Source organism: Actinoplanes sp. ATCC 53533 (genome assembly GCF_003947245.1).
Map to the genome: position 1 here is coordinate 57,672 of NZ_QHHV01000028.1, position 57,070 is coordinate 114,741.

General features: G+C 70.6%; 51 protein-coding genes (2 of these 51 only partly in view). 23 read left to right on the forward strand and 28 right to left on the reverse strand.

The annotated features are described in order from the left end of the window. Positions 1–75 carry the 3' end of a LuxR family transcriptional regulator gene (locus DMB66_RS10600; protein ID WP_158647195.1) on the forward strand. It extends 885 nt beyond the left edge of the window, so only the last 75 of its 960 coding nucleotides appear in the window; the start codon falls outside the window, past its left edge; the stop codon is at positions 73–75. 50 nt (positions 76–125) lie between these two features. Here DMB66_RS10600 and DMB66_RS10605 read toward each other — a convergent pair whose 3' ends face one another. Next, complete coding sequence (locus DMB66_RS10605; protein ID WP_125803868.1) at positions 126–449, reverse strand: plasmid stabilization protein; 324 nt, start codon at positions 447–449, stop codon at positions 126–128. A gap of 159 nt (positions 450–608) precedes the next feature. On the opposite strand from DMB66_RS10605, the gene DMB66_RS10610 reads away from it, so the two are divergent. Both DMB66_RS10610 and DMB66_RS10615 read left to right on the forward strand, forming a co-directional pair. Continuing rightward, a complete protein-coding gene (locus tag DMB66_RS10610) occupies positions 609–1,448 on the forward strand; it encodes an SDR family oxidoreductase (RefSeq protein ID WP_125803869.1) in 840 nt (279 codons plus the stop codon). A gap of 107 nt (positions 1,449–1,555) precedes the next feature. Next, the gene (locus tag DMB66_RS10615) at positions 1,556–2,422 is read left to right on the forward strand and encodes a hypothetical protein (RefSeq protein WP_125803870.1); all 867 of its coding nucleotides are present in this window, start codon (positions 1,556–1,558) and stop codon (positions 2,420–2,422) included. A gap of 82 nt (positions 2,423–2,504) precedes the next feature. Here the strand turns inward: DMB66_RS10615 and DMB66_RS10620 are convergent, their stop codons facing one another. Further along, positions 2,505–4,604 carry a transglycosylase domain-containing protein gene (locus tag DMB66_RS10620; RefSeq protein ID WP_125803871.1) on the reverse strand — a complete coding sequence of 700 codons (2,100 nt, stop codon included), beginning with the start codon at positions 4,602–4,604 and terminating at the stop codon, positions 2,505–2,507. 538 nt (positions 4,605–5,142) lie between these two features. Beyond that, positions 5,143–6,282 carry an alkane 1-monooxygenase gene (locus DMB66_RS10630; RefSeq protein ID WP_125803872.1) on the reverse strand — a complete coding sequence of 380 codons (1,140 nt, stop codon included), beginning with the start codon at positions 6,280–6,282 and terminating at the stop codon, positions 5,143–5,145. Positions 6,283–6,383: 101 nt separating this feature from the next. On the opposite strand from DMB66_RS10630, the gene DMB66_RS10635 reads away from it, so the two are divergent. Beyond that, positions 6,384–7,001: a TetR/AcrR family transcriptional regulator gene (locus tag DMB66_RS10635; RefSeq protein WP_125803873.1), complete on the forward strand. Its 618-nt coding sequence runs from the start codon at positions 6,384–6,386 to the stop codon at positions 6,999–7,001. 15 nt (positions 7,002–7,016) lie between these two features. Here DMB66_RS10635 and DMB66_RS10640 read toward each other — a convergent pair whose 3' ends face one another. Continuing rightward, complete coding sequence (locus DMB66_RS10640) at positions 7,017–7,715, reverse strand: GntR family transcriptional regulator (protein WP_125803874.1); 699 nt, start codon at positions 7,713–7,715, stop codon at positions 7,017–7,019. Positions 7,716–7,839: 124 nt separating this feature from the next. Here DMB66_RS10640 and DMB66_RS10645 point away from each other — a divergent pair, with 124 nt between their 5' ends. Genes DMB66_RS10645 through DMB66_RS10680 form a run of 8 tightly spaced genes read left to right on the forward strand, consistent with a single transcriptional unit; the run spans position 7,840 to position 14,841 of the window. After that, positions 7,840–8,640, forward strand: coding sequence for a xanthine dehydrogenase family protein subunit M (locus DMB66_RS10645; RefSeq protein WP_233624481.1), 801 nt, complete (start codon positions 7,840–7,842; stop codon positions 8,638–8,640). A 27-nt stretch (positions 8,641–8,667) separates the two neighbouring features. Further along, entirely contained in the window at positions 8,668–9,177 is a 510-nt protein-coding gene (locus DMB66_RS10650) for a (2Fe-2S)-binding protein (RefSeq protein ID WP_125803876.1), read from the forward strand. Continuing rightward, positions 9,177–10,556, forward strand: coding sequence for a xanthine dehydrogenase family protein molybdopterin-binding subunit (locus DMB66_RS65200; protein ID WP_125803877.1), 1,380 nt, complete (start codon positions 9,177–9,179; stop codon positions 10,554–10,556). The genes DMB66_RS10650 and DMB66_RS65200 overlap by 1 nt, the downstream gene beginning before the upstream one ends. Before the next feature lie 2 nt (positions 10,557–10,558). Next, positions 10,559–11,578, forward strand: a complete 1,020-nt coding sequence (locus tag DMB66_RS65205) for a xanthine dehydrogenase family protein molybdopterin-binding subunit (RefSeq protein WP_125803878.1) — start codon at positions 10,559–10,561, stop codon at positions 11,576–11,578. Then, positions 11,575–12,438: a MoxR family ATPase gene (locus tag DMB66_RS10665; RefSeq protein WP_125803879.1), complete on the forward strand. Its 864-nt coding sequence runs from the start codon at positions 11,575–11,577 to the stop codon at positions 12,436–12,438. The genes DMB66_RS65205 and DMB66_RS10665 overlap by 4 nt, the downstream gene beginning before the upstream one ends. Next, a complete protein-coding gene (locus DMB66_RS10670; protein ID WP_125803880.1) occupies positions 12,435–13,625 on the forward strand; it encodes a VWA domain-containing protein in 1,191 nt (396 codons plus the stop codon). Before DMB66_RS10665 ends, DMB66_RS10670 begins: the two co-directional genes overlap by 4 nt. Positions 13,626–13,627: 2 nt before the next feature. Beyond that, the gene (locus DMB66_RS10675) at positions 13,628–14,530 is read left to right on the forward strand and encodes an amidohydrolase (RefSeq protein WP_125803881.1); all 903 of its coding nucleotides are present in this window, start codon (positions 13,628–13,630) and stop codon (positions 14,528–14,530) included. Then, the gene (locus tag DMB66_RS10680; protein ID WP_233624463.1) at positions 14,527–14,841 is read left to right on the forward strand and encodes a YciI family protein; all 315 of its coding nucleotides are present in this window, start codon (positions 14,527–14,529) and stop codon (positions 14,839–14,841) included. Before DMB66_RS10675 ends, DMB66_RS10680 begins: the two co-directional genes overlap by 4 nt. Before the next feature lie 19 nt (positions 14,842–14,860). Here the strand turns inward: DMB66_RS10680 and DMB66_RS10685 are convergent, their stop codons facing one another. Together DMB66_RS10685 and DMB66_RS10690 are read right to left on the reverse strand one after the other, a co-directional pair. Beyond that, positions 14,861–15,523 (reverse strand): response regulator transcription factor, encoded by a 663-nt coding sequence (locus DMB66_RS10685; RefSeq protein WP_125803883.1) that lies wholly within the window; start codon positions 15,521–15,523, stop codon positions 14,861–14,863. After that, positions 15,520–16,842 (reverse strand): sensor histidine kinase, encoded by a 1,323-nt coding sequence (locus DMB66_RS10690; RefSeq protein ID WP_125803884.1) that lies wholly within the window; start codon positions 16,840–16,842, stop codon positions 15,520–15,522. Before DMB66_RS10690 ends, DMB66_RS10685 begins: the two co-directional genes overlap by 4 nt. A 122-nt stretch (positions 16,843–16,964) precedes the next feature. On the opposite strand from DMB66_RS10690, the gene DMB66_RS10695 reads away from it, so the two are divergent. Beyond that, positions 16,965–18,599 (forward strand): alpha/beta fold hydrolase, encoded by a 1,635-nt coding sequence (locus DMB66_RS10695; RefSeq protein WP_125803885.1) that lies wholly within the window; start codon positions 16,965–16,967, stop codon positions 18,597–18,599. Between the two features lie 124 nt (positions 18,600–18,723). After that, complete coding sequence (locus DMB66_RS10700; protein WP_125803886.1) at positions 18,724–19,668, forward strand: helix-turn-helix domain-containing protein; 945 nt, start codon at positions 18,724–18,726, stop codon at positions 19,666–19,668. Positions 19,669–19,714: 46 nt separating this feature from the next. On the opposite strand, the gene DMB66_RS10705 is transcribed toward DMB66_RS10700, so the two are convergent. Next, positions 19,715–23,191 (reverse strand): S8 family peptidase, encoded by a 3,477-nt coding sequence (locus DMB66_RS10705; protein ID WP_125803887.1) that lies wholly within the window; start codon positions 23,189–23,191, stop codon positions 19,715–19,717. 262 nt (positions 23,192–23,453) lie between these two features. Beyond that, a complete protein-coding gene (locus tag DMB66_RS10710) occupies positions 23,454–24,584 on the reverse strand; it encodes an ABC transporter substrate-binding protein (RefSeq protein ID WP_125803888.1) in 1,131 nt (376 codons plus the stop codon). Positions 24,585–24,780: 196 nt separating this feature from the next. On the opposite strand from DMB66_RS10710, the gene DMB66_RS10715 reads away from it, so the two are divergent. Next, positions 24,781–25,281, forward strand: a complete 501-nt coding sequence (locus DMB66_RS10715; protein ID WP_125803889.1) for a MarR family winged helix-turn-helix transcriptional regulator — start codon at positions 24,781–24,783, stop codon at positions 25,279–25,281. Positions 25,282–25,294: 13 nt separating this feature from the next. Here the strand turns inward: DMB66_RS10715 and DMB66_RS10720 are convergent, their stop codons facing one another. The 7 genes from DMB66_RS10720 to DMB66_RS10750 all read right to left on the reverse strand — a co-directional run bounded on the left by DMB66_RS10720 (position 25,295) and on the right by DMB66_RS10750 (position 32,267). Then, positions 25,295–26,326 carry a Gfo/Idh/MocA family protein gene (locus tag DMB66_RS10720; protein ID WP_125803890.1) on the reverse strand — a complete coding sequence of 344 codons (1,032 nt, stop codon included), beginning with the start codon at positions 26,324–26,326 and terminating at the stop codon, positions 25,295–25,297. After that, positions 26,323–27,306 carry a Gfo/Idh/MocA family oxidoreductase gene (locus DMB66_RS10725; RefSeq protein WP_199752228.1) on the reverse strand — a complete coding sequence of 328 codons (984 nt, stop codon included), beginning with the start codon at positions 27,304–27,306 and terminating at the stop codon, positions 26,323–26,325. Before DMB66_RS10725 ends, DMB66_RS10720 begins: the two co-directional genes overlap by 4 nt. Before the next feature lie 58 nt (positions 27,307–27,364). Continuing rightward, the gene (locus tag DMB66_RS10730; protein WP_125803892.1) at positions 27,365–28,384 is read right to left on the reverse strand and encodes a Gfo/Idh/MocA family protein; all 1,020 of its coding nucleotides are present in this window, start codon (positions 28,382–28,384) and stop codon (positions 27,365–27,367) included. 15 nt (positions 28,385–28,399) lie between these two features. After that, positions 28,400–29,215 (reverse strand): ATP-binding cassette domain-containing protein, encoded by an 816-nt coding sequence (locus DMB66_RS10735; RefSeq protein WP_125803893.1) that lies wholly within the window; start codon positions 29,213–29,215, stop codon positions 28,400–28,402. Position 29,216: 1 nt separating this feature from the next. Beyond that, on the reverse strand, positions 29,217–30,272 hold the full coding sequence (locus DMB66_RS10740; RefSeq protein ID WP_125803894.1) for an ABC transporter permease: 1,056 nt from the start codon (positions 30,270–30,272) through the stop codon (positions 29,217–29,219). Between the two features lie 63 nt (positions 30,273–30,335). Further along, complete coding sequence (locus DMB66_RS10745; RefSeq protein ID WP_125803895.1) at positions 30,336–31,331, reverse strand: substrate-binding domain-containing protein; 996 nt, start codon at positions 31,329–31,331, stop codon at positions 30,336–30,338. Positions 31,332–31,349: 18 nt separating this feature from the next. After that, the gene (locus DMB66_RS10750) at positions 31,350–32,267 is read right to left on the reverse strand and encodes a TIM barrel protein (protein ID WP_125803896.1); all 918 of its coding nucleotides are present in this window, start codon (positions 32,265–32,267) and stop codon (positions 31,350–31,352) included. A gap of 394 nt (positions 32,268–32,661) precedes the next feature. Between DMB66_RS10750 and DMB66_RS10755 the strand changes: the two genes are divergently transcribed. Continuing rightward, the gene (locus tag DMB66_RS10755) at positions 32,662–33,702 is read left to right on the forward strand and encodes a LacI family DNA-binding transcriptional regulator (protein ID WP_158647198.1); all 1,041 of its coding nucleotides are present in this window, start codon (positions 32,662–32,664) and stop codon (positions 33,700–33,702) included. A 194-nt stretch (positions 33,703–33,896) separates the two neighbouring features. Here the strand turns inward: DMB66_RS10755 and DMB66_RS10760 are convergent, their stop codons facing one another. The 4 genes from DMB66_RS10760 to DMB66_RS10775 form a co-directional block, all read right to left on the reverse strand. Next, entirely contained in the window at positions 33,897–34,715 is an 819-nt protein-coding gene (locus DMB66_RS10760) for a carbohydrate ABC transporter permease (RefSeq protein ID WP_233624464.1), read from the reverse strand. Further along, entirely contained in the window at positions 34,712–35,635 is a 924-nt protein-coding gene (locus DMB66_RS10765) for a carbohydrate ABC transporter permease (protein ID WP_125803898.1), read from the reverse strand. Before DMB66_RS10765 ends, DMB66_RS10760 begins: the two co-directional genes overlap by 4 nt. Continuing rightward, positions 35,632–36,963: an ABC transporter substrate-binding protein gene (locus DMB66_RS10770; RefSeq protein WP_125803899.1), complete on the reverse strand. Its 1,332-nt coding sequence runs from the start codon at positions 36,961–36,963 to the stop codon at positions 35,632–35,634. The genes DMB66_RS10765 and DMB66_RS10770 overlap by 4 nt, the downstream gene beginning before the upstream one ends. A 62-nt stretch (positions 36,964–37,025) precedes the next feature. After that, positions 37,026–38,288 (reverse strand): Gfo/Idh/MocA family protein, encoded by a 1,263-nt coding sequence (locus DMB66_RS10775; RefSeq protein ID WP_233624465.1) that lies wholly within the window; start codon positions 38,286–38,288, stop codon positions 37,026–37,028. A gap of 126 nt (positions 38,289–38,414) precedes the next feature. Between DMB66_RS10775 and DMB66_RS10780 the strand changes: the two genes are divergently transcribed. Beyond that, positions 38,415–39,632: an ROK family transcriptional regulator gene (locus DMB66_RS10780; RefSeq protein ID WP_125803900.1), complete on the forward strand. Its 1,218-nt coding sequence runs from the start codon at positions 38,415–38,417 to the stop codon at positions 39,630–39,632. Positions 39,633–39,673: 41 nt separating this feature from the next. Here DMB66_RS10780 and DMB66_RS10785 read toward each other — a convergent pair whose 3' ends face one another. From DMB66_RS10785 to DMB66_RS10805, 5 genes are read right to left on the reverse strand one after another with little or no spacing between them, the layout of a single operon-like run. Next, a complete protein-coding gene (locus tag DMB66_RS10785) occupies positions 39,674–41,044 on the reverse strand; it encodes an LLM class flavin-dependent oxidoreductase (RefSeq protein WP_125803901.1) in 1,371 nt (456 codons plus the stop codon). Next, the gene (locus tag DMB66_RS10790; RefSeq protein ID WP_125803902.1) at positions 41,041–41,955 is read right to left on the reverse strand and encodes a TauD/TfdA family dioxygenase; all 915 of its coding nucleotides are present in this window, start codon (positions 41,953–41,955) and stop codon (positions 41,041–41,043) included. Before DMB66_RS10790 ends, DMB66_RS10785 begins: the two co-directional genes overlap by 4 nt. Before the next feature lie 16 nt (positions 41,956–41,971). After that, a complete protein-coding gene (locus tag DMB66_RS10795; RefSeq protein WP_125803903.1) occupies positions 41,972–42,844 on the reverse strand; it encodes an ABC transporter permease in 873 nt (290 codons plus the stop codon). After that, positions 42,837–43,658: an ABC transporter ATP-binding protein gene (locus DMB66_RS10800; RefSeq protein WP_125803904.1), complete on the reverse strand. Its 822-nt coding sequence runs from the start codon at positions 43,656–43,658 to the stop codon at positions 42,837–42,839. The genes DMB66_RS10795 and DMB66_RS10800 overlap by 8 nt, the downstream gene beginning before the upstream one ends. Next, a complete protein-coding gene (locus DMB66_RS10805) occupies positions 43,655–44,680 on the reverse strand; it encodes an ABC transporter substrate-binding protein (RefSeq protein ID WP_125803905.1) in 1,026 nt (341 codons plus the stop codon). The genes DMB66_RS10800 and DMB66_RS10805 overlap by 4 nt, the downstream gene beginning before the upstream one ends. Before the next feature lie 517 nt (positions 44,681–45,197). Here DMB66_RS10805 and DMB66_RS10810 point away from each other — a divergent pair. From DMB66_RS10810 to DMB66_RS10835, 6 genes are read left to right on the forward strand one after another with little or no spacing between them, the layout of a single operon-like run. After that, positions 45,198–48,008 carry an exo-alpha-sialidase gene (locus tag DMB66_RS10810; protein WP_125803906.1) on the forward strand — a complete coding sequence of 937 codons (2,811 nt, stop codon included), beginning with the start codon at positions 45,198–45,200 and terminating at the stop codon, positions 48,006–48,008. A gap of 21 nt (positions 48,009–48,029) precedes the next feature. Then, positions 48,030–48,887: a carbohydrate ABC transporter permease gene (locus DMB66_RS10815; protein ID WP_125803907.1), complete on the forward strand. Its 858-nt coding sequence runs from the start codon at positions 48,030–48,032 to the stop codon at positions 48,885–48,887. Further along, a complete protein-coding gene (locus tag DMB66_RS10820; RefSeq protein WP_125803908.1) occupies positions 48,887–50,212 on the forward strand; it encodes a sugar ABC transporter substrate-binding protein in 1,326 nt (441 codons plus the stop codon). Before DMB66_RS10815 ends, DMB66_RS10820 begins: the two co-directional genes overlap by 1 nt. After that, positions 50,209–51,267 (forward strand): ABC transporter ATP-binding protein, encoded by a 1,059-nt coding sequence (locus DMB66_RS10825; protein WP_125803909.1) that lies wholly within the window; start codon positions 50,209–50,211, stop codon positions 51,265–51,267. The genes DMB66_RS10820 and DMB66_RS10825 overlap by 4 nt, the downstream gene beginning before the upstream one ends. A gap of 35 nt (positions 51,268–51,302) precedes the next feature. Then, positions 51,303–52,172, forward strand: a complete 870-nt coding sequence (locus DMB66_RS10830) for a carbohydrate ABC transporter permease (RefSeq protein ID WP_125803910.1) — start codon at positions 51,303–51,305, stop codon at positions 52,170–52,172. A gap of 57 nt (positions 52,173–52,229) precedes the next feature. Continuing rightward, the gene (locus tag DMB66_RS10835) at positions 52,230–52,601 is read left to right on the forward strand and encodes a DUF5818 domain-containing protein (RefSeq protein WP_125803911.1); all 372 of its coding nucleotides are present in this window, start codon (positions 52,230–52,232) and stop codon (positions 52,599–52,601) included. Positions 52,602–52,609: 8 nt separating this feature from the next. Here DMB66_RS10835 and DMB66_RS10840 read toward each other — a convergent pair whose 3' ends face one another. From DMB66_RS10840 to DMB66_RS10855, 4 genes are all read right to left on the reverse strand, one after another. Next, the gene (locus DMB66_RS10840; RefSeq protein ID WP_158647199.1) at positions 52,610–54,412 is read right to left on the reverse strand and encodes a bifunctional diguanylate cyclase/phosphodiesterase; all 1,803 of its coding nucleotides are present in this window, start codon (positions 54,410–54,412) and stop codon (positions 52,610–52,612) included. Between the two features lie 155 nt (positions 54,413–54,567). Continuing rightward, positions 54,568–56,493, reverse strand: coding sequence for a response regulator (locus DMB66_RS10845; protein WP_125803913.1), 1,926 nt, complete (start codon positions 56,491–56,493; stop codon positions 54,568–54,570). Between the two features lie 3 nt (positions 56,494–56,496). Then, positions 56,497–56,982, reverse strand: coding sequence for a response regulator (locus DMB66_RS10850; protein ID WP_125803914.1), 486 nt, complete (start codon positions 56,980–56,982; stop codon positions 56,497–56,499). Between the two features lies 1 nt (position 56,983). After that, positions 56,984–57,070: the end of an ATP-binding protein gene (locus tag DMB66_RS10855; RefSeq protein WP_125803915.1), read on the reverse strand. The gene runs 1,392 nt beyond the window's last position; 87 of the gene's 1,479 nt are visible here — the last part of the coding sequence; its start codon lies off the right edge, out of view; its stop codon occupies positions 56,984–56,986.

The following is a 57,070-nucleotide window of genomic DNA, read 5'->3' on the forward strand; positions in this document are numbered from 1 at the left end:
GCGGTGCTGGAGCTGCTGCACGCTTCGACCCGCTTCCAGGCCGGCGCGGCCGCCGCCCACCGCAGCTGGATCTGACGCCCGCACGGGAGCCAGCCATCCGGCCCGCGCCCGGCGGGATCTTCGCGTCAGCGGGCTAGCGCCTGTTCGAGTTGCGCCTTGGTCATCGACGAGCGGCCGGCGATGTTGCGCTGCCGGGCCTCGTTGTAGAGCTGCTCCTTGGTGCGGCCCTGCGCGCCGGTGTGTGACCGCTTCCCGCCGCGGTGGCCGGACGACACGTCCTGCACCGACGACCGGCTCGCGGTCCGCGACTCGCCGGCGCGCGCCCGCTCCTTGTTGACCGTACGCGCGGCGATCTCCTTCGCCCTCTTGGTGGACCCGCCGCGCTGCTCGACGCTGTCCTTGATGTGCTCATACTGCCGTTCTCTCTTCGGGCTGGAGCCTGCGGGCATGATCGCCTCCCGATGTCGTGACTTCCAAGGGTGCATCCCCACTTCCAAGGGTGCATCCCCGCGAAATGCGCGACTAAACGTCAGCGCGATCCGCCAGGTTTCCCCTCCCCCGTGCGGGGAACGCCAAGGGCACAGACCCGAGGATCACGAGGAAGTACGATGACCGACAACGAACCCCAGCAGCAGCCGCCCGGCAACACCACGCAGATGCGCCGGCAGCCCGACCACGGCGAGGACAGCTACCGCGGCAGCGGCCGCCTCACCGGGAAACGGGCGCTGATCACCGGCGGCGACAGCGGTATCGGCCGTGCCGTCGCCCTCGCCTTCGCTCGCGAGGGCGCCGACGTGGCGATCTCATACCTCAGCGAGGACGACGACGCCCGGGACAGCGCCGCCCTGGTCGAGAAGGCCGGCCGCCGGGCCGTCCTGCTCCCCGGCGACCTCACCCGGCGAGAGCACTGCCAGGACGTGGTCGACCAGAGCGTCCGCGAGCTCGGCGGCATCGACGTGCTGGTCAACAACGCCGCCTTCCAGATGACCCACGAGACCGTCGAGGAGATCACCGACGAGGAGTGGCAGCACACGTTCGACACCAACATCACCGCGATGTTCCGGCTGGTCCAGGCCGCCCTACCGCACCTGGGCGAGGGCGCCTCGATCATCAACACCAGCTCGGTGAACTACGACCAGCCCAAGCCAACGCTGCTCCCCTACGCCACGACCAAGGGCGCGATCGCCAACTTCACCGCGGGCCTCGCCCAGATGCTCGGCGACCGTGGCATCCGGGTGAACGCGGTGGCACCCGGCCCGATCTGGACGCCGCTGATCCCCTCGACCATGCCGCCCGAACAGGTCGCGGAGTTCGGCAGGAACACCCCGCTCGGCCGGCCGGGCGAGCCGAAGGAGGTCGCCCCGGTCTATGTCCTGCTCGCCTCGGACGAGGCCAGCTACATCTCGGGGGCGATCATCCCGGTCACCGGCGGCAAGCCGATCCTCTGACTCTCGCGCCCGGCGCCGAAGTAGCCGCCCTGAGCGAACCCTGACCCCACCGTGACACCGCTGCGGAGTCTCCTCGGCACCACCTTCTACCCGAGGAGCGTTCCACGATGTCCGTACCGTTCACGTCAGTGCAGCCGAGGCGGATCCTGGCCTTCGGGGCCGCCACCGCCGCGGCTGCCGCCGCCGTCCTGCTGGGTGGTGCGACACCAGCCCAGGCCATCGCCAATCCGACCGTGGTCAGCGTGGTCACCGCGGCCGGCGCGGCGGGGAACGCCTCCGCCACCGCCTCCTGTCCGCCCGGCCTCACCCTCGTCGGCGGCGGCGGCCGGATCGCCGGCGCGGCCGGCCTGGTCACGATGACCGACGTGATCCCCGACGTGGCCGGCAACCTGGTGACCGTCAACGGCAACGAGACCGGCGCCGGCACCGGGGTGGTCTGGGCTGTCGAGGCGATCGCGATCTGCGATCCGGTCATCGTCGGCGTCGTCCGGGTCTCGGCCGTGTCCGCCCTCGACGGCGTCGCGTCGAAGGCGGTGACGGCGTTCTGCCCGGCGAACACCAGCCTCACCGGCCTGGGATATCAGCTGCGCGGTGCCGGCGGCGACGTCTTCCCCGACGACGTCGTTCCCACGCTGAGCAGCGCGACGGTGGCCGCCTTCGACAACGGCGCGGGCGCCACCTGGTCGGTGGAGAGCTTCGCGTTGTGCGCCCCGGTGCCGGCGGGAGCGGTCCCGTCGATCGAGACCGCCAGCACGGGGCTCAACGCCAACGCGGCCAAGACGATCACCACGCCCGGCTGCGCCAACCCCGACCGTACGGTCGGTACGGGTGCCCGGATGACCGGCGCCATCGGCAATGCCATCGTCACCCAGATGGCGCCCAACCCGGTCGCCACCCGAGGCGTCGCGAGCGCCGACGCGTACAACGGTTTCGCCGGCAACTGGCGGCTGGAATCCTTCGCCATCTGCTGGTAGGGCCGGCGGTTCACCCTCCACAGCGGAACCCCTCGGAGCGCCGGCACCCGCCGGTGCTCCGAGTCGCGGGGGCCGGCACAGCTCAGCTGCCGTACGCGATAGCCCGGTCCGGTGCCACGAACCCCGGATAGCCGCTGCCGGCCGCGGCCCGCAGACTCCGGGCGACCGCCGAGACGACCTGTGCCTGGACCGCGCTGCCGACGTGGTCGGACGGATCGGCGGGATCATTGGCGATGCCCGCCGCGGCCGCCGTCGGGGTGAATCCGACGAACGTCTCGGTGGTGTTGTTCTCGGTGCTGCCCGTCTTGCCGGCCACCGGGCGTCCGCCGAATATCGCGTCCACCTGAGCCGCCGTGCCGCCGTCGCAGGTGCCGTACGCGCTCTGCTGCCCGACCGGGCAGCGGGCCGCGTCCGCCGCCGCCCGGGCCACCTGGACCGGGATCGCCTGCCGGCACCCGCCCGGGACCGAGACCTGGGCGTGCTGGGCGTCGGTGATCGATTGCACCGGCACCGGCGCGCAGTACCGGCCGTCGGCCGCGACGGTCGCGTAGGCGGCGGCAAGCTCGAGCGGCGTGGTGTCGGCGACGCCCAGGGTGAAGGAGCCCCACCCATCCGCGTCGGTGGCGGCCATCCGCGCGTCGGCGGGAGCGGCGAGACCGATCCCGAGGTTCTTCGCCTCGGCGACCGCCGCTGCCGGGCCGACCTGCTCCTCCAGATGCACGAAGTAGGTGTTGACCGACCGGCCGAAGGCGTCCCACATGGTTCGATGGCCGTCCATCCAGGCCGGGTTGGCATTGCCCGGGCAGTACCTGCCGCCGCAACTGTCCGGGCCGGCATCCGGCCAGTGGGTGACCAGCTTGGCGGGGGCGTCGAAGGCAGTGTCCAGCGGCATTCCCGCCCGCAGAGCGGCGAGCATGGTGAAGAGCTTGAAGGTCGAACCGGCCGGGTAGCCGTACACCGCATCGCCCCCGCTGATCAGCGGGTTGACGGAGTCGGCGCGAGACTTGCCGGTCGCGTAGTGCCGGTTGACGGCGAGCGCGAGGACCTTGCCGGTGCCCGGCTGGACGACGGCGATCGGCAGGGTCTTGCGGTTGGTCAGCGAATACACGGCGCGAGCCTGCGCGGCGGCGGCTTTCTGGACGCCGGGGTCAAGGGTGGTGACGATGGTGTATCCGCCCCGGCGTAGTGCGTCGTCGCGCTGCGCGGTGGTCGCGCCGAACTCCGGCTGGGTGTCCCACCAGCGTTGCACGTAATCGCAGAAGAAACCCCAGCCAGCGGCGACGCCGGCCGATTCCGTGCAGCCCGTTCGTGGGGTCGCGCCGGCGAAGGTCAACTTCTCCGCTGCCGCGGCGGTCTGCTGGGCCGGGGTGATCATGCCGGCCTTGGCCATGGCGCCCAGGACATAGGTTTGCCGGGTACGGGCGCGAGCACGATCGCCGGTGATCGGATTGTCCGTGTCCGGTGCCTGCACAGTGCCCGCGATCAGCGCCGCCTGGGCCAGGTCCAGCCGTGCCGCCGGGATGCCGAAGAAGCGCCGGCTGGCGGCGGCGATCCCGTAGGCACCGTCGCCGAAGTAGGCGATGTTGAGGTAGTCGCGCAGGATCTGCTGCTTGGTGAGGTGTTGTTCGAGCTGGATCGCGTACTCGGCCTCGTGCAGCTTGCGCGCCGGCGTGTCGCCGGTGGCGGCCAGCCGCTGGGCCGGGGTAAGGCTCGGGTCATCCTTGAGTTCGTTGCGGACCAGTTGCATCGTCAAGGTCGACGCGCCCTCACTGGCCCGGCCGTGGCGGGCATCCGTGACGAAGGCCCGCAGCACGCCTCTCGGGTCGACGCCGCCGTGCTGGTAGAAGCGGGTGTCCTCGGCAGCCACCATCGCGTTCCGCATGACCGGCGCGACCTGCGCCAGCGCCACGTCCTGCCGGTCCTCGTCGTAGAACGTGGTGATCAGGGTGCGGCCGTCGGCGGCGTAGACCCGGGTGGCCTGCGCGGTGACCGGGTCGAGCAGCTGCGAGGGCAGCGCGGCGTGCAGCAGGCCGGTCCAGTACGCCGTGGCGGCACCGGCCGCCGAGCCGAGTGGCACAGCCAGCAAGGCGACCAGCGCCATGATCAACATCGTGACCGAGCCGAGGCGCATGACGGCGTGCCGGCGGGTGCGTACGGAACCTCCGGTGACGTACAGGCTCATCCGGGCCCCTCCTTCAGCTAGCCGACACCATGGTTAGCACCGGTTGCTGAGACATCGCTGAAGAGCCGCCACTCTCACGTTTCTCTCATCGGGGACGCGGGAGCCTTGCCGCGTCATCCGAGGGGAAGGAACACCATGGCTTTCCGACGACGAAGCCGCGGCCCGGCTGCGGCCACCCTCGGCATCGTCGGCGAATCCGGGTCCGGCAAGAGCGTCGCGGCGATGGCCCTGCTGGGGCTGTCCCGCGGCGCCACCGTGCGCGGCAGTGCCTTGTTCGCCGGCACCGACCTTGGTGTTCTGCGCCGCTGCCGTGCCCGAGGAGGTGCTCTTGGTGCTGTCGCAGCCGGCGAGGCCGGCGGCCAGCATCGTCAAGACGCCGGTGACCGCGAGGAGCCTGCGAGGTGTCGTGCGCATCATGGGGAAACACATGGTCTTCTCCCGTTGAGGAGTCCGCGCCGGCCACGCAGCGGGCCAGCTGAGACCACTGTGCATCCACGATCATGAGAGTGGCGTGAGAGAGCGGCGACGTGGAGTTCGACTACTCCCGGCAGGCGTACTGCGGCTGCGACACGTTGGCCCGGGACAGGTCGCCGTCGTAGTGGGCCACGACCCTGGGGTCCATCACCCGCCGCCACAGCGGAGTGATCAAGGCGAGCACGATCATCGTGGCGTAGCCGGCCGGCAGCCGCGGTGACACGTCGAAGCTGCGCAGCGTCTGGTAGCGGCGCAGCGGGTTGGCGTGGTGGTCGCTGTGTCGCTGCAGCTGGAAGAGGAAGACGTTGGTGACCACCCGGTCGCTGTTCCAGCTGTGCCGCGGGTCGACCTTCTCGTACCGGCCGGCCGGGTTCCGCTGCCGGCGCAGGCCGTAGTGCTCGAGGTAGTTGACCACCTCCAGCAGGGAGAAGCCGACGACCGCCTGCAGCAGCAGGAACGGCAGGATCCGCGGTCCGAAGGCGGCGACGAGAGCAGCGAACAGCACGACCGTCATGGCCCACGCGTTGAGGACGTCGTTGCGCCAGCTCCACGGGGTGCGCGACCGGAGGCGGAACCGCTTGGTCTCCAGCCGCCAGGCCGAGCGCAGGCTGCCGAGCACGGTACGCGGCCAGAACGCCCAGAAGCTCTCGCCCAGCCGGGCGCTCGCCGGGTCCTCCGGCGTGGCCACCCGTACGTGGTGACCACGGTTGTGCTCGACGTAGAAGTGCCCGTATCCGGCGGGAGCGAGGGCGATCTTGGAGAGCCAGCGCTCCGCCGCCTCCCGCTTGTGCCCCAGTTCGTGGGCGGTGTTGATGGCGATGCCGTTGACGATCCCCACCGTCACGACCAGCCCGGCCAGCCCGGCGGCGGTCAGCCCGCCCCGGGCCCAGAGCGCGCAGCACAGCACCAGCGCGGCGTACTGGGCCGGCAGGTACAGGTAGGTGATCCACCGGTAGTACCGCTGCTGCTGCAGCTGCCGGGCGATCTCCTCGGGCGGGTTGACCCGGTCGTCACCGAGCAGGACGTCGATCGTGGGAATCACCCCGAAGACCACCAGGGGCGGGATCCACCAGCTCCACGCGGCACCGCCGGCAGCCCGCCAGACGGCGTACGCGATGAACGGCAACAGGGGTACGAGCAGCGCCAGCGGCCAGGCGTACTTCTTGGTGTCGCGCCAGGTGGTGGCGCGGAGCGGCAGGTCCACGACGGCCTCCAGGGGTGAGAGGAACGACTATCGTCGATTTCCCACCGGTTTACAACCACGAGATTTTTGTAAAGTGGCGCGGCCGATAGACTGCCCCACCGATGGACGCCACACCCCGCCACCCGGATGCCGCGCGCCGGTCGCTGCCCGACGTGATCATCGACGCCGCTCGCCGGCTCGCGATCTCCCACGGGTGGGGCAGGGTCCGGATGGGGCAGGTCGCCGTCGCGGCGGGAGTCAGCCGGCAGACCGTGTACAACGAGTTCGCCACCAAGACCGGGCTGGCCGAGGCGCTCGCCGCGCGCGAGGTGGAGCGATTCGTCACGGACGTGCGCACGCACCTGTTCGCCCACGGCGCCGACGCCCACGCGGCCGCAAACGCGGCCATCGCGCACGTGCTCACCGAGGCCGCGGTGAATCCGCTGCTCAAGGCGATCCTGACCAGCGCCCGGGGCGAGGCCGATCCGCTGCTGCCCTTCCTGACCACCCGCGCGGATGTCGTCCTGGTCGCCGCCACCGGCGCCATCCAGGATTGGGCCCGCTCCCACTTCCCCGGCATCGACCCCGAGGAGCTGGCGTTCGGGGCGGAGTCGATCGTCCGGCTCGTGGTCAGCCACATCATGCTGCCCCTGACACCCGCGGAAGAGACCGCACGGCGCCTGGCGGACCTCGCCGCATACTTCGTCGGGAAGTCACGAGCCAGCCCGGGCCCCGCCTGATCGGCAGGCATCCGGTCAGCGCGCGGCGGCGGCCTTGAGGTGAGCCTTCACCTGGTGGGGCAGCTCCGCGTAGGCCAGCTGATGCTCCCGGGCATGACGGCAGGCCGCCTCGACGTCACCGGTGAGCATCACCTCCAGGAGCTCCCGGTGCTCGGCGGCGACGTCGGCGAGTGCCGGCGCCAGCGCCAGGAGCGCGATCGAGGTGCGCGCCTCGATCTGCAGCGACTCCCACGCCCGCTGCAGCAGCCTGTTGTCGCAGGCCTCGACGATGTGCCGGTGAAAGGCCACGCTGGCCCGTCCCACGCCGGCGCGGTCGTCGCGCTCGGCGCACCGCGACATTTCGGCCACGGCGTCCGCCAGCACGGCGGGTGACGCCGAGCCGCGCAGCATGCACAGCCGGGTGGCGGCCTCCTCAAGCGCCGAGCGCACGATGTAGGCCTCACGGATCGTCTGCTCGGCGAACGGGACCACCGTCCGGCCATGCCGCGGCCGGCTCTGGACGAGCGACAGGCCCTCCAGCTCGCGCAGCGCTTCCCGGACGGGCGCCTGGCTGGTGCCGAACTCGGCGGCGATCCGCGTCTCCACCAGGCGCTCACCGTCGTTGAGCTGGCCGGTGACGATGCGCTGGAGCAGCGCGTCACGGATCTGCGCGCTCAATGTCGGCTTCGGCGTCCGGCCGCCGAGATGGCCGCCGCCGATCATGTCGCTGGACAAAGTTTCTGCCGCTCCCTCCGCTACGTGCCTTGAATCATGCCTTGACGGGCTCTCCGGCCGACAACTACCTTATTATCGATATCGATAATCTTACCTCCCCGGGAGGACGCCTGTGTTGACCGCAGTGGAGGTGCCGCACAACCTGGTCGCCGCCCAGCAGGCCCTCGCGGCCGGCGGCACGCTCCTGGCGGGTGGCACGCACCTCATGCCGTCGCTGACCGACCGGGCCTTCCCGCCCACCACGCTCGTCAGCCTGCGGCGGGCCGGGCTCGACGTGATCGAGGTGGCGGACTCCGCGGTCACGCTGGGCGCGACGACAACCCTCGCGGCGATCGAAGCCGACCAGCGCCTGCGCTTTCTGCACGGGTGCGTGCGGTCGATCGCCTCTCCCCCGGTGCGCAGCCTCGCCACCGTCGGGGGCAACCTGTTCGTTCCTCAGCCGTACGGCGATCTGGCCGTCGCCCTGCTCGCGCTCGACGCCGAGGTGGAGATCCACGGGGCGGCCGGCACCCGCCGCGCGGCCCTCGAGTCCGTCCTCACCGCGGGAATCAGCCCGGACGAGATCATCGCGAGTGTCCACCTCACCGCGCCCGCGTCGGGCGAATTCCGCTTCCACAAGGCGGCCCGGCGACGGTTCAACTCCGCCTCGATCGTCACTGTGGCCGCCCGGGTCACCACCGGTGGCGGCCCGGCCGGCATCGTCGCGGACATCCGCATCGCCCTCGGAGGTCTCGCGGCCACGCCACTGCGCGGCGCGGCGGCCGAGCGGCTGCTGGCCGGCAAACCGCTGGACGCGGAGTCCATCCGCGCCGCCGCCGAGGTCATGCAGGACGTCATCGCGCCGTTCGACGACGCCTATTCCTCGGCCTGGTACCGCCGGCGGGTCTTTCCCGTGCACCTGCGACGGGCCTTGCTCGGCAATTGATCCTGCTCCCCAGACAAGGAGAAGGCCATGTCGTCACGAATCGTCGACCTCACCGTGAACGGGACAGCCAAGGAACTGATCGCGCGACCGGCAACGACCCTCCTGCTCGCGCTGCGGGAGGCTCTCGGGCTGACGGGGGCGAAGCGGGGCTGCGCCCAGGGTGCCTGCGGGACCTGCACGGTGCTGCTCGACGGAGCGCCCGTCGTGTCCTGCCTGATCCCCCTCGCGACACTGGACGGAGCCACCGTCACCACGATCGAGGGCGTCGCCGGCCCGGACGGTGGACTCGACGTCGTGCAGGAAGCCTTCCTCGACGGCTTCGCCACCCAGTGCGGCTACTGCACGCCAGGAATGATCATGTCGGCCGAGGCCCTGCTGGATCGGAATCCGGATCCGAGCCGGGCCGAGGTCGCCGAGGCGATCTCCGGCAACGTCTGCCGCTGCACCGGGTACGAGCCGATCGTCGCCGCGATCCTGGACGCCGCCGAACGCCGGCGTGCCGCCGCGGCGCGCCCGCTCCAGGGGATGGAAAGCTGATGGCCCGGATCGGCGCGATCGACCCCGACTACTTCCGGAACGAGCGCCAGGGCTCCTTCAACGTGATCGGCTCGACGGTGCAACGGTCGGACGCCCGCGGGCACGTCACCGGGCGCACAGCCTTCTTCGAGGACATGGCCCCGCCGGGTATGGCGCATCTGAAGGTGCACCGCTCCGAGCGGCACCACGCACGCATCGACCGCGTCGACGTCTCCGGCGCCCTCGCGGTGCCCGGCGTGCTTCGGGTGATCACCCACGAGGACGTGCCGAACAACTGGTACACGGTGCTCCGGCTGATCGGGATCGGCCCCGACGACGAACCGGTCCTCGCCGAGGACCGCGTGCTCTATCTCGGCGAGCCCATCGTGGCGGTCGTCGCCGAGACCGAGGAGGCCGCCCGCGAGGGCGCCGCCCGCGTCGTCGTCGAATACACGGATCTGCCGGCCGTGCTCGACGTCGAAGAGGCGCTCGCCGAGGACGCGCCCATCATCAAACAGAGCGGCACGAACTACTTCGTCTACGAGGGTCACCACTGCCGTCGCGTTCGCTTCGGCGACGTCGACCGCGGGTTCCAGCAGGCCGACCACGTCTTCTCGTGGCGATACAGCTCCGCGCCGATCGAGCACGCTCCCACCGAGACCACCGGTTGCATCGTCGTCCCGCAGGGCAACGGCCGGCTGCGGATCCACACGAACACCCAGGCCGCCTTCTTCACCCTCGACAACACCGCGCTGATCCTCGGGCGGCCGTTCACCGATCTCCAGGTCATCGGCGGCACCGTCGGGGGCGGCTTCGGGGGCAAGGTCGACGTGATGGTCGAACCGCTCGCCTGCATCGCCGCGACCCTCACCAACCGGCCGGTGAAATTCGTCTACAGCCGGGCGGAGGAGATGCAGGTGTCCTCGCCCCGCGCGGCGGAACGCATCTACATCACCGACGGCGTCCTGAACGACGGACGGATCATCGCGCGCAAGGTCATGCTCTACGTCGACGCCGGGGCATACTCCCGGCACAGCCCGTACGGGGCCACCAAGGCCGCCGCACACCTGCCGGGGCCGTACACCATCCCGAACGTCTACATCGACTGCCACTGCGTCTACACCAACCGGACCCCGTCCAGCGCCATGCGCGGCTTCGGCGTCACGATCGGCGACTTCGCCCTGGAATCGCAGATGGACCGGATCGCCCGGAAGCTGGGCATCGGTCCGCTGGAGATGCGGCTGAGAAACGCCTACCGCGACGGTGACATGAAGGCGCACCAGAAGGTCGCGACGGGCACGGCGCTCATCGAGGTCGTCCAGCGCGCCGCCGACCTGGTCGGCTACCAGCTCACACCGGCAGACCGAGCCCTGTCGTCCACCACACCGCGGGAGGCATGACGATGGCGCTACGCCGAGGCCGGGGATACGCGTCGGTCAACTACCCCACCGGCATGAACCTGGGCGGCGATCCGTCCCAGGCGCTGGTCCACGCGACCACCATGGGTGGTTTCGTCGTGAGCCTCTCCTCGGTCGATCTCGGCCAGGGACTCAAGACCGTCGTCGCGCAGTGCGCCGCGGAGACCCTCGGCATCCCCATCGAGAACGTCATCGTCGACACCGCCGACACCGACACCGGGCCGCACTGCATGGGCACCTTCGCCAGCCGCGGCACCCACCGGGTCGGCAACGCCGTGATCATGGCGGCCCGCGAGGCCCGCGAGGTCATGCTCCAGGTGGCGGCCGACGAGCTCGAAGCCGACGCCGAGGACCTCGAGACCGACGGCACGGGATTCATCGCTGTCAAAGGCGCCGCCGCCCGCAAGATCCACATCAGTGACGTGGCGCTCGCGGCGCACTTCAAGCAGGGCAGAACGATCTCCGGCCGGGGCATCTTCCTGAAGGAGCGCAGCTATCCGGACCCGGAGACCGGGAAGATGGATCCGGACTCCTGCCAGGCGCACGCCTGCACGGTCGCGGATGTCGAGGTCGACGACGAGACCGGCGTGATCGAGGTCCTGAGCCTGCACAACGCGTACGAGATCGGTCGCGCTCTCAATCCCGCGCTGGCCACGCAGCAGGTGGAGGGCGGCGCCTGGATGGGGGTGTCACACGCGCTGTTCGAGTCGACCGAGCCGGGCTATCCGGCCTCCCGCGCACACGGGCCGACGGACTTCTGCGAATATCTCATGCCCGGCCCCGCCGAAAGCCCGGCCCAGACCAGCATCCTGCTGGAGCGGCCGGCGGACAACGGCCCCTTCGGGGCCAAGGGCATCGGGGAGATGACCGCCAACGCGCCGATTCCGGCCATCGCCAACGCGGTCTACGACGCCATCGGAGTACGGCTGACCGTCATGCCCTTCACCCCGGAATCCGTGCTGCGCGGGCTGGACGAACTCCGCGCCTCGGTCGGGGCGCCTTGAGCCGCGCCGACCGGCTCGCCCTGGCCGGCGACCTCGAACGCGAGGGCTACCTGGCCGACGACGGTCTGCTCACCGCCATCCACCTGGCCCGCCGGCTCGGCCTCCCGCTGTTGCTGGAGGGCGAACCGGGCGTCGGCAAGACCGACGTCGCGGCGGTGCTCGCGCGGGTCCTGCACCGCGAGTTCATCCGGCTGCAGTGCTACGAGGGGCTTGACGCCTCTCACGCCCTCTACGAGTGGGACTACCCGAAGCAACTCCTGCATCTGCGGCTGGCGGAGGTCGAGGGGCGCCGCACCGAAGGGCTCTTCGACGACCAGTTCCTGCTGCAACGGCCCCTGCTGCGAGCGCTGCGAGCCGAGGGGGGTGTCGTGCTGCTGATCGACGAGATCGACCGCGCCGACAGCGAGTTCGAGGCCTTCCTGCTGGAGTTCCTGAGCGACTTCCAAGTGACGATCCCGGAGGTCGGCACCGTGCGCGCCGTCGTCCCGCCGGTCGTCATCCTGACGTCCAACCGCACCCGGGAGCTGCACGACGCGCTGAAACGCCGGTGCCTCTATCACTGGATCCCCTATCCGGACGCCGACCGCGAACGCGCGATCATCCGGGCCAAGGCCCCCGATCTCGACGAGCGGAGCGCCGCGCGGCTGATCGACGCCGTCAACGCGGTCCGGGATCTCGCACCCGTCAAGCGGCCCGGCATCGCCGAGTCCATCGCGTGGGCCCGCGGCGTCCAGTTGCTCTCGGACGAGGGCTGTGACTGGTTCGAGGCGATGCGCCGCTCCCTGGGGCTGCTCGTCAAGTACGAGGAGGACATCGTCCTGGTGGAGGCCCACCGCGAGGAGGTCTTCGCCGGCTCATGATCCCCTCCAGCGAACACCCACCCGGCCGCGCGGTGCGGACGCGGCACATGGCCGAGCATCTGCACGGCTTCCTCAGGGACCTCACCGACCACGGCGTCGGCGTCTCCGTGGCCAAGAAGATCCACTTCCTCCGGGCCGTCGAGCTCAGCGAGCACGACGACCTGGCGAACCTGTACTGGATCGGCCGGATCAGCCTCACGACCTCTCCCGGAGAACACGAGGTCTTCGACCCGATCTTCTGGCGCTGGTTCTCGGCGACGCCGGCCGCGCCGGTCGCCAAGCCGGAGCCGGCCCCGCCTGACGACGGGCCCGCCGCCGCCCCGAACGCCGCCCGGGACTCGGCAGACCATCCGCACACCCTGGCGGACCGCGGCACGGGTCAGGCGGCCAGCCCGGCGACCCGGCCGGGCCGGCTCACGTTCCGGCCGACCACCGCCGCCGAGGCACAACTGATCGCGCTGCTGCGACGCGATCTGCCGGCTGCCCTGCCCCGGGACGTCTCCCGCCGGCGTCGCCCCGCCCGACGCGGCGACGTGCTGGACCTCCGCCGGGTGATGCGGGAGGCGGCCCGCACCCACGGAGAGGTGCTCAGCCTGCGCTGGCGGCACCGGCCCTCGCGGCAGCGCCGGATCACCCTCCTCATCGACGTGTCCGGATCGATGAAACAGCACTCCGCGGACCTGCTGCGATTCGGCCACGCCGTCCTGACCTCGTGTGAACGGGCCGAGGTCTTCACCTTCGGTACCCGGCTGACCCACGCGTCCGGGGCACTGCGCGCGGCCGATCCCGATGCCGCTGTCGAGGCGCTCTCCGCGGTGGTCCTGGATGCCGACGGCGGCACCCGAATCGGGACCGCGTTGCGCGACTTCCTCACCAACCGCCGGTTCAGCACGATGGCGCGGGGCGCCGTGGTGATCGTCTTCTCCGACGGCCTGGAGCGCGGCGACTGCTCGGCCATGACCGATGCCGTTCGGCGGCTGGCCAGACTGAGTCACCGGTTGCTCTGGTGGTCACCACTGGCCTGCGACCCGGCCTATCGCCCGGTGACCCGGGCGATGGCGGCGATCACGGACCACCTCGACGCGCTGACCGGCGTGTGCGACCTACGGACCGCGCACGACCAGGTGACAAGCGCCTTCTCGCTCGTCCGGGGGCCTCGGGTCCGGCGACACCACAGTGGAGTGTGACCATGCCCTACACCGGCCCGATCGTCGACTCCCACCACCACATCTGGCGGCGCCAGGACCTGCGCTGGCTCTCCGGCGAGGTCGTGCCACGGATCTTCGGACCCTACGAGCCGATCAGGCGCGACTATCCGATCGACGAGTACGTCGCCGAAGCGGCCGGCGCGGGCATCACCCAGTCCGTCTACGTCCAGACCAACTGGCCGCTGGACCAGGCGATGGATGAGGTCCGCTGGCTCCGCGACGTCCACCAGGCCGCCGGCTGGCCGACCGCCGTCATCGGCACGGCCGACCTCTTCAGCGCGGATGCGGCGCACACCATGCGCGAGCAGGCGGCGACCTCCGCGCTGCTGCGGGGAACGCGGCTGCAACTGCACTGGCACGAACGCGAGGAGTTTCGCTTCGCCGCCGCCCCCGACGCCATGCTCGACCCCATCTTCATGCGGAACCTCGCCGTCCTGGAGGAACTCGGCTGGCTGTTCGAACTGCAGGTCTTCCCGCAGCAGATGGCCGACGCCGCCAGACTCGTGGCCGCCTTCCCCCGGACGACCTTCGTCCTCGTGCACGCCGGCATGCTCATCGGCCCGGAGGAGGCCGAGGTGAAGGCCTGGCACACGGGCATGCGGGCGCTGGCCGAGCAGCCCAACGTCGTGGTGAAGCTGACCGGCCAAGGGACCTTCATCCACCGGGTGGATCCCACGTTCCTCGCCCTCGTCACCGGCCATGTGCTCGATCTGTTCGGCCCACGCCGGGCCATGTTCGGGACGAACTTTCCGATCGAGAAGATCTGGACGACGATGCCCGAGCTGGTCACCGCCTGGCGGGACACGTTGTCGTCGCTGCCCCTCGAACAGCAGGCATGGATCTTCGCCGAGAACGCCCGACGCGTGTACAGCCTGCCGTCATGACCATCCGCCCCGACCCTAGTCAGGAGAACCCCATGCCGCTGTTCGTCCTCACCTACGGCTACCACGACACGCCCCTGCGCGCCGAGCGTCGCGACGATCACCTCGCCCATCTGGGCGGCCTTGAGCAGAGCGGCCACCTGGTCGCGGCCGGACCGCTGGCCGACCTGAGCGGCGGCATCATCCTGCTGCGGGCCGACGACGAGCCCAGCGCGCAGGCGCTCGTCGATCAGGACCCGTACACGCAGCTCGACGTGACTAAGGACCGGCGGCTGCGCGAGTGGCGCGTCACGGTCGGCTCGGTCACCGGCTGACCCGGACGCCGACCGGACTTCAGGCGCCGGCACGCACCAGGCCGCACTCGTAGGCGTAGACGACGGCCTGCACCCGGTCACGCAGGCCCAGTTTGGCCAGCACCCGGCTGACATGGGTCTTGACGGTGCCCTCCGACAGGAAGAGGCTGCCGGCGATCTCCACATTGGACAGCCCACGGGCGATGAGGCCGAGGACCTCGCGTTCCCGTTCGGTCAGCGCGTCCAGCCCCGTGGTCGAAACGGTCGACCCGGATCCCGTGCTGAAATAGCGGTCGAGGAGCCGGCGGGTCACGCTCGGCGCCACGACCGCTTCACCGCGGGCCACCACGCGGATGGCCGCCAGCAGGTCCTGGGCCAGCGCATCCTTCAACAGAAACCCACTCGCCCCCGCGTGGAGCGCGGCGTAGACGTACTCGTCGAGGTCGAAGGTGGTGAGGATGAGGACCCGGGTCCGGCCGCCACCGTCGCCCCCGCAGATCCGACGGGTCGCGTCGACGCCGTCGACCTCGGGCATCCGCACGTCCATCAGCACGACGTCGGGCCGCGATTCGAGCGCGATCCGCGCCGCCTCGGCGCCGTCGCCCGCCTCGCCGACCACCAGCATGTCCGCCGCGTTCTCGAGGATCATGCGGAAGCCGGCACGCACCAGGGCCTGGTCGTCCGCCAGCAGGACACTGATCATGAGCGGCGCTCCTCGATCGGCAACGCGACCCGCACGATGAACCCGCCCTGCGGACGGGGACCGGCATCGAGCCGGCCACCGAGCAGCTTCACGCGCTCGTGCATCCCGCGCAGCCCGTTGCCACGACCGTCGTCGTGCCCGACGCCGGACCCGTCGTCGCTGACCTCGATGGAGACCGCCGACGCGGCGTACGCGACGACGACCTCCGCGCTCGCGCCCGCGCTGGCGTGGTTCATGGTGTTGGTCAGCGCCTCCTGCACGATGCGGTACGCCGAGAGATCTACTGTGGACGGCAGCGGGACCGGGACGCCGTCGATACGCAGCCGTACCGGCGTGCCGGCCTCCCGCACCTGGGCGAGCAGCGCGGGCAGCCTGGCGAGGCCCGGTTGCGGGTGCCACGCGTCGTCGACCTCGCCCACACTGTCGAGCACGCGGCGCATGTCGGCGAGGGAGTCGCGGCCCGTCTTGACGATCGCCTCCAGGGCGGCCCGGGTGTCGGCCGGCCGGTTGTCGAGCGCGGCGGCGCCGCCCTGGGCCTGGATCACCATCACGGACAGCCCGTGGGCCACGACGTCGTGCAGTTCGCGGCTGATCCGGCCGCGCTCGGCGGCCACCGCCAGCACCGCCCGCTGGCCCTGCTCCCGCTCCAGGTAGACCGCCCGTGCGCGCAACTCGTCGAGGTAGGCACGCCGGCTGCGGGTGCCCGACCCGATCGCCCAGGCGGCGATCAAGGTCAACCCGAGCCCCGGCAGGTCGTCCCAGGCGATCGCCCAGAAGCGCTCGCTCGGGAACTCGTCCGGGACCGGACCGGGATCGAACTGCTCGCCGGGGAGTGGGCGGACGGGCGGCGGAACCGGCATCCCCCGCGGTGGCAGCCGCGCCTGCTGGGCCGAGGTGACGGCGAACGAACTCGAGCCCAGGGCGAGCACCAGCATCCCGGACAGCACCACCAGGGAGAGCGCCCAGCCGTAGCGAACGGCCACCGTGTACAGCAGGATCGGCACGCTCAGGTCAATGATCGTGAGCGGCATGAACACGGCCAGGTGGATCACCGCGGCGACGCAGCAGAGGCCGAGCATCGGAAACGGCCATAGCCGCCGGAGCGCGACGCCGGCGACCGCGAGCCCGGTGGCCGTCCACCACAGCGCGGTGCGGATGAACGGCTCGACGGCGCCCGGCACGTCAGCCATCTCGCTCAGGGTCTGATCGGCGCCGTTCACCAGGGCACAGACCAGCAAGAGGACGAGCGCCAACGCCGCGTCCCCCACCGCCGGCCGGCGTGCCCAGGCGCGCGCACTCTCCACCAGGTGTTCTGCCATGACCTCGTGAGCCTACGATCCGGCGAGACCCCGCCACATCCATCGGGAGACATATGGTGCGGGCTTCGGGATACCTCTCACGACAGACGCGGGTATCGCCGGGCGGGCAACAGGATGACCGCATGACTCAACGTGAATCTGCGACAACCCGCTCGGTCGGCCTGCGGGCCGCCCTCGCGGTGATCGTCACCGGACTCGGAATGACGTCGCTGGTTGCCGGTACGCCCGCCGCGGCGGCGGCGAGCTCACCACGGTCGACGGTCGCCTGGAAGCCCTGTCCCACCTACTCCGACGAGGCGCTCCGCGTCATGGTCCCGCCGGACCGGCTGGACCGGTTCAAGGAACTGCTGGGCCGCCTGGAATGCGGCACCGTCAACACCCCGCTGGACTACGACAGGCCACACGGCCGGCAGATCACCGTCGCGCTCACCCGGCTCAAGGCTCGGGACCAGGCGCACCGGTTGGGCAGCCTCGCCCTGAATCCCGGCGGTCCGGGCGGCAGCGGGTACCTCATGCCCGTCGAGTTGCTGACGATGGACGACGCCGACGGGCTCAACGAGCGGTACGACCTGATCGGCTTCGATCCGCGCGGCGTCGGATACAGCACGAAGCTGAACTGCTCCCCGCCGGCGGAAGACCCCGGTCCGCAGCCGGCCGGTCCGATCACGCAGGCGGCGGCACGGCGCCAGTACGACGCACAGGTGCGGGCCAACGCCGCGTGCGGACGCTCGGACCCCGGCTTCCTCGGCCAGCTCACCACCGCCAACGTGGCCCGCGACCTCGACAGGATCCGGTCCGGACTGCGGGAGCGGAAGCTGAACTTCATCGGCGTCTCCTGGGGCACCTGGCTCGGCGTGGTCTATCGCAGCCTCTTCCCCGCCGGCGTGGGCCGGATGTTCCTGGACAGCGTCGCGATCCCCCGCTTCAGCGTCGTCGCCTTCGAGGACGGCCGCGCCGCAGCGGCCGAACGCAACGCGCGGCGGATGGCAGCGTGGATCGCACAGCGTCACGACCAGTACGGCTTCGGCACCACGCAGAAGCAGGTGCGGGACGCGATCGTCGCCCTGCGCGCCGATTATGACGCGAACCCGCGCCGGTTCACCGATCTCGACCGGCCCCTCGACGGCGAGCTCATCGCGCTGGCCGCGAGCCAGGATGCGCCGGTCTGGCCGCTCGCCAGCCAGGTGCTCAAGGAACTGCGGGACGCGACCGGTCCCACCGCGCCACCCACCGTCAAGGAGGTCCTCGGCGAGCCGGCACCCGAGCCCGAGCTGCCGGCGGACCTGCCGGAGCGGGGCAACCGGACGATGAACCTGGCCGCCTTCTGCAACGAGGACCCCAGCCGGCTCGGCTTCGACGCCGCCTGGGCGGCGTACCAGCAGCGCCTCGCGGACAACCCGTTGACCGGCCGGGCCGGCGGTTTCTCCGCCGGGTGCGCCGGCTGGCCGCTGCCGGTGCGGACGGTACGGCTCCGCCCCGGCGGCGGTTCGCTGGTGCTGTCCGGGCACCGGTACGAAACCCCCTCGCCGTACGAGTGGACGTTGCAGACGAAGGCCATCGTCGGCGGCAAGGTGTACACGGTGGACGACGACGTGCACGGCTCGGTCCTGCGGGAGCCGGCCTGCGCCGCCGACGTGGTGTCGTACTTCGACACCGGCCGGATCGACGGCGGGTGCCCCGGGGTTCCGGTGCCCACCGGGGCCGGCGAAGCGGCGGCTGCGAAGTTGAGCCTTTCCGGCACGGGCTCCTGGAGCTGACGCCGCGGCCCAGGGCCGGCACCCGGTGCCGGCCCTGGGCCTTCCGATAGGTTCAGCCGGTGGGCGAGCCGGCCGGGGTCCTGCCCCCATTGCGCCGGTGGCCCGACCGGGCCACGATCTGTCCATGATCGACTTACTCGGTGCGGCCGGCGTGGATCCGTTCGATGAGGCGGTCTATCGCGCGGTCCTGACCCGCCACACCGCGACTCCGGCCGATGTGGCCGCCGAGCTCGGCTGCACCCAGGAGCGGGCGGCCCGCTCGATGGATCGCCTCCGTGAGCACGGCCTGATCGCCCGGCGCAGTGGCCGGCACCGCCGGTACGCCGCGGTCGACCCGCACGTCGCCGTGGAGGCCCTGATCCGAACCAAGGCCAACGACCTGGACCGGATCCGGGCCGCGGTCGGCGATCTCGCCCGCCTCTTCGTGGCCGCGCGGGCGGACCAGGCCGACCAGATCGAGATCGTACGCGGCAGCGACGCGCTCCTGCGGTGGTTCGTGCGGCTGCAGCAGGAGGCTCGCGAGGAGGTGCTCGGCCTCGACCGGCCGCCCTATGTGGAGGCCGTGCAGAATCCGGTGGAGGACACCGCCCTCGGGCGCGGGGTCCGCTACCGCGGCGTGTACGCGCCGGAAGCACTCGAAGGCTCGAACCTGCTGGAGATCCAGGAACTGGTCCGGCGCGGGGAACAGGCCCGGGTGCTGCCCGGCCTGCGGGTCAAGATGGCCATCGCCGACCGCCGGCTGGCGCTGCTGCCGTTGTCCTTCGAGATGAACGACGTCCGCGCGGTCGTCGTCCGGCCGTCGGCGCTGCTGGACGCCCTCGTCGACTTCTTCGAGCTCTGCTGGCAGCAGGCCATTCCGCTGCCCGGTGCCGCCGGAGACGAGATAGACAACGACGACAAGTCCCTGCTCGCGCTCATGGCCGCCGGCCTCAAGGACGAGGCCATCGCCAGGCGGCTCGGCTGGTCCCCGCGCACGATGCGGCGCAGGGTCAGCGACCTGCACACCCGGCTCGGCGCGGCGAACCGTTTCCAGGCCGGCGTGCTAGCCGCCCGCCGAGGCTGGCTGTGACCAGCCAGGCCGTGAGGGCCCGGTCCGGACCCTCACGGCCGTTGGCCTAGCCGATCTCGTACGCCCGGATCACGGTCTGCCGGAACGTGTTGCCGGCGCTGTCCGAGCCGCCGGCCCGCAGCGAGACCCATCCGGTGGCGGGGTGGGTCAGCGTCACCGTGCCGGTGGTGCCGCGGAGCTTCACCGGCGCCGGCGTCCAGGTGGCACCGTCGTCGTACGACGCTTCGATGGTGACCTGCCCGCGCAGGCCCCGGCACCGTGTGGGTCCCTGCTGCTGCGCGACGAACGGCACGGTGAACCGCGTGCCGCCGGGCGCGACGCCGTTCTCGTTGGTGGGCGGTTGGAAGCGCAGCACGGTCACCGGCAGCGGCGTGGTCGTGTCGGTGCGCGCCGAGGAGAACGTCCAGCTCGCCTCGACCCGCTGCGAGCTGGGCCCGTACCACGAGAGGCTCCGGTTCGCGGTCACGTCGAGGCGGTACCGGGCCGCTTCGGCGTTCACGTCCCAGAAGCGCAGCCCGGCGAAGTCCTCCTCGTCCTCCCAGGGCCGGTCCCAGCTGCCGAGCAGGGTGCCGTCGCGGTAGAGGCTGGCCAGGCCGGTGGTGGTGCCCGCGGCGTTGTAGTTGTAGTGGTCGGGGTTGGAGTCGCCCCACAGCGCCAGTTGCGGGATGATGCGGTCGCCGGTACGGGTGAGGAACTGGCCGTTGGCCGGGAGGGCCGGCCCGGCTGCCGGGTAGTTCCAGGTCTCCTCGCCGGCCGGGCCGGGCCGATAGGACCGGGGGTTGCTGAGCTGCCGTCCCCCGGCGTAGTAGGCGGACCCGTCGGGTGTTCTCGTGCGGGACAGCATGCTGCTCCAGACCACCTGGGAGTCGGCGGTGTAGTACTCCACCCGGCGGCTCGCGAGGTTCACGTTGCGCACCGAGGGGGCGCTCGCCGTGAACTGGCCGGGCGCGAACCCGGTGGTGAACCAGCCCACATGGCCGAACCTCTGGTCACCCCCGGCGCGCGTTTTGCCGTAGTCGCCGATCACCTTGGCAAGACGGCGGGTCGGGACGTGGTACGACAGCCGGTCCGGCACGCCGCCCCGGTTGTGCTCCACCAGGGCGTAGACCGGGCCGGTGACCGGGACGGTGGGATCGCTGTTCGGCGGCACCAGCGTGCTGCGGTAGTAGTAGCGGTAGCGGTCGTCGCGCAGCCGGCGCGGGGTCGGGACCGCCGAGAACAGGACCGGCGTGGTGCCGAACTTCCACAGTCCGAACTGCGAGGTCTCGCGCACGCCGGAGGCGTTCACCGAGGTGTGCAACGAGCCGAACTCGTTGAACAGCGGCGCCACGGCCGGGTCGGCGACGCCCACCGACACGGGCTTGGCGGCCCGGGCGTCGAACGCCACGGACAGGTTCTCGTCCAGGGCCGCGACCGGCCGGCTCTCCAGGGTCAACTCGGTGCGCACCCGGTCCGTGCCGGTGGTCGAGATCATCGCCGTGATGCCGTAGGTCCCCTTGATCATGCGCAGCGTGGTCTTCGGGCTGCCCTCCCACACCCACACGGTCACGGCGCCGCCGCTTCGGTCGAGCGGGAACACCGTGACGTACCCGGGGTAGGGAGCCCGCGGCGACTCGCCGTTGCGGTCCAGGGCCGTGAACGTGAAGTCGTAGCTCTCCGGCTCGAACATGGCGCCGGCGGTGGTCTGCACCCGCACCGCGCCGTCCGGGCTGGTCGCCTCCAGCCGCCAGGCGTACGCACCGCCGGCCGGCGTGGCGAGTGCGGCGGACGGGGTGATGGTCACGGTCACGCCGGCCTTGCCGTGCGCCGGCACGGTGACCTCGGTGGCGGACAGGGTCAGCAGGCCCGCCGGCGGGGTCGCGCCGGACGGCGACGGGCTGAGCCGCAACGTCACCGGTGTGGCACCGTCGTTGACGTAGTCCACGGTCCGGGTCACGGGCGCGTTGTCCGCGTACGGCCACCGGAAGAGCTCCGCCCCGATGCTGTTCGGGGTCGCGCTCACCGCCTGGCTCGTCGCCCGCGCCAGGTCGACCAGTCCGGCGCCCTGCTCGTACACGCTCTGCCCCGGCTGCGGGCGCGCGGTGGCGGTCATCGTGGCCTTGAGCCGCTCGCCGTCCCAGTCCGGATGCTGCTGGGCGAGCAGCGCGATCGCGCCGGCCGCCGAGGGCGTGGCCATCGACGTGCCCGACAGCACGGTGTAGTTGTCGTCGATCGGCCCGGTCGGGCCTTCCGGGTCGAAGTCACCGACGGACGTGCCCTTGGCCCGCGCCGAGGTCACGTTGACGCCGGGCGCGGTGATGTCCGGCTTGACCGCGCCGTTGCCGAACCGCGGGCCCCGGCTGGAGAACGACGCGATCGCACCGGTGGCGTCCACAGCGCCGACGGTCAGCGCGGAGTCGGCCGCGGCGAGCGCGCCGATCGTGGTCGCGCCCGGCCCGGAGTTGCCCGCGGCCACCACGAACAACGAGTCCGACTGCTCCGACAAGGTGTTGGCGGCCTGCGACAGCAGGTCGGCGCCGGAACTCGGGTTGCGCGAGCCGAGGCTCATGTTGACGATGTCCGCGCCCTGGGCGACGGCCCACTCCATGCCCGCGAGGACGTCCGAGGTGAACCCGGAGCCCCCGGCGTCCAGCACCTTGCCGACGAGCAGGTCGGCGTCGGGCGCCACGCCGGCGTAGCGACCGCCGGAGGCGGCCCCGCTGCCGGCGACGGTCCCGGCCACGTGCGTGCCGTGGCCGTTGTCGTCGTTCGCGTTGGCCGAGTTCCGGAAGAAGTTCCACTCGCCGACCACCAGATCCTGCAGGTCCGGATGGTCGTGGTCCCAGCCGGTGTCGAGCACGGCCACCTTCACACCCTTACCGGTGAGGCCGGCCTGCCGGGCCGCCGGCACACCGATCTGCGCGTTGCCCACGTCGTTCAGGGCCTCGACCCGGGTGTCCAGCACCACCTCGCTGACGCCGGCCGCCAGCGACGCGGCGGCGGACCCACCCACGATGTCCGCCCACAGCGCCGTGGGCGCGTCGCGCCGCTGCTCGACCGCGACGGCGTCGATGCTCTCCAGCACCCGGCGGTCCGTCGCGCCGTCGACCACGGTCAGGGCCGCCGGCACCCGCCCACCCGCGTACCTGATGATCAACGGCAGGCCCTCGCCGCTCGCGTCGTCGAGCCCTTCGCGGATCAGGCGGGAGACGTTGAACAGCTCCGGATCGAGCGTGCCGGCGGCCAGCAGCCCGGAGGCGTCGGACGGGACGACCCGCACGTCGTCGCCCTCGGTCTGCTGATAGAAGGTCATGTCGGCGCGGCCCTCGCCGGGTTTCACCGTCACCGCCCGGCGGCCGGCCCCGAGCTCGGTGACCACGACGGTGTCGCCGGTGATCAGCGTGACGTGGTTGCCGGAATCCGCGGCGGCCGGGTCTGTCGCGTCGGCCGGCTCCGCACGCACCGGTGCTCCGGTGCCCGCGACGAGTGCCGCGGCAAGCCCGACGCACAGAGTGCGGGCCAGCCGCCTTCGGATCATGCTCATCGTGCTCCTCAAAAGAGTACGGTGTGGACACCTCCGATCTAAATCCACAAACTTGAATGCACAAGATTATTCGGGCGGCCCGTTGCGGCCATTGGCACATCCCGGCCACGACCGATGCCATGGCCGGCCCGCCCAAGCCAGGCGCCGATCGCGGATACCGGCGGTGCGCCCAGCCATTTCAGCGATCCGCAGAAGTGGATCCGCGAGGCGATGGGTGCCCGGTCGGCGCCGACCAGGTCGATCAGATGATCGAGATCACCGTTTACCGGCCCGGGTGCAGCCCGAGCGAGCCCGGCGTGGGCGGGCCCTGCACCTCGCCGAAGTAGAGGGCGAAGGTCTGCTTCCAGCGTTCGACCTCGGCACGGTCGGCCATGAAGTGTGCGAAGCCGTCCAGGTGGGCGTTGGGGTATTTCCAGATCGGCTTGAGCCCGCCGGCGGGGGTGACGTCGGTGCGGACCGACCAGCCGGTGAAGGAGGCCTGCTGCACGGGGGCGGAGAGTTGCCAGTTCAGGTAGAGCTTCGCGGCGGCGGGGTGCTCGGCGCGGGTCAGGAGGGCGGCGCGCTGCCCCCATGCCATGAAGGGGTGCCCGTTCGGCGCGGCCCATCGCACACCGGGCGCCAGGGGCCCGGTGAGCGAGCCGGCGCCGCCGATGCCGATCGTTTTCTGCTTGCTGGCGACCGCGACGATCGGGGTGAAGCTGCCGCGGGCGAACTGCGGGTGCTGGGCGGCGAGCCGGCTGATCCAGTCCCAGCCGTAGGTCTTCGTGTACAGGCTGTACAGGTACAGGACCGCGTCGTCGTCGTGCGGGTACGAGGACGAGATCGCGCCCTTCCAGCGCGGATCGACCAGGTCGCGCGGCGAGGCGGGTCCGCTGCTGCCGAGGTCGGCGTCGTACATGTAGCTGAAGGCGAGGACCTGAATCGCCACCCACGCACCGTCGGGGTCCCTGAACGTCGGGTGCAGGGCCGAGAAGCCGGCCGGCTTGTAGGGCTGCAGCACACCGAGGCTCTTCCACCGGGTGAAGTCCTGCAGCGTCTGCAACTGCACCAGGTCCGGTACGAGCGTGCCGGTGGCGAGCTGGTTGTCGACGCGTACGTCGTGGTACTTGCTGTAGTCGACGATCATCGTCAGCTTGATGTCCGGGAACTGCGACAGGAACGCCTGCTTGGTGGCGTCCTGCTGGTCCGGAGTGTCGCCGCCGGCGTAGATGACCAGCTCGCCGCCCTCGCGGCGGGCGTCGGCGTAGAGCTTGTCGAGCGACTTGCGCTCCTCCGGCACCGGCCTGCCGGGACGAGCCGCCGAGGCACTGCCGGCGACCGAGGCGCCCAGCGCCGCCGCGCCGAGCATCGCGCCGCCCGCGCCGAGTGCGCGCCGCCTGCTGAAGGTGTTCATGGGATCGAATCCTCTCCGCTGGATCACGGGCCGCACGTCGGAGCCGAGGCCTCGCGATGCGGCACGGATGCCAATGTAGTTGAGCGTTCAACCAGATGTTGTCACGCTATGGCCATCAGGTTGAATCGTCAACTGTTACCTGGACCACCCCCTGGCGGCGCCCGGGCCGGCGCGGCCGTCTCGTATCGTCGGTCTGATGGAGCAGGTGCCGTGGTTGACCGAGCGTGAAGAGCGGGTGTGGCGGCTCTTCGCGGCCGTGCTCGTCCTGGTGCCCGACGAGGTGGAGGGGCAGCTGCAGCGCGACGCCGAGCTGACGCACTTCGGCTACTGGGTGCTGTCGGCGCTGTCGGAGGCGCCGGCGCGGGCGATGCGCATGAGCGAGCTGGCCGAGATGGCCAACGGTTCCCGGTCGCGGCTGTCGCACCTGGTCGCCGGCATGGAGCGGCGAGGATGGGTGCGCCGGGAGCGCTCCACGGACGACGGGCGGGGCAGCATCGCCGTGTTGACCGACGCGGGGTACGCCAAGGTGGTGGCCGCCGCGCCGGGTCATGTGGGTGCGGTGCGTTCCCTGGTCTTCGACGCGCTCAGCCCGCAGGGCCTGGACCATCTCGAAGCGGCCTGCACGGAACTGCTCGCCAAAATCGCCCCAAAACGCCCACGCACGCCGAGACTCGCCCGCCGAGCGGAAGACACCTGACGATCTCGGCCGGCTATTCGCCCTCTCCCGGGTAGCTGATTCCGCACCGCGTCCGGACGGCGTCCATGGTGCGCAGCGTGGCGATGGAATCGGCGAGCGGCCGCAAGGGGGTCTGCGTCCGCCCGTCGACGATGCACCGGGCGACCTCCGCGGCCTCGAAGAACAGTGCTTCGTGGGCGGTACGGGGCTCGGTGCCGCACAGCGCCGGGCCACCGCCGTTGGGTGTGAACAGCACGTCGCCGGGCTGGTAGAAGGGTCCCGGCAGGGTGAGCGTGCCGCGGGTCCCCGAGATGCTCGCCGTGGTCGGGGTGTCCCCGAACAGGGTGGTGTGTACGACGGCCTGCCGCCCGAGCCCGTCGCTGAGCACCGCGCCCACCTGCCCGTGCACGCCGGCCGGGTGGGGCTGGCTCGCGGCGAGCAGGGTGGTCGGCTCACCGAGCACCCAGGTCGCGAAGGACACCGGGTAGGTGCCCAGATCCAGCAACGGCCCGCCGGCGAGGTCGGCCCGCATGATCCGGTGCTCGGGGTCGAAGTGCTCCCCGCAGTCCGCCAGCACGGTGTGCACGTCGCCGAGCAGGCCGTCCCGCAGGACCTGCCGCACCACGTCATACCGGGGCAGGAAGAAGCTCCACAGTGCCTCCGCGCAGAACACGCCCCGGGCGGCGGCGAGCTCGGCGAGTTCCGTCGCCTGCCCGGCGTTGAGGCCGAGGGGCTTCTCGACCAGGACATGTCTGCCGTGTTCGATTCCTGTCCGGGCGCACGGCAGGTGATCCGCGTGTCCGGTGGCCACGTAGACGACGTCCACCCCGGGGTCGGCCGCCAGGTCCTCGTAGCTTCCGTAGGCGCGCGGGATGCCGAATCGATCGGCGAAGTCACGCGCCCGGTCGTGGTCGCGGGAGGAGACGGCGACGAACTGCTGCGTGGTGTGCCGCCGCACCGACCGGACGAACCGGTCGGCGATCCACCCCGTACCCATGACTCCCCAACGCAGGGACGGCGCCTGCCGGGGGTCGGGGGTCCGGGGTGTGGGCAGCACGGTGGTCATGCGGTGCCCACGTCGACGGCTGTCCACCGTCCGCCGGTCGACATGGACGTGATGACCGCGTCGGACACCGCGGCGGCGATCAACCCGTCCCGGCTCGTAGCCAGAGGCGTGGGCGCACCGGTCGTGACGGCGTCGACCCAGGCCTGGAGTTCCAGGCGGTAGGCGTCGGCGAACCGCGGGCGCCAATCCGCGGGATAGCCGGACGAACGCATGCCGGAGGCGTCCCGGACGACGTGCGCCGGCCCGGAGGTGCTGAGCACTCCCCGCTCGCCGACGACCTCGCACCGGATGTCGTATCCGTAGCGGGCGTTGAGAAACACCTCGACGGTGGTCAGCACGCCGTCCGCGGTTCGCAGCAGGATCACCTGGGGATCCTGCATGCCGTCGACCTCCCCGCTGCATCGCGGCGCGTGCCAGGCGACCTCGACGACGGGCGCGCCCAGCAGCCACGGCACGGTGTCGAACTCGTGGACGGCCGATCCGGTGATGCTCGACTCGCTCGTCGTCCCCGGTCCCGCGGACACTCCCCGGCTGACGCAGTGCACGAGCAGCGGGGTCCCGCAGGCGCCGGCCGCGAGGGCCGCTTTGAGCTCGACGTGGACGGGATCGAAGCGGCGCATGAACCCGAGCGAGAGCAGTCCCGGCATCTCCCGCTCGACCGTCCGGGCGACGCCGGCCGCCAGCGCCAGCGTGGGCGCCAGCGGCTTCTCGCAAAGCACCGGCTTGCCCGCCCGGACGGCCGCGATCGCGAACTCGGCGTGCGTCGCGTCGCTGGAGGCGATGACGACCACGTCGACGTCCGGGTCCCCGATGAGGCCCAGCGCGTCCGGGGAGACTCTCGCGCCGGACAGCCGCGCCGCGACGCCGGCCGCGCGGCCGGCGTCGACGTCGCTCACCCGGCTGACCACGGCGCCGGACACGAAGCGGTCGAGGATGACGGCGTGGTCGGTCCCCATCACCCCGGCGCCGATCACACCCACCCGAAGGACGCTCACGGCAGTGTCGCCCGACCCGGCCGCGAGATCGCCGCCAATAGACTCATCGGGTCACCTCGGCGGACCGGTAGAGCGCGGGCTGCTCGGCCAGGGACACGTCCATGCGCCTGCCGGAGTGCAGCGCCTCGACGCCGGCGTCACAGACGACCGCGGCCGCGTATCCGTCCCAGGCGCTCGGGCCGACAGGCGGGCCGCCGTCCGCGATCGAGTTGATCCACTCCTGGAACTCGGTGTCGTACGCGAGAATGAACCGCTCCCGCCAATCGGCGGGCACCGGCGTGGTCAGCCGGCCCTCCCGGCGTACCGAAACCGGGCTCTGCTCCCTCAACGCCGCCGTGCCGTTCTCGCCGACGATCTCGCCGCGGATGTCGTAGCCGTACCGGATGTTCACCGAGATCTCCACGTCGACCAGCGCGCCGCCGGCCATCTCGAGGATCAGCAGCAGCGGGTCCTGCAGTGGGCCGCCGTTGCGGCTCTTGCGCGGGATCAGCACCCGGGCCGCGGCGATCTCCTCGCCGAACATCCAGCGCACCATGTCGATCTCGTGCACCGCCGTGTCGACGATCGCGCTCTGGCTGGAGTAGGAGTCGGGGACGAGCGGATTGCGGTGGGCGCAATGCATCATCAGCGGCATGCCGATGTCGCCGGCGTCAGCCACTCGCTTGAGCGCCCGGTAGGCCGCGTCGTACCGCCGCATGAAGCCGACCTGCACCAGTCTGCTGCCGTGCGCCGCCTCCGCCGCGACGATCCGCAGGCAGGCCTCCTGCGTGGTGGCCAACGGCTTCTCGCAGAAGACCGGTTTGCCGGCGGCGATCGACGCGAGGACGTACTGCTCGTGGGTGGGTCCCCAGGAGCAGACGACGACCGCGTCGACCGCCGGGTCAGCGATCAGTTCCTCGCCGGCGGCGTGCACGGTCGCTCCGGTACGGGCACCGACCTCCGCGGCAAGGATCGGGTTCACGTCGGCGACGGCGACGACCCTCACCCCGGAGAGCACTCCGGTCATCCGCCGGATGTGGTCCTGGCCGATCATCCCGGTGCCGATGACTCCGACATTCAGCATGCGGGGTTCCTCTCTTCAGCGGCCCAGCTCGTGGGAAAGCTCGGTCAGCTCGTCGCCGCCGGCCATCTGGGTGGTCAGCTCGTCCAGGCCGACCTCGGAACGGTTCTTGTCCAGGACCGTGCCGCCCAGCTTCAGGATGATGAAATGGTCACCCACCAGATACGCGTGGTGCGGATTGTGGGTGATGAACACCACGCCCAACCCCGCATCACGCGCCGCCGCCGTGTACTTGAGCACCACACCGGACTGCTTGACACCCAACGCCGCGGTCGGCTCGTCGAGAATCAACACCCGCGCACCGAAATACACCGCACGAGCGATCGCCACACACTGCCGCTGACCACCCGACAGAGTGCCGATCGGCTGGTTGATGTCCTTGACGACAATGCCCATCTTGCGCAGTTCCTCATCCGCGATCCGCTTCATCTCCTTGATCCGCAGACCCGCAAGCGGATACTTACCGGCCCGCAGCTCCGAGCCGAGGAAGAAGTTGCGCCAGACCTCCATCAACGAGACCACAGCCAGGTCCTGATACACCGTGGCGATCCCGTGGTCCAGGGCCTCCCGCGGAGATCCGAAGGTCAGCTCCTTCCCGTCGACCTTGAGGCTGCCCTCGTTGTGCGGATGCAACCCCGACATGATCTTGATCAGGGTCGACTTACCGGCACCGTTGTCACCCAGCACACAGGTGACCTCACCCGCGTTCACCCGCAGATTGATACCGCGCAGAGCCCGGATCGCGCCGTAACTCTTACCGATCTCGGCCATCTCGATCAACGGCTCACCTCTACGCAGCTGCGCATCGGCATGCTCCGTCAGGGTGTCGGTCATGTCATCCCACCTTCCGCGCGGTGGACATCCGCTTGACGTAGAGGTTGACCAACACGGCGAGCAGCAACATCACGCCGAGGAAGGCCTTGAACCAGTTCGGATCCCAGCCGGCGTAGACGATCCCCAGGCTGGTCATGCCGAAGATGAACGCACCGATCGCCACACCGATCGCGTTGCCGTAACCACCGGTCAGCAACGTGCCACCCACGACCGCGGCGATGATGTACAGGAACTCGTTACCCACACCGTTACCGGCCTGCAGCGTGTTGAACCGGTACAGCAGATGCATGCCGACGAACCAGCCCAGGAACGACACCGTCATGAACAGACCGATCTTGGTCTTGATCAGCGGCACGCCCACCGCCCGGGCGCTGTCCGGGTTACCCCCGACAGCGAAGATCCAGTTACCGGTACGGGTGCGCTGCAGCACCCACGCCGCGAGGGCGACGAACAGAATCCACCAGATCACCGTGATCCACACGGTCACCGGCCCCACCTTGAAGCTGGACGCGAAGACCGCCTGCAACGAGCTGAAACCGTCGATCTTGCTGATGTCCGTGCTCGACACCGACCCGGTCACCAGCTTGGTCACGCCCAGGTTCGCGCCCTGCAGCACGAAGAACGTGCCCAGCGTGATCAAGAAGCTGGGAATACCGGTCTTCATCACCAGATAACCGTTGACGAAACCGATGAACAGGCAGAACAACAGCGAGACGAACGCGCCGACCCACAGGTTCATCCCGTAGTTCCAGCACAACATCGAGTTGACCAGACCGGCGGTGATCGTGATGACACCCGCGGACAGGTCGAACTCGCCACCGATCATCAGCATGCCCACCGCGACCGCGACGATCCCGATCGTGGAGGACTGGTAGAGGATCGTGAAAAACGACTCGGCCGACCGGAACGCCGGCGCCGCGGTGAAGAAGAAGGCGAAGATGATGACCGCCGCGACCAGCGCGCCCACCTCGGGCCGGGCGAGGATGCGGTTGGACCAGCCGAGTCGTACGCGATTGGGCGGCGCGGCGACAGGTGCCGCCTCGACGGTATGGCTCATGACTGAACTCCGATCAGAGCTGTCCGCGGGGCCGCCGTGCACCGGCGGCGGCCCCGCGCCCGGTCAGCGGGTGTTGTTCTTGGTGAACGGCAGGATCTTGTCGATGTTGGTTTTGTCGACGAAGGACGGTCCGGTGAGTACGGCTTTGCCGCCGCCGATGTCGTTGCCGTTCTTCAGGTAGAGGTAGAGCGAGGTGACGGCCAGGTAGCCCTGGACGTAGGGCTGCTGGTCGATCGAGAACTCGATCTTGCCGTCCTGGATGTTCTGCGCGGCTTCGGCGTTGAGGTCGAAGGTGATCAGCTTCGCCTTGCTGCTGGCCTGGTCCATGGCCTTGAGCGCGTCGATGGCGATCGGGGCGCCGAGGGTGACGATGTAGTCGATCGACTTGTCCTGGGCGAGCTTGGCCTGCAGGGTCGACACCACTGCCGCGTCGTCCGCGCCGTTGACCTGGATGTTCTCGGTGCCGGGGAGGACGCTCTTGACGCCGGCGCAGCGGGCCTCCAGGGCGACCGAGCCCTGGGCCTGGATCGCGCAGAGCGGGTGTTTGGCGCCGGCCTCGGCGATCCGCTTGCCGGCGGTGGAGCCGGCGAGGTTCTCATCCGAGCCGAAGTACATCAGGGCGCCGAGCTTCTGGTACTGGTCGATGCCGGAGTTGAAGCCGACCAGCGGGATGCCCGCGTCGGTGGCCGCTTTCACCGAGCCGGCCAGCGCGTCCGGGGTGACCAGGGTGGTGGCGATCCCGCTGACCTTGGAGTCGATGGCGTTCTGGATCAGCACCGCCTGCTTGGCGGCGTCGGGGTCGTTGGAGTATTTCAGGGTGGTCCCGGTGTCCTTGGCGGCTTGCTGGGCACCCGCCTTGATCTTGTCCCAGAAGGTGTCTCCGGGGGTCTCGTGGGTGATCATCGCGATGGTGTAGCCGGAGCTGCCGGCGGCGTTGGCGCCGGCGGCGCTGGTTTCGGTGGTCTTCTCCTTGCCGCCACTGCTGCACGCGGCGGTCGCCAGGGTGACTATCGCGGCCAAGGCGGCCAGGCGGGCGCCTCGGGATCGGGTATTCGTCATCGGAGAATGTGTCCTTCCTCAGGAAGATGCGGGGGTGGAGTGCAGACCTAGTGAGTTCAGGTATGTCCGGGTGCGCTCGGCGATCGGTAGCGGGCGGTCGAAGTCGACCGGGTACATGTCCTGCTCGACGACGACGAACAACTCGGCGTCCAGTTCGCTGAGGGCTTCGAGCAGGGCCGGCACGTCCGGGCGGCCGGCGGGCGGTTCGACGCTGGCGCCCTGCGCGACGGCCTGGCCGAACGGCAGGTCCTCGGCGACGGCGCGGTCGGCGATCGCCGGGTCCATCTGCTTGATGTGTACGTAGCCGATCCGGTCGGGGTACTTGCGGATGATCGCGGGGACATCGGCGTGCCGGTAGGCCAGGTGCCCGGTGTCCAGGCAGAGCGAGACAAACCGGGGGTCGGTCTCGGCCAGGAACCGCTCGGTCTGGGCCTGGGTCTCGACGTGGTAGTCCGCGTGTGGGTGGAACTGCATGGCCAGGCCGTATTCCTCGGCCAGCATCCTGCCGACGGTGTTGCTGTTGTCGATCAGTGCCCGCCAGCGCTCGGGGCTGAGTTCGGCGGGTTCGTGGTAGGCGCCGGTGACGTCGTCGCGGTAGCCGGGCACCGGGACGAAGATCAGGTGCCGCGCGCCGAGCGCCGCGGTCAGCTCGGCGACCTTGCGGGTCTCCGCGAGCACCGCCTGGAGGTCCTTGTGCGGGCCGCCGACCCCGGCGACGGTGCCGCCGGCACAGGTCAGCTCCCGCTGGGCGAGCTCGTCGCGCAGCCGCGCGGGGTCGGTCGGCAGATAGCCGTACGGGCCCAGCTCCAGCCAGCGGTAGCCGGCGACGGACAACTCGTCGAGGAACCGCTGCCACGGGGTCTGCCGCGGATCGTCGGCGAACCAGACACCCCACGAGTCGGGGCAGCTACCGAGTTGCAGGTGACGGATTTCCATGAACAGACAACCTCAGCTCGCGGTCGGGAAGGGCGGGGACGCGTGGAATTGCGGGATGCCTGCGGCCGACGGTCGCCGATGCCGGTGATGACCGCGCTGGGCGCGAAGCGAAGGTGGATTCGAGCACGGCGAGATCGCCGGTTTGCCGCGCGGATGCGGCGCGCAAAACGTCCGTCTGTGGCGAGGGTTTCAGCCCTGGCGCCGCTCGTGGGTCTCATCTCGTGGCGCCTGTCACATGTAACTGGCACGTGCTAGTTCTTGTCAAGACTTTGTTAAGACATAGGGCCCCTCGGGTACGCGTTTGAGACCGGCCTTACCGATGTCCGTCGTCGGCGGCTGCGCGTTGAACCACTACGCTCCCCGGGGGAACACGAAAACGGCGGAGGTGGGTCTGATGAGCGGCGACGTCACCGACGGGACCGGCCGCCCGGCCACCATGGCGGACATCGCGGCCCATCTCGGCGTCTCCCGGCAGTTGGTCTCCCTGGTCCTGCGCAACGCGCCCGGCGCCAGCGAGGAGACCCGCCGGCGCGTCCGGCAGGCCGCGAAGGATCTCGGCTTCAGCCCGCACGTCGGCGCCCAGTCGCTCCGGCGCACCCGCAGCACGGATCTGGGAGTCGTCTTCACCCCCGCCCACTCGACCGAGTCGGAGATCATCGAGCACATCTATCCGGCGGCAGCGACGCACGGATACGACGTGATCCTGAGCGCGCAGACATCCACCCGCACGACCAACCACGCGGTCGAGGAACTGCTCGGGCACCGCTGCGCCGGTCTGATCATCATCGGCTCCCCGCTCGACCACGCCGGCCTGCGCGCCGTCAGCCGGCGCAGCCCGGTGCCGGTGGTCGACGTGGGCTCCGGCCGGCGCAACACGCACTACGACATCGTGCGTTCCGCGGGAGACAACGGCATCGACGACATGGTGACCCACCTGGCCGGCCTGGGGCACCGGCGGATCGCCTATGTCGATCCGGCGGCGATGCCCGCGGCGGCGCTGCGCCGCCGCGGCTACGACCGGGCGGTCACCCGGCTCGGGCTCCCGGCCGACGTGCTCACCATGCCGGGCGACTACACCGAGAGCGACTACTTCGACGAAGCCGGGTCGGCCGCCGCGCGCCTCCTCCTGCGACGCGAGGCGCTGCCCACCGCCGTGGTCGCCCCCAACGACCACACCGCCGTCGGCATGCTCCAGATCCTCCTTCGCGACGGCGTACGCGTCCCCGAGGACGTGTCCATCACCGGATTCGACGACGCACCTGTCGCCCGGCTCTCCTCCGTCAACCTGACCACCGTCCGGCAGGACCCCCACCTCATGGGCGTCGCCGCGGTGGAGGCAGCCGTGCGACGAATCCAAGACCGAGACCACAAGCCCGGCGAAACCGTGGTGGCGACCTCACTCGTCGAACGCGGCAGCGCCGCGCCCGCACGATAACGGTCTCGCCCAGCCCTACCGGCGTTCCGCCGATGATCTGCCGGCCCCCGCCCTCGGCGCGAGCATGCAGACGATCAACGTCAACAACCAGGCCTACCGGCACGTGGAGCCGGGTGCGCTTCGACATCGTCCTCGCTCCCGCGGGCGCGTGAACCTGGCAGCCGCCCCGGCCGAGGGGTCGCGGAGGCGACGTGTCAGCCCTTCATGGCGCCGTCGAGGACGCCTTGGATGAAGTGGCGTTGGAAGAACAGATAGACCAGGACGACGGGGGCGATCACGATCAGGGTGGCGGCGGCCAGGGACGGGATGTCGACGTTGTACTCGCCGGTGAAGTAGCCGAGGCCGGCCGGGGCGGTGCGCCGGGCCGGGTCCTGGATGAGGATCAGCGGCAGCAGGAACTGGTTCCAGCACCAGACGAAGTACAGCACGCCCAGGGTGGTCACGGCCGGGCGCGAGTTGGGCAGCAGGATGCGCCAGAGCGTCGACCAGGAGGTGGCGCCGTCGAGGCGGGCCGCCTCGATCAGGCCGGTCGGCATGGTGGTGAAGTGTGACCGCATCCAGAACACGCCGAACGGCATGAACGCCGCGATCTCCACGAGGGCGAGACCGTACAGGGTGTCGGTGAGCCCGAGCGCCCGCAGGTCGTAGTAGAGCGGGATCACCGTGAGCTCGGCGGGCAGGGCCAAGCCGAGCAGGAGATAGCCGAAGATCTTGCCGCCGCCGGGTACCGGCATGGTCGCCAGCGCGTAGCCGGCGAGCGTGGCGAACAGCACCGACGCCGGCACGACCGCCAGCGCGACCAGCCCGCTGGAGAGCAGCAGCCGGCCGAAACCGGCCTTGGTCCAGGCGGTGACGAAGTTTTCCAGGTGGAACCCGTGCGGGGCCGTCAGCCCGGTCAGCGGGGCGCCGGCCGGCTGGATCGAGGCGGACAGCAGGGACAGGAACGGCACGAAGACGGCGGCGAGGAAGACGGCCATGACAGCGGGCGCCGCGAGCCGGCGCGGGAGGCTCACGGCCGCTCCCGGGACAGTCTGTTGATCACCAGGACCACCGCGAAGATCACCAGGGTGAGCACCACGGCGAGGGCGCTGGCCAGGCCGACCGCGCCGCCGCCGAAGGCGAGACGGTAGATCAGGATGCCGGGCACGACCGTGGTGGTGCCGGGGCCGCCGCCGGTGGTGATGTAGACGAGATCGAAGCTGGACAGCGCGGCGATCACGGTGATGGACAGCGCCACCGCGATCTCGGGTCGGAGCAGCGGCACGGTGATGGAGAGGAACTCGCGGACCGGGCCGGCGCCGTCGACCCGGCATGCCTCGTAGATCTCGCCGTCGATCCGCTGGGTGCCCGAGAGGAACAGCACCATGCACAGCCCCGAGACCACCCAGGTGCCGACCAGCCCGACCGCGAGCAGCGCCCAGTCGAAGCTGCCGAGCCAGGCCTGCTGCCAGCGTTCCAGCCCGACCAGGCCCAGGGCCTGGTTGACGGTGCCCTGCTCGGCGTACACCCAGCGCCACATGATGCCGACCGCGACCAGCGGCAGCACCTGCGGCAGGAACACCACCGCGCGCACGAGGATGAGGCCACGTCGCCGGCTGCGGGCCACGATCGCCGCGCAGACCAGCCCGATCGCGATCGGCAGTACCGAGAAGAACAGGATGAGCGTGCCGGCGTGCTCGGCGGCGGCGCGCAACTGCGGGTCGGCGACCACCGAGCGGTAGTTGTCGAGACCGGCGAACGACGGCAGCGTTACCCCGTCCCAGTCGAAGAAGGACAGGTACACGGTGTGCAGTGCGGGCAGCACGGTGAACAGGGTGTAGAGCAGCACCGCGGGAGCAAGGTAGAGCAGGCTGGACCACCGGCGGCTGCGGCGACGGCGGTGTTTTCCGCGCGGCGCGGCGGTCACCGGGGCCGGTGCCAGGTCGAGCGTCACTTCTGGTGGTACTTGTCGAAGTCGGCCTGCAGCAGGGCGAGGAACTCGTCGGCCGTGGCCTTGCCACCGGCCAACTGCTGCAGCGCGTTGGTCAGCGTGTCGGACATGGTCGGGCTGGAGGCGTTCTGGATGAACGGCTGCAGGCCCTGGTCTCGCACGGTCGCCTGCCAGCCCGCCAGCAGGGCGCCGAAGAGCCCGGTCTGGCTCGGCATAGCTTCGGCCTTCGGCGCCATGAAGCCGGCTTTCGCCGTGACCGCGGCCGCCTCCGCGCCGCCCACGAAATCGAGGAAGGCCGCCGCGGTCGCGGCGTTCTTCGTCTTGGCGGACACGCAGTAGTACACGCCCGCGCCGGTGGTGTGGAGCTTCGAGTCGGCGGTGGCCTGCGGCATCGTGAAATAGCCGGCGTTGTCGCCGAGGCCCTTGCCGACCGCGGCCGCCGCCCAGTTCCCGCTGATCCGGAACACGCCCTGCCCCTTCGCGAACCCCGCGGTGGCGTCGTTGTCGCTGATCCCGTTGACGTTGCTGGAAATGTAACCCTTGGTGACCCAGCGCTGGATGGTTTCGGCGGCGGTCTTCGCCCCGGGCAGCACGATGGTGGCGCCGGAGTGGCCGAAGGCCCACGCCTCCCGCTCGGCGGGGGTGAGGAAGACGGAGAGCAACTCGTTGAACGGGTGGTTGAGCCCGCCGTCCAGGTTGCCGACCACCAGGGCCAGCTCCCCGCCCGCCTTGGCCTTGGCGAACAGGGCCTCGAGCTCGTCGACCGTCTTGGCCGGCACGGTCAGGCCGAGGCGTGCGGCCTTCTGCTTGTTGTAGTAGACGCCCTCGAAGGAGAGGCCGCCAGGCACGCCGTACAACGAGCCGGTGCCGACGGTCTTGCCGTCGGGGGTGAGGGTGATCTGGTCGAGGCCGGGGAACTTCGCCGCCCAGCCGTACGCCGTGGAGTAGCCGTCGGTGTTGAGCAGCAGGCCGCCGGGCACGAGGTTTTGCATGCCCGGCGTGAACTGGGCGATGTCGGGCGGCGTGGCCGCCGACATGGTCAGGTTGATGCTCTTGAGATAGTCGTCCCAGCCCGTGTACTGCCGCTTGAACGTGACGTTGGGGTACTTCTGCCGGAACGCGTCCAGCAGGCCCTGGGTCATCGTGGTGTCGTCGGCGTCGGCCACGGTGAGGGTGACCGGATCGGTGGGCACGGTAGTGGAGACCGGTCCGGCGGCGGCGGTGGAGCCGCTCGACGACGAGCCCGGGGTCAGGGAACTGCATCCGGTCACGGTGACGGTGCCGACGGCGGCCAGGCCGGAGAGAAAGGTTCGCCGGGAGAAAGCGCTCATGGTGATCTTCCCTTGCTCGCGAATTTTGTGCGAACTTGCGTGGGGTTCCGCTGCGGGCCGGCTCAGCCGATGGTGACGGTCCGGCCTTCGCGCCGGGACTGCTCGGCGGCGAAGACGAGGTGGTGTGCGGCCAGCGCCTCGTCGGCGGTGGTCCCGATCCAGCCGGTGTCCCGGGTGGCGACGGCGGTGATGAACGCGTCCATCAGGCCGGCGTCGCCGCCCACGTGGCCGGAGAGCAGCGGGTCGTCGGGGCTGACCGGCACCTCGACGTCGAGCGTCTCGGTCCGGCGGGTACGAAAATCGGTCACCCGGATGCGGGTGCCGTCGCAGTAGATCTCGCCCAGCGTGCCGAACAGGTGTGTCTGCCGCGGCCGGCTGGTGGTGAACGCGGTCATCGTGAAGGTCGCGGTCGCGCCGCCGTCGAACTCGAGCGCCACCACCTGGTGGTCCACGACGTCGTTGTCGCAGGCCCAGACACACCGTCCGTACGGCCCGGTGCGCAGCGCCTCGGCCACCGACTCGGCGTCGGGCCGGGGCGTGAGCACCCGCAGCGGCCAGTGCAGGTCTCCGGCCGCCAGGTGATCCTGATAGATGCGGACGGCGGAGTAGGCGCAGGTCTGCTGGAGCGCGCAGTCGGTGCAGCGGTCGGCCGCACCGGCCGGACGGTGCTCCGGCCGGAACAGCTTGAGGCCGCCGAACGAGGAGACCGTACGGACCTGGCGGCCCACCACGAACCGCAGCCAGTCGAGGTCGTGGCCGGACTTGGCGAGCAGCATCGGCGCGCTCGTCTCGGCCCGCCGCCAGTTACCGCGTACGTAGGAGTGGGCGTAGTGGGCGAAGCCCACCGGCTCAATGTGGTCGACACTGACGATCTCGCCGATCCGGCCGGCGGCCAGCAGATCGCGCAGGGCCTTTGTGTAAGGCGCGTACCTCAGCACGTGACACACGCCGAAGACAATCTTGTTGTGTCGCACCGCGTCGACGACCTGGCGGCACTCCCGCTCGGTCGGTGCGATCGGCTTTTCCAGCAGAATGTCGTAGCCCGCCTCGGCGAACGCGACCGCCGGCGCCACGTGCTCCACGTCCTGCGTCGTGATGATCGCGACGTCGGCGCGCCGTGGACCGGCGGCGAACTCGCGCCAGTCGGTCGCGGTGTCCGCCTCGGCCAGCCCGTGCAGGTGGGCCGCGTCGGCCCGCCGGTCGGGATCGGGATCGGCCACCGCGACCACCCGGGCCCGATCGGGGTGCTCGCTGACCCAGTGGCCGTAGATGTCCCCACGGATGCCGGCCCCGACCAGGATCACCCGTACCGGATCTTCCATCATGCCGAACCTTCCTGGGGGTTGGTTTGATAACGCAATTTCTTTTTTTAATTGCCGAGACGATAGGCTTCGCCGCGTTGAGCAGGCAAGAAGCCGTTACCTAACTGTGACCATCGAAGGGGAGTCCTGGTGGGGAACGCCCCAGATTTCGTCTGGCCGCTCGGCGACCAGCTGGTCGACGGGCCGCCGCCGCTGGCCGCCGTCGGGGTGGGCGATCTGCGCGCGGCCAACGCGGCCGCGGTGCTCGGTGCCATCCGCGCGGCCGACCTCCCGCCGCGCGTGGCCACCCTGGCCGAGGCCACCGGCCTGTCCCGGCCCACGGTCGACGTGATCGTCGACGACCTGATCGGCAGCGGCCTCGTCGAGGAGGCCGCCGCTCCCCCGGCCCGGGGCCTACGCTCGCCCGGCCGGCCCGCGCGACTGTTCCGGTTCCGCCCCTCGGCCGGGTTCGTGCTGAGCGTCGACGTCCGCTCCCGGATGATTCGCGCCGGCCTGGCCGACCTGGACGGGCGGGTGGTGGCCGGGCGGCAGCGCGCGGTCCGCGCCGGCGCCGGCGGCCGGGCTCGGGCCGGCGCGGTGGTCGCCGCGGTCAACTCCGCGCTTGAGCAGGCAGGCGTGCCGGCCGAGCGGGTCTGCGCCGCGACGGTCGGCACGCCTGGTGTCGTCGATCCGGACAACGCCCGCATCCGTCAGGCCGACAACCTCGAGGGCTGGGCCGACGCCGACGTGGCCGGCGTGCTCGGTGCCGCGTTGGGCTGCCCGGTCGCGGTGGAGAACGACGCCAACCTCGCCGCCCTCGGCGAGCACTGGCAGGGCGCCGGCACCACCGTCCGGGAGATGATGTTCATCCTGCTGGGCGAGCGCCTGGGTGCCGGCATCATCACCGGCGGCCGGCTGCTGCGCGGCCACCACGGCGCGGCCGGCGAGATCGGCTTCATCCACTTCCCGCTGCCGGCCTCCGCCGGGGGCGGGTCCGACCTGCCCGGCCTGCGCTGGGCGGGACGCGAGGCCGACGTGATCGCCGCGGCCGCCGCGGGCGCCCCCGAGGCCGTGGCGGTGCTCGAGTCGATCGGCCGCCGCCTCGCCGAGGGCGTCGCCCCGGTGCTGCTGGCCCTCGACCCGGCCTTGGTGGTGGTCGGCACCGGCCTGTTCGCCGACCCGGCCCTCGCCGCCGCCGCCGAACTGGTGCGCGGCGCCGCCGAGCGGCAGGCCCGCAGCCTGCTGGTCGACCCGCCCGAGTGGCAGCTCTCCCGGCTGGCCGACGACGCCATCCTCACCGGAGGGTTCCGCTTCGGCCTGGCCGCGGTCGAGCGCATCCTCTCGACCCGGCCGACGAGCCTGTTCTGAGCAGGCGCCCGCATTGAGCGGGCGCCCGCCACGTCCCCCGGCTACGACGCCTCGTACACCGGGCTGCTCGCCGTCACCCGATCCGGCACGAACCCACGGCGGTTGGCCGGCCGCGACAGCCCGTAGTGGTCGCGCAGCGTGTGCCCGGTGTACTCGGTGCGGAACCGGCCCCGTTCCTGCAGGATCGGGACCACCTCGTTGACGAAACGTTCCAGGCCGGACGGCAGCACCGGCGGCATGATGTTGAAGCCGTCGGCCGCGCCGGCCTCGTACCAGGACTCGATCGCGTCGGCGACCTGCACCGGCGTGCCCGCGAAGGTGAGGTGCCCTCGCCCGCCGCCCAGGCGGGCGATGAGCTGGCGGACCGTGAGCCGCTCGCGGCGGCCGAGGTTGACCACGAGCGTGCGCCGGCTCTTCGCACCCTCGATCTCGTCCTCGGCCGGCAGGTGCGCCGGCAGTTCGTCGTCCAGGCGGAGCTCGGCGATGTCCACCCCCAGCAGCTCGGCCAGGCCGGGCAGCGCGAACTCGGCGCGGATCAGCCGGTTGAGTTCGGCGTCGAGCTCGCGGGCCTCGGCCTCGGTGGCGCCGATCAACGGCACGATGCCCAGCAGGATCTTGATGTGGTCCGGATCGCGGCCGTGCTCCGCGGCGCGGCGCTTGAGATCGTCGTAGAACTCCTGCGCGTCGGGGAGGGTCTGGTGCGCGGTGAAGACCGCCTCGGCGTAGCGGGCGGCGAAGTTGCGGCCGTTCTCCGAGGAGCCGGCCTGCACCAGCAGGGGGTGGCCCTGCGGGGTGCGCGGCACGTTGAGGGCGCCGGCCACCCGGTAGTAGGCACCCTGGTGTGCGGCCGGGTAGATCTTCTCCTGGTCGCCCCAGACGCCACTGATCTTGTCGGCGAGCACCACGTCGTCGTCCCAGGAATCCCAGAGCTTGAGCGAGACGTCGACGAACTCGGCGGCCCGCTCGTAGCGCTCCCGGTGCGCCGGGAGGTGGTCCAGGTTGAAGTTGCGGGCGGCGTCCAGCCCGGCGGTGGTGACGATGTTCCAGCCGGCCCGGCCGCCGCTGACCAGATCCAGCGAGGCGAACCGGCGGGCGAGGTTGTACGGCTCGTTGTAGGTGGTCGACGCGGTGGCGATCAGCCCGATCCGCTCGGTCGCCCCGGCGAGCGCGGTGAGCAGCACGGTGGGCTCGAGCGTCCCCGACGGGCGCCGCCCGACCTGGTCCCACAGCACCGGCCCGTCGGCGAGGAAGAGCGAGTCGAGCTTGCCGCGCTCGGCGATCCGGGCCAGGTTCTTGTAGTGCTCGACGTCGACGTCGGCGTACGGGTCGCTCTCCGGCAGCCGCCAGGCGGCCTCGTGATGCCCGACCCCCATCAGGAACGCGTTGAGGTGGAGTTTTCCGGGCCGGCTCATCGCGCAGCCCGCGGGGTGTAGTGGCCGGCCTCGTCGCCCTCGAGCACGTAGCTCTTGCCGCCGTCGGCGCCGACCGGCAGGTCGCCGGCGACGGTGACCCGGTGCAGCTTGCGGGGCAGGTCGCCGTAGTCGTCGGCGGCGTAGTGCTGGGTGGTGCGGTTGTCGAAGATCACCACGTCACCGACCGCCCAGTGGTGGCGCAGGGTGTTCTCCGGCCGGGTCACGTAGGACTGCAGCAACCGCAGGATGTCCTTGGACTCGGTCCGGGACAGCCCGATGACGGTGTCGGCGAAGCCGCCGATGAACAGGTTGGGGGTGCCGGACTCGGGGTGGATGCGGACCACCGGGTGCGCGGTGCGGTACCGCTGGGAGACGAAGACCTGGTGGTACGTCTCGACCTCGCTCGTCCGGAACTGGGGGTGTTCCGCGTAGTCGTGGTCGTTGGTGTGCACGGCCCACAGGCGGTCGGCGAGCAGCCGCAGGTGCTCCGGCAGGTCGGCGTACGCGGCGGCGGTGTTGGCGAAGAGGGTGTCGCCGCCGTACGGCGGAATGACGAGGCTGCGCAGCGTGGTGGCCTTGGGCGGGGCGACGACGAAGGTCACGTCGGTGTGCCACGAGTTGGCCCGGGCGCCCTCGCCGCCCTGGACGGCGAGGATGTTGGTCTGACCGTCGACGGACGGGACGGTCGGGTGGGCGGTGGTCAGCGGGCCGAAGGTGCCGGCGAAGCGCAGGTGCGCCTCGTCGTCCAGGTCCTGACCGCGGAAGATGAGCACCTTGTGCTCGACCAGGGCGCTGTTGAGCCGGGCCGCGAGGTCGGAGTCGATCGGCCGGGCGAGGTCGACGCCGATGATCTCGGCGCCGATCCGGCCGCCGATGCGCCGGACGTCCTGGGTGGTGGTCGCGAGTGTCATGATGCGGGTTCCCTTCCTAGTTGGTGGTGCGCCAGGTGGAGAAGCGGCGCTCGGTGATGATCAGGACTTGGTTCACGACCAGGCCGATGGCGGAGATCGTGATGATTCCGGCGTACATGTCGGGAACCGCGAAGTTGTACTGGGCGTAGTTGATGAGATAGCCGAGGCCCGCCTTGGCGCCGACCATCTCGGCCGCGATCAGGATGAGGATCGAGTACGCGCCGGCCAGCCGGATCCCGGTGAAGATGGTCGGCACGGCGGCGGGCAGCACGACCTTCTGGAACAGCCGCAGCGGGCCGAGGCCGAGCGAGCGCGCCGACTTGATCAGCAGCGGGTCGACGGTGCGCACGCCGCTGACCGTGTTCAGCAGGATCGGCCACGAGCAGGCATAGCAGATGATCGCGATCTTGGAGGTCTCGCCCAGGCCGAGGATCAGCACGAACACCGGCAGCAGCGCCAGCGCGGCGGTGTTCCGGAACACCTCCAGCAGCGGCGTGAGCAGGGTCGCCGCCGGTTTGTACCAGCCGATCAGCAGGCCGAGCGGGATGGCCGCGACGATGGCCAGGCCGAATCCGGCCAGCGACCGGCCCAGGCTGGCCTGCGCATGGTTGAGGAGTTCGCCCGACTGCACCAGCTGCCACCAGGCGACCAGCACGTCGGACAGCGGCGGCAGGAAGGTCGCGTCGACCAGGCCCAGCCGCGGGAACACCTCCCAGACGACCGCCAGGGCGGCCAGGGCCACCACCCGCGTGGCCACCGCGCCGATGCCGCGCAAAAGGCGACGGACCCACGGGTACGCGGCGACGGGTGCCGCGGGTTGAGCCGTCGCGGGCGTCGCCGGCGCCGGCGCCGGACGGATCGCGACCGGGGTTTCGGTGAGGCTAGACATGGGCCGTCTCCTTCTCGTCCAGGCCGAGCTCCTCGCTGCGGGCCTTGCGAACCTCGTCCCGCAGCAGGGTCCAGATCTCGTGCCGGTAGTGCGCGAACTCCGGGTCTGAGCGCAGGTCCTCGGTGGCCGAGCGCGCGGTGATCGGGATGTCCACGACCTCCTTGATCCGCCCGGGCCGGGAGGTCAGCACCGCGACCCGCTGGCCGAGGTAGACCGCCTCCTCGATGCCGTGCGTGATGAACACGACGGTCTTGCCGGTCTGCTCCCAGATCCGCAGCAGTTCGTCCTGCAGGCCCTCCCGGGTCTGCGCGTCCAGTGCCGCGAACGGCTCGTCCATCAGCAGCACGTCCGGGTCGAAGGCGAGGCTGCGGGCGATCGCCACCCGCTGCTTCATGCCGCCGGAGAGCTCGTGCGGATAGCGGTCGTGGAAGCCGGACAACCCGACGAGGTTCAGGTATTCGCGGGCGCGGTCGGCGCGCTCACGGCGGGGCACGTGCTTGGCCTCCAGCCCGAACTCGACGTTGCCGAGAGCGGTTCGCCACGGCAGGAGGGCGTACTGCTGGAAGACGACGCCGCGGTCCAGGCCGGGGCCGGTGACCGGCCGGTCGTCGACCAGGATCCGGCCGCCGGACGGCTGCGCCAGGCCACCGAGCAGGTCGAGCAGGGTCGACTTGCCGCAGCCGCTGGGGCCCACGATGACCAGGAACTCGCCGGCGCGTACGTCGAGGTTGATGTCCCGCAGCGCGGTCACCGTGCTGCCGCGGGCCGTGAAGACCTTGCTGACGTTCTGGAACCGGATCTTCGGGACGCTCACTGGGCACCGCCCGAGGCCAGCTCGTTGTACTCGTTGGTGTAGAGGTCGGCCGGCTTGAGCTTGCCGTTCTTGAGCTCGCCGATGCTGTCGAGCCAGTCGATCCAGGTGCTGAAGTCGGTGTCGGTGATCGTGCCGCCCTTGCCGGCCACGCCGTAGCTCTTCCAGAACTTGAGCTGGCTGTCGTCCTCGTTGCGGGCCCGCTTCGTCAGGATCGTCCGGAACCGCGCGATCACGGTCTCCCGCGGCTGGGTGCGGGACCACTCGATCGCCTTGGCGGTGCCGGTGACGAAGGTGCGTACGGTGTCGGGGTTCTGCTTGCGGAAGTCGTCGCGGAGCACGTAGCTGCCGCCGGTGAACGGGCCGAGCAGCTCGAAGTCGGTGTAGAGCGCGCGGATCCCGCCGTGCTCGAGCGCCTTGTCCCGCAGCGCGCCGCCGAGCGCGGCGACGTCGATCTGCCCCTGCCGCAGCGACTGTTCGGTGTTGACCGGGGGCACCACGACCAGCTCGACCTGCTTGATCTCCGCCGGCGTCAGGCCGTTGCGCTTCAGGTAGGTCTTGGTGATCGCCTCGGAGTGCGCGCCCAGCGTGTTGACGCCGATCTTCTTGCCGATCAGATCCCTGGCCGTCCTGATCGGGCTGTTCTCCGGCACGAAGAACCCGATGTAGCTGTCCTTGTCGGAGCCGTAGTAACCGAGCACCGCGGTGATCGGCGCCTTCGAGGCCTTGAGCTTGACGATCGCGCCGTTGAAGGCGCCGCCGAAGTCGATGTCGCCGGTGGTCGCGGCCTGGATGTCCTGCGGGCCGCTGATGGTATTGCCGATCCATTTGAGCTTCACGTCGCCGAGATAGCCGAGGTCCTCGGCCAGTTCGGGCGGTGTCACCTGGCCGACCGAGCCCTGGTAGCGCAGCTGTTTGGTCTGCGCGCCGCCGGCGTTGGCGGACTTGCCGCAGGCGGTCAGCGCGGTGGTGGCGAACAGCGCGCCGATCAGCGCGACCGCCACGGCGAGTCGGGGTGTCTTCATGGAGAGCTCCTTGCGGTGGTCGCGTGGCATCGCCCGGCCGGCTCAGTCGCGCCGGTCGATGGCGGGCAGGGTTCATCGCGGCGCGTGCGGCGGTGCACGCGTCGTTGTCAGACGTGGAAAACGGCGGTCAGGTAGCTGGTGAGCTGCGCTTGGCCGTCAAACTCGACAGGTGCAGGTGCACACCCGGAGATAGTCGACGAAGCGGCGCCGCGTCAGACGCTTGCTTCGATTCATGTGAGCAACGTAGATGTCCCGCCCCGCCGGCGTCAGCCACTTTGTGACTCAGAGCACATATAAATCCCATAGGTTGGGTGGGATATGCTCGACGCACGGTGCGGCCGGTGTCCGGTGAGGGGCGTATCGAACATATGCGAAGATCCCCATGTCTGGTTTTATCTTCGCGCTGGGCATTGTCTATGTGTTGGACCTCTGCGATATTCCAACCTGGACCGCTGCCAACGACGGTAGCCAATCACGGCTCCGCGTTGCAGTTCTGCCTTTTCTTGCGGAGGACCCCGTGAAGCGCCGACCTCGTCAACTCTCCATCGGATTAGCGGTCGTCGCCTTGCTCGCGACGACCGGTGCCGCCGGAATCCACTTCGCGGGTGCCGCGGTGCCTGTTCCCGTCGCCGTGGGCGGTGAGATGCCCGGCGCGCTCGGTGCCCATAACCAGAAGTTGCTGCGAGCCGTGCCCGGCAGCGACGGCATGTCGCCGGACGGCCCGGGCGTCGCCGCGCAGCAGGAGTTCCTGGAGCGGGCCTACCCGGCCAACACCATCTCCGTCGAGCAGGTCGACCGGTCGAAGGCGGCATACGCCGCTGCCGAGAAGCGCGCCCCGAGCAACCTGCGGGGCGCCGCCGCGGCTCGTAAGTGGACCAACGTCGGCCCGAGCGAGGCGCTCTATCCGTTCACCGAGCTCCGCAACGCCTACAACTATGTGCCCAACGAGTACGTGGCGGGTGGCCGGGTCACCTCCATCGACATCGCCCCCGACTGCGACAACCGGTTCTGCCGCGCCTACGTCACCCCGGCCGGTGGCGGCGTCTGGGCCACCCTCAACGTGCTCGCCGCCGAGCCCAAGTGGTATTACCTGGGCGGGCCGCTGGGCATCAACGCCGCCGGCTCGGTCCGGATCGACCGCAATGACCGCACCGGCCTGACCGTCTATGCTGGCACCGGCGAGGCGAACACCTGCGGCTCCGGCTGCGTCGCCGGCGTCGGGCTGTACAAGTCCACCAACGGCGGCGTGACCTGGAAGGGCCCGCTGGGCAAGGACGTGCTGGACGGCAAGGGCATCGGCGAGATCACCATCAAGCCGGGCGATCCCAAGACCCTCTACGTCGCTACCACCACCGCGCTGCGGGGCATGTCGAGCTCCTGCTGCACGGGCGTCACCCGCCCGGTGCCGGACGCCGCGAAGTGGGGGCTCTACAAGTCCACCAACGGCGGCACGAGCTGGAAGTTCATCCACAACGGCTCGGCCGACCCGGCCCAGTGCACCGGCAGCGCCGCCGAGTTCGCCAACACCGCCGCCTGCTCGCCGCGCGGTGTGCGCCACGTCAAGCTCGACCCGCGCGATCCGAACATCGTCTACGCCTCCTCGTACGCCCGGGGCGTCTGGCGCTCGGCCGACGCGGGCGCGACCTGGGCGCAGATCAAGCCGTCGCTCAACCCGGCCGTGATCCAGACCCGCGCGGCGATCGACGTGGCCGCGCTGCCCGGCGGCAAGACCCGGATGTACGTCTACGAGGGCAACACCGGCACCCCGTACTCGCGGCTGTTCCGCAGCGACGACGTGGCCGCCGGGGCCCCCGCCTTCGCCGACCTGACCAGCTCGAACCCGGCCGACACCGGCTTCGCCACCTACAACCAGTGCGGCGGCCAGTGCTGGTACGACATCTTCGTGCACACCCCGGCGGGCCACCCGGACATCGTCTACACCGGCGGTTCCTACGTCTACGACGAGACCGTCGCCCACAAGCGGGCGGTCGTGCTGTCCACCGACGCCGGGGTCAGCGGCACCGACATGACCTTCGACGGCACCGACGAGCTGCACCCGAACGGGCTGCACCCCGACCAGCACGCGATCGTCACCCATCCGCGCAACCCGTACCAGTTCTTCGAGGCCAACGACGGTGGCGTCATGCGCTCCAGCGGCACCTTCGTCAACCGGTCGAGCTGGTGCGACAACCCGGACCGTGCCCTGGCCACCGAGGCCGAGCTGGCCCGCTGCCGGCAGATGCTGTCGAGGATCCCGGCGAAGCTGACCGCCGTCAACAAGGGCATGAACACGCTGCAGTTCATCAGCCTCTCCACCAGCCCGCACGACCCCAAGCTGCTGCAGGGCGGCACCCAGGACAACGGCACCTGGGAGAACAAGGGCCAGCGCCGGCGCTGGGTCAACACGATGATCGGTGACGGCGGCGCGTCCGGCTTCGACGCCGGCCGGCCCGAGTTCCGGTTCCACACGTTCTTCGACGCCACCCCCGAGGTCAACTTCAACAACGGCGACACCGGCAGCTGGATCTCGATCTACGACCCGATCTTCGGCCAGCCCGGCACGCTGTTCTACGCACCCGTGATCAGCGATCCCAAGGTCAGCGGCACGATGTTCGCCGGCACCGCGCGCTCGGCGTACCGCACCAAGACCTTCGGGCTCGGCACCCGCAGCATCGAGGAGGCCAACCGGATCTGCAACAGCTGGACCGGCACCTTCGAGGCGCAGTGCGGCGACTGGGCGCAGCTCGGCGCGACCCCGCTGACCGACGCCTCCCTCGGCGACCGGGCCGGCGGCGCCGTCTCGGTGGTCCAGCGGGTCGCCTCGGACGCCTCGACCGCGTACGCCGCGACCAGCACCGGCCGGGTCTTCGTGAGCCGCAACGTGGATGCCGAGCCGGCTTCCGCGGTCACCTGGACCAGGATCGACACCGCCACCACCCCGAACCGCTTCGTCACCAGCATCCACGTCGATCCGAAGAACCCGGCCCGGGCGTGGGTCTCGTACAGCGGGTTCAACTCCAACACCCCGGCCACCGCCGGGCACGCGTTCGAGGTCAGCGTGGCCGCCGGTGGTGCGACCTGGACCGACCGCTCGTACAACTTCGGGGACCAGCCGATCACGGACCTGGTCCGCGACGACGTCACCGCGGACCTGTACGCGTCCACCGACTTCGGCGTCCTGCGGCTGGCCAAGGGCAGTACCACCTGGACCAAGGCCGCCGCCGGCATGCCGAACGTCGAGGTTCCCGGGCTCACCATCGTGCCGGGCGAGCGGGTGCTGTACGCCGCCTCGCACGGTCTCGGTGCCTGGCAGCTGTCGCTGCGGTAGACGACCATCGGCGACAACCTGGTGAGGGGCCGCAAGCGCGGCCCCTCACCGCTGCCCGCAGCGGCCGGCCGTGCCTGGCGCACGCTCGGAGCGGTCTTCGTCGTGCTCGTCTTCGTGCCGCCGTTGCTGCTGCTGATCTCCGGATCGCTCACCCGGCCCGGGCTGCCACCGTCGCCGACGCCGCGGCTGGTGCCCGACCCGGCGTCCACCGCGGGCTATCAGGAGGCCGTCGAGCTCGGCGGCCTGCTGCGGGCCTCGCTCAATTCCGTGCTGGTCGCGGTCGCCGCCGTGCCGCTGAGTGTGCTGGTCGCCGCGCTGGCCGGCTTCGCCCTGGCCCGGCTGGCGCCACGCATCACCGGCACGGTCGTCGCCGCCTCCCTGGTCGCCCTGATGGTGCCGGCCACTGCCCTGCTGATGCCGCGCTTCGCGATCTTCCGGCTGCTCGGCCTGACCGACACCTTGGTGCCGCTGATCGCACCGGCCCTGCTGGGCACCTCGCCGCTCTACGTGCTGGTCTACTACCTGGCCTTCCGGGCGCTGCCGGCCGATCTCTACGACGCCTGCCTGATCGAGGACCTCTCGCCGGTGCGCATCTGGTGGCGGGTCGCCCTGCCGCTGGTACGCCCGGTGACCGCCGCGCTGACCGCCCTCACCTTCGTGCTCACCTGGTCGAACTTCCTCGATCCCCTGGTCTACGTCTACGACCGTGACCTGTTCACCCTGCCGCTGGCGCTGCGCTCGCTGTCGGTGCTGGACCCGACGGATTTTCCGGTGTTCCTGGCCGGGGCCGTGCTGGCCACCGTGCCGGCACTGGCGGTCTTCGTCCTCGCCCAGCGGCGCTTCCTGCGACACGACGACGACCCGACGGGACGAAACTGATGATGAGGACCAAGGCGCTGCTGGCCCTGATGCTCTGCACCGTGCTGGTCGGCGCCGGCTGCGGCGCGGGCTCCGGCACGGCCGCGGACGGATCGGCGCGATTGCTGGTGTTCGGCGCGCCTGAGGAACTGGCCGCCTACCGGACGCTCGTCGACGCGTACCGGAAGGCACGGCCCGGCAGCGACGTGCAGCTGGTCGAGGCCAGCGACCGCAAGGACCTGCTGGCCCGGCTGGCCACCTCGGTGGCCGGCGGTGCCCCACCCGACCTGTTCCTGATGAACTACCGCTTCTACGGCCAGTTCGCCGCGAAGGACGTCATCGAGCCGCTGGACAGCCGGATCGCGGAGTCGCCGGCCATCGATCCCGCCGACTACTACCCGGTGGCGATGGACGCCTTCAAGTGGGGCGGCAAGCAGCTCTGCCTGCCCCAGAACGTCTCCAGCCTCGCGGTCTACTACAACCGCACCCTGTTCCAGAAGCACCGGGTCGCCGAGCCGAAGGCCGGCTGGACCTGGAACGACCTCGTCACCACCGCCACCGCGATGACCCGTGATCCGGCCGGACGGGTGATCAAGGCAACGGAGAGCGAGGGTGCCGCCCTGCGGCCCGCCGTGCACGGCCTCGGCATCGAGCCGTCGATCATCCGGCTCGCCCCCTTCGTCTGGTCCAACGGCGGCGAGATCGTCGACGACCCGGCCCGGCCGACCCGGCTCACGCTGGACACCCCCGCCGCCCGCGAGGCACTGAAGAACCTGATCGATCTGCGCCAGGCCTACGGGGTGGTGCCCACCGACGAGGACGTCGAGGCCGAGGACGACGAGTCGCGGTTCGCCAACGGCCGCCTCGCCATGGTGCTGAGCTCCCGCCGGTCCACCACCACGTTCCGCTCGATCACCGACTTCGAGTGGGACGTCGCCCCGCTGCCGGTCTACCGCAACCCGGTCGGCGTGCTGCACTCCGACGCGTACTGCATGACCCGCGGCGCGAAGAACAAGAAAGCCGGCTGGAAGTTCCTGGAGTTCGCCATCTCCGAGGAGGGGCAGAAGATCATCGCGGCCACCGGGCGCACCGTTCCGTCGCACATCGGGGTCTCGACGTCGGCGGCGTTCCTCGGCCCGGCCCAGCCTCCGCGCAGCGCCAAGGTCTTCCTCGACGCCATCCCCACGGTGCGGGCGCTGCCGACCGTCTCCACCTGGCCGGAGATCGAGGACGCCACCGGAGGCATCCTGGAGAACGCCCTGTACCGGGGTGACAAACTCGACGACGTGATCCGTGATCTCGACGAGCAGACCCGGCCCTTGTTCGCCCGCGGCGAGCACGGGTGAAGGATCCCGGCCTCACGCTCGACGACGTCTCCGCCGCGTACGGGAAAACGCCGGTCCTGCGCGGCATCGACCTGGCCGTGGACCGCGGTGAACTGCTGGTGGTGCTCGGCCCGTCGGGAGCCGGCAAGTCGACGGTGCTGCGGGTGGTGGCCGGCCTGGAACCGGTCACCGCCGGCCGCATCCACATCGCAGGCCGCGACGTCACCGCCGACCGCCCCGGCCGGCGCAACGTGTCGATGGTCTTCCAGTCGTACGCTCTCTTCCCGCACCTGACCGTCGCCGACAACATCGCCTTCGGTCTCGAGGTGCGCGACACCCCGCGCGCGGTCGCCCGGGAGCGGGCCCGGGCAGCGGCCGAGACCGTCGGGTGCGCGGCCCTGCTCGACCGGCGGCCCGGGCAGCTCTCCGGCGGCGAGCGGCAACGCGTCGCGCTGGCCCGCGCGCTGGCCCGGGAGCCGGAGGTGTTCCTGCTCGACGAGCCGCTGTCCAACCTTGACCTGGCGCTGCGCACCGAGATGCGCACCGAGCTGCGGGCCCTGCACGACCGGCTGGGCGCGACCATGGTCCACGTCACCCACGACCAGACCGAGGCGCTGGTGCTCGCCGACCGGATCGCGGTGCTGCGCGACGGCCGGATCGAGCAGGTCGGCACCCCCGACGCGATCTGGCGCACCCCGGCCAGCGCGTTCGTCGCCCGCTTCGTCGGCTCCCCGGCGATGAACCTGCTCCCCGCGGCCGGGCCCTTCGCGCCGTCCGGCACCGCGCCGCCCGGGCTCGCCGGGGCCGGGGAGTTGCAGATCGGCTTCCGGCCGGGGGCGGTCACGCTGGGCCCGGCCGACGGCGCGGCTGACGGCGTGGCCGCCGTCGTGGACCGGCTCGAGGTGGTCGGCGAGGACGCTTACGCGTACCTCACCACGGACGGTGGCCAACCGGTCGTGGTGCGGGTTCCGGCGGACCGCCGGCCGGCCAGGGGCGCGGCGGTACGGGCCACCGTGCGCTGGGCGGACGTGCACGTCTTTCACGCCGGCAGTGGACTCCGGTACCCGCCGTCGTGAGGCCGGACAACCGTTCCCGCCGCCAGCTCGGGTTGATGCTGACGCCGTACCTGATCGGCCTGATCGGTCTGGTGCTGCTGCCCGCCCTGATCACCCTCGCGCTGGCCTTCACCGAGTACGACCTGCTACGCCCCCCGGCGTGGGCGGGGCTCGACAACTTCACCGAGCTGATCGACGACCCGATCTTCCGGGTGGCCCTGACCAACTCACTGGTCTTCGCGCTGGTCGCCGTACCCCTGCGGGTGCTCTTCGCGCTCGGCCTGGCGCTGCTGCTGCACCGCCGGGCACCCGGGGTCGGCAGCGCGCGCAGCGCGGCGATGCTGCCGACCGCGGTGCCCGAGATCGCCTACGGCCTGCTGTGGCTGTGGCTGCTGAATCCGCTCTACGGCCCGATCAACCAGGTGCTGCGCACCGGCGGCGAGAACGGCCTGACGGCGCTGGGACGCACTCCGCCGCAGTGGCTCACCGACCCGACCGACGCCCGGGCGGCGATCATCGCGATGAGCCTGTTCACGATGGGTGAGACCTTCGTGGTGCTGCTGGCCGCCCGCCGGGCGCTGCCCCGCGACGTCTACGAGATGGCGGCTCTGGAGGACGCCACCGGCTGGGACGTGTTCCGCCGGGTCACTCTGCCGTTGCTGGCACCGGTGCTCGGGCTGCTGCTGGTGCGTGACGCCATCCAGAGCCTGCACTTCACGTTCGTGCCGGCGCTGGTGGTGACCGACGGCGGGCCGCCGCCGTACGCCACCACCTACCTGTCGCTCTTCGTCTACCGAACCGGGTTCGAATACCTGCGGTACGGCTACGCCGCCGCGGCCACGCTGGTCATGATCCTGCTGACCCTGGCCGCGGTGGTCCTCCAGTGGCGGCTCATCCGCCGCTACCGTGCCTTCTACCGACTGTGAGGAACCGGGTGCGGGGCCGCCGCGTCCCAGGAACGGAGGTGTCCCATGGTACGGAGAGTGACAGTCGTCGTGGGCGTGATCGGTCTGCTGTGGCAGACAGCGGCCTGCAGTTCCGCCGGCACCTCGAACGACCCGTCCGGCGTGCGGCCCTCGGTCGCGTCCTCGTCCGTCCCACCGGTGCCGTCCGGTGACGTGCCCGGCCCGCTGCCCTGGGGCGCACGCACCCTCACCGGCGTGGTCGAGCGCTCGGGCGAGTGCACCATGCTGCTGGTCGGCGGGCGACGCTGGGCACTGACCGGGCCGGAGGCCGCGGCCCTGAGCCCGGGGGCGAAGGTGACCGTACGCGGCAACCTCACCACCCGGCCCGCCGGCTGCGGCGATCGCGACCTCGCCCAGACCGTCGCGGTCACCCGCGTCGAAACGGCCTGAGCGGCCGGTCAGGCCGCGCCGGGTGTGGTCGCGGGCGTGCTGGTGAAGAGCAGGACCTCGGCGTCGGTGCCGGTGAGGGGTTTGGCGAAGTAGTAACCCTGGCCGAGTTGACAGCCGCTGTCCCGCAGCGGCCCGCACTGGTCGAAGGACTCGATGCCCTCGGCGACAGTGGACAGGTGCAGCGTTCTGGCCAGGTGCACGATCGCCCCGGTGAGGGAGGCTTCGGGCGCCTCGGTGGCGACCGCGTCGACGAACAGTTTGTCGATCTTCAGGATGTCGATCGGGAACTGCCGGAGATAGGCCAGCGACGAGTATCCGGTGCCGAAGTCGTCGATCGCCAGCCGGACATTGAGCGCCTTGAGCGTCTTCAGCCGGGCGACGGTGATGTCGATGTCGTTGATCAGCAGCGACTCGGTGAGTTCCAGGGTCAGACAGCTACCGGCCAGGCCGGTGGAGGCCAGCACCTCGGCGACGAGTTGCGGCAGGTCGGGTTGCTGCAACTGGCGGGCGGACAGGTTGACGCTGATCGACAACGGCTCGTTCGCGGGCCGGCGGCGGTTCCACTCCGCTGCCTGGCGGCACGCCTCCCGCAGCACCCAGGTGCCGATCGGCACGATGAGGCCGGTCTCCTCGGCGAGGGGGATGAAATCCAGCGGCGGCACCATGCCGAGTTGGGGATGCATCCACCGCACGAGCGCCTCGAAGCCGCTGACCAGACCGGAGCGGAGATCGACGATGGGCTGGTACAGCAGGATGAACTCGTCGCGGTCCACGGCCACCCGCAGGTCGCTGGCCAGGTCGGTGCCCTTCTTCAAGGCCGCGTGCATGACGGGCTCGAAGACCTCGTAGCGACCTTTGCCGTTCTTCTTCGCGGTGTGCAACGCCAGATCGGCGTACTGCAGGAGCGTCTCGGCGTCCTGGTGACCGACGACACCGAACGCGACACCGATACTCGCGTTGATGAAGATGTCCCGGCCGTTGATCGGGAACGGCTCGCGGAGGGCCTGCAGCACCCGGCCGGCGACGGCGACCGCCCGGTCGCGCAGCTCCACGTCGTGCAGCAGCATCGCGAACTCGTCGGCGCCGAGCCGGGCCACCGTGTCCGTGGTCCGCACGCAACTGGCCAACCGCTCACCGACGGCGGCCAGGAGCAGATCCCCGACGGCGTGGCCGAGGGAATCGTTGACGCTCTGGAACCGGTCGAGGTCCACCGTCAGAACCGACGTCCTCATCTGATCCCGCTCGGCGCACGCGAGAGCATGGGCGAGCCGGTCATTGAACAATGCCCGGCTCGCCAGGCCGGTCAACGGATCACGGAACCCCTGTTCCAGGCCGTCGACCGCCTGGGCGTCGGTGATCGCCACGCCGACGTGCTCCGCGAAGGCGGCCAGCAGGCCCCGGTCGGCGGCGGTGTAGGCGCGCCCGGGCCGGCGCGACGCCACGACCAGGCTGCCGATCACCTCGCCGCCGCCACGCACCGGCGCGGCCATCGCCGTGCACACACCGTTCTCGGCGAGTTCCCGAATCCCGGCTCGCGACTCGGCGTAGTGGTCCAGCACCACCACCTCGTCGCGCATGACCGCCTGGCCCGAGGCGCCGCTGCCGTTCGCCGGCGCGCGCCACAACCGCCAGGCCACCCCCTCGGGCAGCCCGTGCACCGACACCACCTGCAACATGCCCGGGTCAGCCCGGTCCAGCAGCCGTAACCCGACGACCTCGTCACCCAGCAACACGTGGGCGCCGGCCGTCACCGCGTCGAAGACCTCCTGCAAGGATGCCCTCCGCACCGCGGCCCGCTGTACGGCGATCACCTGTTCCAACATCTGCAGCCAGGGCCCCGGCGGCGAGGCCAGCCCCTCCGGCACTGCTACGGCGGCCGGGGCTAGCGCGTCCGAATGGTGGGTATTCCGCACCTTCCCCCGATCGGCACTTCCGGCCGGGAACTGAGCGTTGTCGCTCCGGCGCGCTATTGCAGGCAGGCGTGTACGTCGTGGAGTAGCTGCATGGTGTCGAACGGTTTGGCGATCATCGGTAGCTGCCCCGGGTGAGTCTCCGCCTCCTCGTGCTGGTGGGCGGGATAACCGGACATCAGAAGCACGCGGGTGTCATTGCCGGTGCGGTGGATGGCGGCGACGAAGTCGCGCAGGTTCATGCCCGGCATGACGACGTCGGCGAGGATCAGCGCCACCGGTGATCGGGCGAGGGCTGCCAGGGCATCCTGGCGGCTGGTCAGCACCGCCGCCTCGTAGCCGGCCGCGCTGAGCACCCGGGCGGCGACCTGGGCGATGTCGTGGTTGTCGTCCACCACGAGGATGCGGGTGTCCGGCCGCGGCGGCTGGGGCCGGTCGCGTACGGCCACGCTCTTCTCCTGCTGGGGGCACGCGGGCAGGTGGATGGTCAGGCGGGTGCCGCGGCCCGGCTCGGACCACAGGTCCACGGTTCCCTTGGCGTCCTTGATCACGCCGTAGACGGTGGACAAGCCCAGGCCGGTGCCCTTTCCGGGGCCCTTGGTGCTGAAGAACGGCTCGAAGGCGTGCTCGACGACGTCGGCCGGCATGCCGTGGCCGGTGTCCTGGATGACCAGGCAGACGTACTCGTGCGCGAAGGGCTCCGGCTGTGCGCCGGCGGCGTCGAGCCGTTCGGTGGACGTAACGACCGTGATGGTGCCACCGTCGGGCATCGCACCGCGGGAGTTGACGACGCAGTTCATGATGATCTGTTCCAGGCGGCTGCGGTCCATGGTGACGGCCGGCAGACCGGGCTTCAGATCGACGGCGAAGGTGATGTCCTCGCCGAGGGTGCGGCGCAGCAGGGTGAGCGACTCGGTGATGACCTCGTTGACGTCGAGCACCTCGGGCTGCGCCGGCTGCAGCCGGCTGAAGATGAGGAGTTGCCTGGTCAGGGCGGCACCCTGCAGCGCGGCGCGCTCGATGCATTCGATGTCCTCGCGGCAGGCGTGATCCGCCGGCAACGTCTCGAGGGTCAGGTCCGCGAATCCCTTGATCACTCCCAGGATGTTGTTGAAGTCGTGCGCGATCCCGCCGCTGAGGTGTCCCAGGGAGTCCAGGCGTTCGGCCTGACGCAACTGCTGTTCCAGTCTTTGCCGATCCTGTTCGGCCTGGACCTGCTCGGTGACGTCGCGCAGGATGCCTTCCACACCGACCTGCCGGTGGTTGTCGTCGTATGCCGGGATCGTGCGTTGCTCCACCCAGGCGACGCAGCCGTCGGGACGGTGGCAGTGCAGCACGTGTCGTTCCGGATGGGGTGAATACCACGACGCGTGGAATTGCTCCCGGTCCTCGGGGTCGGCGGCGGTCAACAGCCGGTGCGGGTCCCGCGTCAGCTCCTCCGGAGTGGCGCCGACCAGGGCGGTGATGGCCGGGCTGATGTATTCCACCACGGGCGTGGGATACAACCGCAGCCGGAACACCACATCCTGCAGGTGCTCGGCGACGAGCCGGAAACGTTCCTCCGCGGTGTCCAGGGCCGCTCGCATCTTCCGCCGGTCGCGCCGGTCGTGCGCCTCGTCGAGCTCTCGGCAGACCGCGGGTACGAGCCGGCTCAGGTTGTCCTTGAGGACGAAGTCACGCGCACCGGCTCGCATGAGCCCGGCGGCGACCTCCTCGCCGATCTGCCCGGAGACGACGATGAGGGGGACCTCCAGGCCGGTGCCACGAAGGATCTCCAGCGCCTCGGGTACGTCCAGGGCGGGCATTCTGCCGTCGGAGATGACCAGATCGGGTGGCCGGTCCCGGAGCTGTTCCCGCATCGCCTCGGCGGTCTCGATCCGCTCGAAGGTCACATCCATGTCCTCGTGGCGCAGGTGGCGAATGATGAAGAACGCGTCGTCCTCGCTGTCCTCCAGCAGCAGCAAGTGCGCCGAGCGCTGCATCGTCTACTCCACCGGGGTGCGGACGCTCGCCGCGTTCTGGTTCACCAGCAGCCAGTAAAGGCCGAGGACGCGAACGGCCTCGAGAAAGTTGTCGAACTCGACGGGTTTGCGCACGTAGCTGTTGGCGCCGAGGTTGTAGCTGCTGACGATGTCCCGTTCCTCGTTGGAGGTGGTGAGCACGACCACGGAGACGTACCGGGTGCTCTCGTTGCCCCGGATGGCGCGCAGCACGTCCAATCCGTTGATCTTGGGCAGGTTGATGTCGAGGAGGATCAGTTCGGGCACGAGCGGCTTGCCGTCGCGCGGCAGCAGGAAGTCGATTGCCTGCTCGCCGTCGGTGGCCACGATGACCCGGTTGCAGATGTTGTTCTTCCGCAGCGCCCGCTGGGTCAGCAGCACGTCGTCCGGGCTGTCCTCCACCAGCAGGATGGTGCCGTCGCTGGGCGTCGCTCCCGGGATCTGGACCTCGCTGCTCGGCGATGTGGTCATCTCAGGCCGCCATGACGGGCTGGGCGGCTTGCACGGGTCGTTCGGTCATTTGGCCCTCCAGGGAGAAGAAGAAGCTCGCGCCTTGGTC

What these genes read in the sequence shown, in the direction of transcription:
- DMB66_RS10605 (WP_125803868.1), bottom strand. Translation starts at nt 449, where the DNA reads ATGCCCGCAGGCTCCAGCCCGAAGAGAGAACGGCAGTATGAGCACATC.
- DMB66_RS10610 (WP_125803869.1), top strand. Translation starts at nt 609, where the DNA reads ATGACCGACAACGAACCCCAGCAGCAGCCGCCCGGCAACACCACGCAG.
- DMB66_RS10615 (WP_125803870.1), top strand. Translation starts at nt 1,556, where the DNA reads ATGTCCGTACCGTTCACGTCAGTGCAGCCGAGGCGGATCCTGGCCTTC.
- DMB66_RS10620 (WP_125803871.1), bottom strand. Translation starts at nt 4,604, where the DNA reads ATGAGCCTGTACGTCACCGGAGGTTCCGTACGCACCCGCCGGCACGCC.
- DMB66_RS10635 (WP_125803873.1), top strand. Translation starts at nt 6,384, where the DNA reads ATGGACGCCACACCCCGCCACCCGGATGCCGCGCGCCGGTCGCTGCCC.
- DMB66_RS10650 (WP_125803876.1), top strand. Translation starts at nt 8,668, where the DNA reads ATGTCGTCACGAATCGTCGACCTCACCGTGAACGGGACAGCCAAGGAA.
- DMB66_RS65200 (WP_125803877.1), top strand. Translation starts at nt 9,177, where the DNA reads ATGGCCCGGATCGGCGCGATCGACCCCGACTACTTCCGGAACGAGCGC.
- DMB66_RS65205 (WP_125803878.1), top strand. Translation starts at nt 10,559, where the DNA reads ATGGCGCTACGCCGAGGCCGGGGATACGCGTCGGTCAACTACCCCACC.
- DMB66_RS10670 (WP_125803880.1), top strand. Translation starts at nt 12,435, where the DNA reads ATGATCCCCTCCAGCGAACACCCACCCGGCCGCGCGGTGCGGACGCGG.
- DMB66_RS10675 (WP_125803881.1), top strand. Translation starts at nt 13,628, where the DNA reads ATGCCCTACACCGGCCCGATCGTCGACTCCCACCACCACATCTGGCGG.
- DMB66_RS10680 (WP_233624463.1), top strand. Translation starts at nt 14,527, where the DNA reads ATGACCATCCGCCCCGACCCTAGTCAGGAGAACCCCATGCCGCTGTTC.
- DMB66_RS10685 (WP_125803883.1), bottom strand. Translation starts at nt 15,523, where the DNA reads ATGATCAGTGTCCTGCTGGCGGACGACCAGGCCCTGGTGCGTGCCGGC.
- DMB66_RS10690 (WP_125803884.1), bottom strand. Translation starts at nt 16,842, where the DNA reads ATGGCAGAACACCTGGTGGAGAGTGCGCGCGCCTGGGCACGCCGGCCG.
- DMB66_RS10695 (WP_125803885.1), top strand. Translation starts at nt 16,965, where the DNA reads ATGACTCAACGTGAATCTGCGACAACCCGCTCGGTCGGCCTGCGGGCC.
- DMB66_RS10700 (WP_125803886.1), top strand. Translation starts at nt 18,724, where the DNA reads ATGATCGACTTACTCGGTGCGGCCGGCGTGGATCCGTTCGATGAGGCG.
- DMB66_RS10705 (WP_125803887.1), bottom strand. Translation starts at nt 23,191, where the DNA reads ATGAGCATGATCCGAAGGCGGCTGGCCCGCACTCTGTGCGTCGGGCTT.
- DMB66_RS10710 (WP_125803888.1), bottom strand. Translation starts at nt 24,584, where the DNA reads ATGAACACCTTCAGCAGGCGGCGCGCACTCGGCGCGGGCGGCGCGATG.
- DMB66_RS10715 (WP_125803889.1), top strand. Translation starts at nt 24,781, where the DNA reads ATGGAGCAGGTGCCGTGGTTGACCGAGCGTGAAGAGCGGGTGTGGCGG.
- DMB66_RS10720 (WP_125803890.1), bottom strand. Translation starts at nt 26,326, where the DNA reads ATGACCACCGTGCTGCCCACACCCCGGACCCCCGACCCCCGGCAGGCG.
- DMB66_RS10730 (WP_125803892.1), bottom strand. Translation starts at nt 28,384, where the DNA reads ATGCTGAATGTCGGAGTCATCGGCACCGGGATGATCGGCCAGGACCAC.
- DMB66_RS10735 (WP_125803893.1), bottom strand. Translation starts at nt 29,215, where the DNA reads ATGACCGACACCCTGACGGAGCATGCCGATGCGCAGCTGCGTAGAGGT.
- DMB66_RS10740 (WP_125803894.1), bottom strand. Translation starts at nt 30,272, where the DNA reads ATGAGCCATACCGTCGAGGCGGCACCTGTCGCCGCGCCGCCCAATCGC.
- DMB66_RS10745 (WP_125803895.1), bottom strand. Translation starts at nt 31,331, where the DNA reads ATGACGAATACCCGATCCCGAGGCGCCCGCCTGGCCGCCTTGGCCGCG.
- DMB66_RS10750 (WP_125803896.1), bottom strand. Translation starts at nt 32,267, where the DNA reads ATGGAAATCCGTCACCTGCAACTCGGTAGCTGCCCCGACTCGTGGGGT.
- DMB66_RS10755 (WP_158647198.1), top strand. Translation starts at nt 32,662, where the DNA reads ATGAGCGGCGACGTCACCGACGGGACCGGCCGCCCGGCCACCATGGCG.
- DMB66_RS10770 (WP_125803899.1), bottom strand. Translation starts at nt 36,963, where the DNA reads ATGAGCGCTTTCTCCCGGCGAACCTTTCTCTCCGGCCTGGCCGCCGTC.
- DMB66_RS10775 (WP_233624465.1), bottom strand. Translation starts at nt 38,288, where the DNA reads ATGATGGAAGATCCGGTACGGGTGATCCTGGTCGGGGCCGGCATCCGT.
- DMB66_RS10785 (WP_125803901.1), bottom strand. Translation starts at nt 41,044, where the DNA reads ATGAGCCGGCCCGGAAAACTCCACCTCAACGCGTTCCTGATGGGGGTC.
- DMB66_RS10790 (WP_125803902.1), bottom strand. Translation starts at nt 41,955, where the DNA reads ATGACACTCGCGACCACCACCCAGGACGTCCGGCGCATCGGCGGCCGG.
- DMB66_RS10795 (WP_125803903.1), bottom strand. Translation starts at nt 42,844, where the DNA reads ATGTCTAGCCTCACCGAAACCCCGGTCGCGATCCGTCCGGCGCCGGCG.
- DMB66_RS10805 (WP_125803905.1), bottom strand. Translation starts at nt 44,680, where the DNA reads ATGAAGACACCCCGACTCGCCGTGGCGGTCGCGCTGATCGGCGCGCTG.
- DMB66_RS10820 (WP_125803908.1), top strand. Translation starts at nt 48,887, where the DNA reads ATGATGAGGACCAAGGCGCTGCTGGCCCTGATGCTCTGCACCGTGCTG.
- DMB66_RS10830 (WP_125803910.1), top strand. Translation starts at nt 51,303, where the DNA reads ATGCTGACGCCGTACCTGATCGGCCTGATCGGTCTGGTGCTGCTGCCC.
- DMB66_RS10845 (WP_125803913.1), bottom strand. Translation starts at nt 56,493, where the DNA reads ATGCAGCGCTCGGCGCACTTGCTGCTGCTGGAGGACAGCGAGGACGAC.
- DMB66_RS10850 (WP_125803914.1), bottom strand. Translation starts at nt 56,982, where the DNA reads ATGACCACATCGCCGAGCAGCGAGGTCCAGATCCCGGGAGCGACGCCC.